The 48,136-nt window shown below is 39.1% G+C and carries 44 protein-coding genes; 31 read left to right on the plus strand and 13 right to left on the minus strand.

Translation table 11 applies throughout. The features are described 5' to 3' along the window. Window positions 1-78: 78 nt before the first annotated feature. The 3 genes from MTCD1_RS14020 to MTCD1_RS14030 form a co-directional block, all read right to left on the minus strand. Window positions 79-402, minus strand: coding sequence for a hypothetical protein (locus MTCD1_RS14020; RefSeq protein ID WP_157447783.1), 324 nt, complete (start codon window positions 400-402; stop codon window positions 79-81). Window positions 403-836: 434 nt separating this feature from the next. Then, window positions 837-1,100, minus strand: a complete 264-nt coding sequence (locus tag MTCD1_RS14025; RefSeq protein ID WP_057179466.1) for a SlyX family protein — start codon at window positions 1,098-1,100, stop codon at window positions 837-839. Further along, window positions 1,082-2,029, minus strand: a complete 948-nt coding sequence (locus MTCD1_RS14030) for a WD40 repeat domain-containing protein (protein WP_231732946.1) — start codon at window positions 2,027-2,029, stop codon at window positions 1,082-1,084. The genes MTCD1_RS14025 and MTCD1_RS14030 overlap by 19 nt, the downstream gene beginning before the upstream one ends. Before the next feature lie 204 nt (window positions 2,030-2,233). On the opposite strand from MTCD1_RS14030, the gene MTCD1_RS14035 reads away from it, so the two are divergent. Both MTCD1_RS14035 and MTCD1_RS14040 read left to right on the plus strand, forming a co-directional pair. Further along, a complete protein-coding gene (locus MTCD1_RS14035; protein ID WP_057179468.1) occupies window positions 2,234-3,007 on the plus strand; it encodes an FKBP-type peptidyl-prolyl cis-trans isomerase in 774 nt (257 codons plus the stop codon). A 162-nt stretch (window positions 3,008-3,169) separates the two neighbouring features. Beyond that, entirely contained in the window at window positions 3,170-4,423 is a 1,254-nt protein-coding gene (locus MTCD1_RS14040) for a glycosyltransferase (protein WP_057179469.1), read from the plus strand. Window positions 4,424-4,672: 249 nt separating this feature from the next. Here the strand turns inward: MTCD1_RS14040 and MTCD1_RS14045 are convergent, their stop codons facing one another. Together MTCD1_RS14045 and MTCD1_RS14050 are read right to left on the minus strand one after the other, a co-directional pair. Then, window positions 4,673-5,560, minus strand: a complete 888-nt coding sequence (locus MTCD1_RS14045; protein WP_057179470.1) for a S1/P1 nuclease — start codon at window positions 5,558-5,560, stop codon at window positions 4,673-4,675. 21 nt (window positions 5,561-5,581) lie between these two features. Continuing rightward, entirely contained in the window at window positions 5,582-6,058 is a 477-nt protein-coding gene (locus MTCD1_RS14050) for an acyl-CoA thioesterase (RefSeq protein WP_057179471.1), read from the minus strand. 300 nt (window positions 6,059-6,358) lie between these two features. Here MTCD1_RS14050 and MTCD1_RS14055 point away from each other — a divergent pair, with 300 nt between their 5' ends. The 8 genes from MTCD1_RS14055 to MTCD1_RS14100 all read left to right on the plus strand — a co-directional run bounded on the left by MTCD1_RS14055 (window position 6,359) and on the right by MTCD1_RS14100 (window position 12,739). Next, complete coding sequence (locus tag MTCD1_RS14055) at window positions 6,359-6,787, plus strand: DUF2753 family protein (RefSeq protein ID WP_057179472.1); 429 nt, start codon at window positions 6,359-6,361, stop codon at window positions 6,785-6,787. A 25-nt stretch (window positions 6,788-6,812) separates the two neighbouring features. Next, the gene (locus MTCD1_RS14060) at window positions 6,813-6,995 is read left to right on the plus strand and encodes a hypothetical protein (RefSeq protein WP_057179473.1); all 183 of its coding nucleotides are present in this window, start codon (window positions 6,813-6,815) and stop codon (window positions 6,993-6,995) included. A 26-nt stretch (window positions 6,996-7,021) separates the two neighbouring features. Then, window positions 7,022-7,525, plus strand: a complete 504-nt coding sequence (gene sodN, locus MTCD1_RS14065) for a superoxide dismutase, Ni (RefSeq protein ID WP_057179474.1) — start codon at window positions 7,022-7,024, stop codon at window positions 7,523-7,525. Between the two features lie 43 nt (window positions 7,526-7,568). Then, window positions 7,569-7,865, plus strand: a complete 297-nt coding sequence (gene sodX, locus MTCD1_RS14070; protein WP_057179475.1) for a nickel-type superoxide dismutase maturation protease — start codon at window positions 7,569-7,571, stop codon at window positions 7,863-7,865. A 1,192-nt stretch (window positions 7,866-9,057) separates the two neighbouring features. Next, window positions 9,058-10,125 (plus strand): uroporphyrinogen decarboxylase, encoded by a 1,068-nt coding sequence (hemE, locus tag MTCD1_RS14085; protein WP_057179478.1) that lies wholly within the window; start codon window positions 9,058-9,060, stop codon window positions 10,123-10,125. Between the two features lie 477 nt (window positions 10,126-10,602). Beyond that, on the plus strand, window positions 10,603-10,980 hold the full coding sequence (locus tag MTCD1_RS14090) for a GntR family transcriptional regulator (protein ID WP_057179479.1): 378 nt from the start codon (window positions 10,603-10,605) through the stop codon (window positions 10,978-10,980). Further along, the gene (locus tag MTCD1_RS14095; protein ID WP_057179480.1) at window positions 10,977-11,834 is read left to right on the plus strand and encodes an ABC transporter ATP-binding protein; all 858 of its coding nucleotides are present in this window, start codon (window positions 10,977-10,979) and stop codon (window positions 11,832-11,834) included. Before MTCD1_RS14090 ends, MTCD1_RS14095 begins: the two co-directional genes overlap by 4 nt. Continuing rightward, the gene (locus MTCD1_RS14100) at window positions 11,834-12,739 is read left to right on the plus strand and encodes a hypothetical protein (protein WP_057179481.1); all 906 of its coding nucleotides are present in this window, start codon (window positions 11,834-11,836) and stop codon (window positions 12,737-12,739) included. Before MTCD1_RS14095 ends, MTCD1_RS14100 begins: the two co-directional genes overlap by 1 nt. A gap of 221 nt (window positions 12,740-12,960) precedes the next feature. Here the strand turns inward: MTCD1_RS14100 and metJ are convergent, their stop codons facing one another. Then, window positions 12,961-13,290 carry a met regulon transcriptional regulator MetJ gene (metJ, locus tag MTCD1_RS14105; RefSeq protein WP_057179482.1) on the minus strand — a complete coding sequence of 110 codons (330 nt, stop codon included), beginning with the start codon at window positions 13,288-13,290 and terminating at the stop codon, window positions 12,961-12,963. 246 nt (window positions 13,291-13,536) lie between these two features. On the opposite strand from metJ, the gene metB reads away from it, so the two are divergent. The 3 genes from metB (at window position 13,537) to MTCD1_RS14120 (ending at window position 19,544) form a co-directional block, all read left to right on the plus strand. Continuing rightward, window positions 13,537-14,703, plus strand: a complete 1,167-nt coding sequence (metB, locus tag MTCD1_RS14110) for a cystathionine gamma-synthase (protein WP_057179483.1) — start codon at window positions 13,537-13,539, stop codon at window positions 14,701-14,703. A gap of 642 nt (window positions 14,704-15,345) precedes the next feature. Then, window positions 15,346-17,892, plus strand: coding sequence for a bifunctional aspartate kinase/homoserine dehydrogenase II (gene metL / locus MTCD1_RS14115; RefSeq protein WP_057179484.1), 2,547 nt, complete (start codon window positions 15,346-15,348; stop codon window positions 17,890-17,892). Window positions 17,893-18,164: 272 nt separating this feature from the next. Continuing rightward, window positions 18,165-19,544 carry a hypothetical protein gene (locus MTCD1_RS14120; protein ID WP_057179485.1) on the plus strand — a complete coding sequence of 460 codons (1,380 nt, stop codon included), beginning with the start codon at window positions 18,165-18,167 and terminating at the stop codon, window positions 19,542-19,544. Between the two features lie 243 nt (window positions 19,545-19,787). Here MTCD1_RS14120 and argE read toward each other — a convergent pair whose 3' ends face one another. Beyond that, entirely contained in the window at window positions 19,788-20,936 is a 1,149-nt protein-coding gene (gene argE / locus MTCD1_RS14125; RefSeq protein ID WP_057179486.1) for an acetylornithine deacetylase, read from the minus strand. Between the two features lie 122 nt (window positions 20,937-21,058). Here argE and argC point away from each other — a divergent pair, with 122 nt between their 5' ends. The 6 genes from argC to argA all read left to right on the plus strand — a co-directional run bounded on the left by argC (window position 21,059) and on the right by argA (window position 28,751). Next, window positions 21,059-22,111: an N-acetyl-gamma-glutamyl-phosphate reductase gene (argC, locus tag MTCD1_RS14130; RefSeq protein WP_438819289.1), complete on the plus strand. Its 1,053-nt coding sequence runs from the start codon at window positions 21,059-21,061 to the stop codon at window positions 22,109-22,111. A gap of 35 nt (window positions 22,112-22,146) precedes the next feature. Continuing rightward, entirely contained in the window at window positions 22,147-22,953 is an 807-nt protein-coding gene (gene argB / locus MTCD1_RS14135; protein WP_057179487.1) for an acetylglutamate kinase, read from the plus strand. Window positions 22,954-23,035: 82 nt separating this feature from the next. Next, on the plus strand, window positions 23,036-23,977 hold the full coding sequence (locus MTCD1_RS14140) for an ornithine carbamoyltransferase (RefSeq protein WP_057179488.1): 942 nt from the start codon (window positions 23,036-23,038) through the stop codon (window positions 23,975-23,977). A 166-nt stretch (window positions 23,978-24,143) separates the two neighbouring features. Then, window positions 24,144-25,421 carry an argininosuccinate synthase gene (locus MTCD1_RS14145; RefSeq protein WP_057179489.1) on the plus strand — a complete coding sequence of 426 codons (1,278 nt, stop codon included), beginning with the start codon at window positions 24,144-24,146 and terminating at the stop codon, window positions 25,419-25,421. Between the two features lie 2 nt (window positions 25,422-25,423). Continuing rightward, a complete protein-coding gene (argH, locus tag MTCD1_RS14150; RefSeq protein WP_057179490.1) occupies window positions 25,424-27,358 on the plus strand; it encodes an argininosuccinate lyase in 1,935 nt (644 codons plus the stop codon). Between the two features lie 82 nt (window positions 27,359-27,440). Then, window positions 27,441-28,751 carry an amino-acid N-acetyltransferase gene (gene argA, locus MTCD1_RS14155; protein ID WP_057179509.1) on the plus strand — a complete coding sequence of 437 codons (1,311 nt, stop codon included), beginning with the start codon at window positions 27,441-27,443 and terminating at the stop codon, window positions 28,749-28,751. Between the two features lie 140 nt (window positions 28,752-28,891). Here the strand turns inward: argA and MTCD1_RS14160 are convergent, their stop codons facing one another. Next, the gene (locus MTCD1_RS14160) at window positions 28,892-31,447 is read right to left on the minus strand and encodes a penicillin-binding protein 1A (protein ID WP_057179491.1); all 2,556 of its coding nucleotides are present in this window, start codon (window positions 31,445-31,447) and stop codon (window positions 28,892-28,894) included. Window positions 31,448-31,574: 127 nt separating this feature from the next. Here MTCD1_RS14160 and MTCD1_RS14165 point away from each other — a divergent pair, with 127 nt between their 5' ends. From MTCD1_RS14165 to MTCD1_RS14205, 9 genes are all read left to right on the plus strand, one after another. Then, window positions 31,575-32,654, plus strand: coding sequence for a pilus assembly protein PilM (locus tag MTCD1_RS14165; protein ID WP_057179492.1), 1,080 nt, complete (start codon window positions 31,575-31,577; stop codon window positions 32,652-32,654). Beyond that, on the plus strand, window positions 32,642-33,217 hold the full coding sequence (locus MTCD1_RS14170; RefSeq protein WP_057179493.1) for a PilN domain-containing protein: 576 nt from the start codon (window positions 32,642-32,644) through the stop codon (window positions 33,215-33,217). The genes MTCD1_RS14165 and MTCD1_RS14170 overlap by 13 nt, the downstream gene beginning before the upstream one ends. Then, window positions 33,217-33,813, plus strand: coding sequence for a type IV pilus inner membrane component PilO (locus MTCD1_RS14175; protein WP_057179494.1), 597 nt, complete (start codon window positions 33,217-33,219; stop codon window positions 33,811-33,813). The genes MTCD1_RS14170 and MTCD1_RS14175 overlap by 1 nt, the downstream gene beginning before the upstream one ends. Continuing rightward, complete coding sequence (locus MTCD1_RS14180) at window positions 33,810-34,367, plus strand: pilus assembly protein PilP (protein WP_057179495.1); 558 nt, start codon at window positions 33,810-33,812, stop codon at window positions 34,365-34,367. The genes MTCD1_RS14175 and MTCD1_RS14180 overlap by 4 nt, the downstream gene beginning before the upstream one ends. A gap of 11 nt (window positions 34,368-34,378) precedes the next feature. Next, complete coding sequence (locus tag MTCD1_RS14185) at window positions 34,379-36,457, plus strand: type IV pilus secretin PilQ (protein ID WP_057179496.1); 2,079 nt, start codon at window positions 34,379-34,381, stop codon at window positions 36,455-36,457. A gap of 242 nt (window positions 36,458-36,699) precedes the next feature. After that, entirely contained in the window at window positions 36,700-37,218 is a 519-nt protein-coding gene (gene aroK, locus MTCD1_RS14190) for a shikimate kinase AroK (RefSeq protein ID WP_057179497.1), read from the plus strand. Window positions 37,219-37,254: 36 nt separating this feature from the next. Then, entirely contained in the window at window positions 37,255-38,319 is a 1,065-nt protein-coding gene (gene aroB, locus MTCD1_RS14195) for a 3-dehydroquinate synthase (RefSeq protein ID WP_057179498.1), read from the plus strand. 63 nt (window positions 38,320-38,382) lie between these two features. Continuing rightward, the gene (locus MTCD1_RS14200) at window positions 38,383-39,831 is read left to right on the plus strand and encodes an SPOR domain-containing protein (protein WP_057179499.1); all 1,449 of its coding nucleotides are present in this window, start codon (window positions 38,383-38,385) and stop codon (window positions 39,829-39,831) included. Between the two features lie 58 nt (window positions 39,832-39,889). After that, window positions 39,890-40,708 (plus strand): Dam family site-specific DNA-(adenine-N6)-methyltransferase, encoded by an 819-nt coding sequence (locus MTCD1_RS14205; protein WP_057179500.1) that lies wholly within the window; start codon window positions 39,890-39,892, stop codon window positions 40,706-40,708. Between the two features lie 11 nt (window positions 40,709-40,719). Here MTCD1_RS14205 and MTCD1_RS14210 read toward each other — a convergent pair whose 3' ends face one another. From MTCD1_RS14210 to MTCD1_RS14220, 3 genes are all read right to left on the minus strand, one after another. After that, on the minus strand, window positions 40,720-40,908 hold the full coding sequence (locus tag MTCD1_RS14210; protein ID WP_057179501.1) for a DUF2970 domain-containing protein: 189 nt from the start codon (window positions 40,906-40,908) through the stop codon (window positions 40,720-40,722). Between the two features lie 13 nt (window positions 40,909-40,921). Then, window positions 40,922-41,227 carry a hypothetical protein gene (locus MTCD1_RS14215; protein ID WP_143760130.1) on the minus strand — a complete coding sequence of 102 codons (306 nt, stop codon included), beginning with the start codon at window positions 41,225-41,227 and terminating at the stop codon, window positions 40,922-40,924. 107 nt (window positions 41,228-41,334) lie between these two features. Next, the gene (locus tag MTCD1_RS14220) at window positions 41,335-42,015 is read right to left on the minus strand and encodes a TorF family putative porin (protein ID WP_057179510.1); all 681 of its coding nucleotides are present in this window, start codon (window positions 42,013-42,015) and stop codon (window positions 41,335-41,337) included. A gap of 316 nt (window positions 42,016-42,331) precedes the next feature. Here MTCD1_RS14220 and rpe point away from each other — a divergent pair, with 316 nt between their 5' ends. Together rpe and trpS are read left to right on the plus strand one after the other, a co-directional pair. After that, the gene (rpe, locus tag MTCD1_RS14225) at window positions 42,332-43,012 is read left to right on the plus strand and encodes a ribulose-phosphate 3-epimerase (RefSeq protein WP_057179503.1); all 681 of its coding nucleotides are present in this window, start codon (window positions 42,332-42,334) and stop codon (window positions 43,010-43,012) included. 41 nt (window positions 43,013-43,053) lie between these two features. After that, on the plus strand, window positions 43,054-44,061 hold the full coding sequence (trpS, locus tag MTCD1_RS14230; RefSeq protein ID WP_057179504.1) for a tryptophan--tRNA ligase: 1,008 nt from the start codon (window positions 43,054-43,056) through the stop codon (window positions 44,059-44,061). A gap of 95 nt (window positions 44,062-44,156) precedes the next feature. On the opposite strand, the gene MTCD1_RS14235 is transcribed toward trpS, so the two are convergent. Together MTCD1_RS14235 and MTCD1_RS14240 are read right to left on the minus strand one after the other, a co-directional pair. Next, window positions 44,157-45,203 carry an FHA domain-containing protein gene (locus MTCD1_RS14235; protein ID WP_057179505.1) on the minus strand — a complete coding sequence of 349 codons (1,047 nt, stop codon included), beginning with the start codon at window positions 45,201-45,203 and terminating at the stop codon, window positions 44,157-44,159. Beyond that, window positions 45,194-46,465, minus strand: a complete 1,272-nt coding sequence (locus tag MTCD1_RS14240; protein ID WP_057179506.1) for a S1 family peptidase — start codon at window positions 46,463-46,465, stop codon at window positions 45,194-45,196. The genes MTCD1_RS14235 and MTCD1_RS14240 overlap by 10 nt, the downstream gene beginning before the upstream one ends. Before the next feature lie 645 nt (window positions 46,466-47,110). Between MTCD1_RS14240 and MTCD1_RS22590 the strand changes: the two genes are divergently transcribed. Beyond that, window positions 47,111-47,404: a hypothetical protein gene (locus tag MTCD1_RS22590; RefSeq protein ID WP_057179507.1), complete on the plus strand. Its 294-nt coding sequence runs from the start codon at window positions 47,111-47,113 to the stop codon at window positions 47,402-47,404. The last annotated feature ends 732 nt before the right edge of the window (window positions 47,405-48,136 follow it).

The raw sequence follows: 48,136 nt of genomic DNA on the forward strand, positions 1-48,136 counted from the left end.
ACTTAAAATAGCTTCTTTTCTTTCTGTTGAATAACTAGACATTTATTGTTCGATTACCACTCCCCGATCTAAAAAAATTTAAATTTTAGGGGTGACAACTATTCTGACACGGGGGGGTGTGGTAAAGCTGGTATCGGGTAGTTTTTTATAACCACTGGCTAAATATTTTGAAGGCAGTGGTCGTGGTCGTGTTGGTGGTCTTGGGCAGCCATCAGTAACATATTGTCTTTCGCCATTAACCTTATCTGTCGTTGTTGAATCTTGGTTATAACTTGCTTGAATTGAATCACCGCGATAAGGCTGCGTTATTTCGCTATCAGTTAAATTAAGTTCGTGTTTTAAAGTCGCTTCAAACTGTATAAAGTCAGTATTTTTGGCCACGGCACTTACACTTGTTAACATGCTTGTTAAAAGTAATAACTGAAGATTAAGCTTGTTTGTCCATTTGTCCATTTGTCCATTTTATGATATTCCTTATCATTAATTAAATCATAGGATTACATTTTATTAACAATAAGAGAAGGGTTTATTTTTAGTCAGTGGGTTGCTTTAAAGGGAGTAACTAGAATTTATTAGGGATAATCAAATAAGAAATTAGTAAAGCTAATGATGAAACAAGATGGTACAAACTGAAGCACAAGTTGAGAAAGTTATTCGTGCAAATGAACAAGTGATTGGTGTGTTTAAGCCATAGGCTCTTTGATAAGATTAATGGCTAAAGTGACTGAAAGAATAATTTGCTGTCATCCTCGAAGTGTCTGGTCGAGGATCCATGGTGGTAGGCTTTATTTATGACTAGATTCCCGACAAGACGACTCGGGAATGACGGCTGAAGCTTAATAATGCGGTGGTGGTGGTTCAACATCGTCTGTATCACCCGATGAGCTACCGGCATCTTTAAGGCGATTAGCCACTAGTTGAATTTGCTGTTTAAGCTCTGCAATCTCATGCTGATGGGCAGCGAGTTCTTCACTTAACTGGTCAATAACATCATCTTGAAAAACATTGCGTGACTCTAGGGCGTCAACACGCTCTTCGAGTTGCTGGACATAGTTAGTGTTCGGGTTGTTAGCGCTTAGGGTTATTTCGGCATTGGCCATGATTCAACATATCCTGAGGAACTTATCGTTAATAGGTTGTTATTATCGCCAAATGCGACACTATACACAACCGCCCCGGTAGGTCTTTTTGCTTCTTTTGGTGTAACAAACCAATACGCAAGGCGTTTGCCGGTAGCAATATCCCAAACACTGACCTTCCTGCTGGCTGCACCTGTGATCATAGTTTTACCATCGGGTGAAAAACGCACGGTACTAAACACCTCATGGCGTTTTGTCCCTTGTAAGGTACTAATACGTTTACCTGTTTTTAAGTCCCATATATAAGCAGACTTCATACTGTCGGCGCTAAAGGCGTAACGTGCCTGTGCATCTAATGCTACTTTTGATACGCGAGAGCTGTGATTAAATTGATAAACCACTTGTCCCGATTGAGTATCCCATACATAGGCGATAAAATCGTTACCTCCAGACATAGCCACACGGCCGTTGGGCAGCATATCTACGGTATTAACTTTTTCTTTATGGCCAAGAAACTCTAAGCGCCTGCCGGTATCAACGGCGACATGCACGACAGTACCGTTGCTTTTACCAATCAGTAAGTAATCACCGCCATTACTGATGGCAATATCTCTAATGTTTGATTCACGTACTTGCCAGTACCCCTCTGACTTGCCATTTTTCAGGTTCCACAAGGCAAAGTTTTTTCTATTGGCGGTGAGAACATGACTTGAATTGTCACTGATATCGATGGTAAGTACTAAATTATCACTACTATTTTGCTCTTGTGCCCAGTTATAAATGCGCTCATTTTTGGTTAAATCCCAAACACTCAAGCCATGGTGAATGGAAGAAATAACCGAGAATTTGGCATCTTTAGAAATATTGCCAGCATAGGCGCCTTCAACAGACTGCTGCCAACGCTCTATTGGCGCTTGCGTTAATGGCTTACAAGCCATGAGTGTAGTCATTAAGATGACAGGAAAAATCCAATTACATTTTAACAATATATTAATACTTTTTTATTTGCGCATTTATCGTTAGTATAAGGTCTTTTTTATAATTGTTTAGTGTTATCTTATAAATTTTAAAAGTTAAATTTTAACGGTAACATCACAATTTTTAGTTTGTAAATTGGGGAATTCTCCAATTGTCTTGTATAAATGGAGATATAAATGAAATTATTTAAGCCTACCCTAGTAGCCTTAGCGTTAGTGGCCATTGTTGGTTGTAACGAAAAAGTGGTTGAAGTAGTAAAAGCACCAGTATTAGATACTGAAGTGCAAAAACAAGCTTACGGTTTGGGTGCTTCCATTGGTATGTACATGCAGCGTAACTTAGCAGAGCATGACAAATTAGGTTTAACTTTAGATAAAGAGCTTATTGTCCGTGGTTTTACTGACAGCATTGACGGTAAAGCTGTTATTGAAAAAGAAGAAATTCAAGCCTTACTGATGAACCTTGATGCTAGCATGAAAGAAAAGCAACAAGCGGCAAGTATTGCCGAGTCTGAAGCTAGTTTAGCGGCAGGTGCTAAGTTTCTTGCAGATAACGCTAAAAAAGAAGGCGTAATAGTAACTGAATCAGGTATTCAATACGTAGTATTAACCGCTGGCGAAGGTGAAAAACCTGCGGCAACAGATACGGTAAAAGTTCACTATAAAGGCACCTTCTTAAACGGTGAAACGTTTGATAGTTCATACGACCGTGGCCAACCCGCTGTATTCCCACTTAACCGTGTCATTAAAGGTTGGACTGAAGGTGTACAATTAATGACGGTTGGCGCTAAGTTTAAATTTACTATTCCATCAGATTTAGCATACGGCCCTAACGGTAATCCACCAAATATTCCGGGTAACTCAGTGTTAGAATTTGAAATCGAATTATTAGAAATTCAAAAAGATGAACCAACACCAAAAACAGATGGTCACGACCACGCTGCTCACTAGTTAAGGTTAGTGTGGGCTAAGCTTGCTTAGCTTTCACTGACTTACTAGTAAAAAAATATAAAACCATCAGTAATGCTTACTGGTGGTTTTTTTGTTTAGAGTTACATTATATTTTAGTTTTATCGCTTGGCTTTCCATAACAGCTCGCGATAAAATACTTACATGAAAAAACTCCTAATTATTGGCTATGTCTGGCCTGAGCCTAACTCTTCTGCGGCAGGTCGCCGTATGATGCAGTTAATCCACTTCTTCCATGGGCAAAGCTACCACATTACCTTTGCCAGCCCTGCGCAACAAACAGATCATATGGTTGATTTAAGTGCCTTAAATATTGCCATTGAAAACATCAGTCTTAATTGCACCAGCTTTGATGATTTCATTAAAAACCTACAGCCTGATACGGTAATGTTTGACCGGTTTATGATGGAAGAGCAATTTGGCTGGCGTGTTAGTGAATTTTGCCCACAAGCGCTACGAATCCTAGATACCGAAGATCTGTTTTGTTTACGGAATGGCCGCCATCAAGCTTATAAACAAAAACGTGACCTCAGCGATGAAGATTTACTGACTAGTGAGCTAGCTAAACGTGAAGTGGCATCGATATTTCGTTCTGATATCAGCTTAATGATCTCAAGTGTGGAAGTGGCGTTATTACAACGCTTATTTAAAGTCGATGCCAGCTTAATTCACTACTGTCCCTTTATGTTAAGTGAGGCGCAGTTAAGCCAAAAAAATCCAAGTTATGACCAGCGAAAAGATTTTATGGTGATAGGGAACTTTCGTCATGCGCCCAATTGGGATGCGGTATTATGGTTAAAACAGCAAATATGGCCGCTAATACGTAAACAGTTACCCAATGCCAAGTTAAATGTTTATGGCGCTTATCCACCGGCAAAAGCAACTGACTTGCATGATGAACAGTCAGGGTTTTTGGTTAAAGGCTGGGTAGATGATGCGGTGCTGGCCATGCAAAGCGCCAAAGTGTGTTTAGCACCGTTACGTTTTGGTGCCGGTATTAAAGGCAAACTTGCCGAAGCTATGTATTGTGCGACGCCTTCAGTGACCACAGATATTGGCGTCGAGAGCATGCAAACAGGTTTACCTTGGCCAGGGGCAATTGCCAATGAGCCACAAGCGATAGCTGATGCAGCGGTAAGACTTTATCAAAATGAGCTTACTTGGCAAAGTGCCAGTGACTTAGGGCAGAAAAATGCCCAGTTAATGTATCAACAAGAGACTATATTAGCCGAGCTAGCGGATCGTTTTACGCAACTAGAGGCTAATCTTAGTTCACATCGGCAAACGAACTTCATCGGTAGCATGCTTAACCATCATCACCATAAAAGTACGCAATATATGGCGCAGTGGATTGATGTAAAAACCCAGCTAAAGGTTTTTACGGAAAGCGATAGCTGAAGGGATAAAGGAGAAGGTTCAAGTGGGAGAGTGGCTAGCTTTTAGTTAAGCAACTAGCCGAACTTACGCCACTCTGCATGTTACTTAGGCCAGGTTTAGTTTTATCACGGATAAGAATGGAAAAAAAACAAGATAAGATAATAGATTCCCGACAAGTGAACTCGGCAATGACACCTAGTTAGGTTCCTGTTTACCGCCATTGTTGTCAGCTTCAGAATGATGTTGAATAGGGTAGTCACGGCAAAGAATTTATAAAGACAGCTCAAGTATGCGATTAAGGCGTTGCGCGGCCTTCAGTAGTTTCTGTTCCATTATCGGTAAATAATGCTGAGCATAATTGTCGTTTAGTTTTATTTTTCCTTTAGGGCGCAGACAAATATTTTGGCTATTGAGTTGGCAATATTGAAAACGTGGCGTGCGAATAAGTTGATAAGATTCATTTGCCCAATACCATACCTGCTTGGCTTGATACGCTGGCGTATCGTTTTTATGCCATTGAGCGTTTAAGTGAGCCAGCCACTGCTTTTTTGAGCGCTTAGCTTTTTTAATCAAACAAGCATCCCAATACCAATGCATATTCTTGCAATGACCTTGCTGCTTAGCAAAATTAAGCTTATTACCGCCTAAATCGCTGGCGTAACTGACATGTAAAGGTTGATGGATATCGCCGAGCCAATGCCCTAAAAATAATAAGGCTTGCGCTGACTGCCAGGATATTGGTGAAGATTTTAGCTGCTGTTGATGAGTGATTATGGCTTGCGGCAGGCAATTTTCCTTACAAACGGCCTTAGTAATCGCGGCTAAATCTCGTGTTACGTTTAGGTAATGCCAGCTGTTAAATTTTTTAAATAGTGGATATCTTTTGGGATGTTTCTTAATAGCGTCAGCCCAAGTACAGGCATTAGCAAAGGTGAGGGGGGTGTTTTTTTTCAGGCGATTATAGTGATTAATAATTGTTTGCTGCTCTTTTGGCACAAGATGCAGAAGCTGAGTAAGTTTTTGCTGTTTTGCCCACGGTAAATGCTCAAAGGCAAGCTGACAAACTATTTTATGACCGAACTTTGCTAGAGCAAAGCTCGGTTGACTGCACAGTAACATGCCGCTCAAGAAGAACGACCATAACAGTTGTTTTAACATGACGGCTTAAGGTACTAATTACTAATCGATAAAAATCTGCATTTCTTCACCAATCTGTTTACGCATCTCCATCAATTTTACCGCTGAACTATGCTGCTTTTTATCTGCTTCAGTTTCTGGTTGCCACTTCGGCACACTTTCAGATTGACCATTTTGATCAACCGCCACCATGATAACAATGCAGTGGGTAGTTAACCGTCTGTTTAATGATTTAGGATCACAAGCGTTAACTGCTAAGGCGATATGCATTGACGAGTTTCCGGTATAAATAACTTTCGCTTCTACTTCCACTAAACTACCAACATGAATAGGGGCAATAAAACGTATACCACCGGCGTAGGCGGTAACACAGTATCGACCACTCCAACCAGCAGCACATGCATACGCAGCTAAATCTATCCATTTCATCACCGCGCCACCATGCACCTTACCACCAAAATTGACATCTTGTGGCTCGGCTAAAAATCGTAAGGTAATGTCGCGTTGTGGTGTATTCATAAGTGAGCTCTTTATCGTTAATGAGTGGAATAGGTAAATCTAAAGGCGATAGCTCAAAAATATAGTGTTCACCGTTAATAAGCAAATATTATCTATTAGGCTTTTTACAGAAGTAATCTAACGTTATCTTTTATAACGTTTAGCTGCATATTTCTGCTATTTGCCCGCTTTATTCAAATAGTTTATACGGGCTAAATTAACTATGCCAATTGAAAGCATAACAAATATTGTCTTTACAGGTTCCAATAAAAGAAATAGAATGCGAACCATTATCATTTACATTAGTTATTTGGAAGGGTTATGGAAGTCTGGCAAATATTACTGTTAAAAGGTAACGATAGTTTTAATAAACAACAGTTACCACTAGCTGAAGAATATTATCACCAAGCCATAGAATGCTTAGAGCAACTGTGGCAAGAAAATATTGAAGATTGTGAGCTCTTAATGGCATGGATCAGTGCTTTTCATAACTTAGCTGTTTTGTATGAAGAACAGGACCAGCCTAAAATGGCCTTTCGTTATTTACAAATCCCCCATCAACGCATGGCTGAATTATCACAGCAGACACAAAATAGCGAAGATTTACAGTTTGTGGCGTTGCGTTCATTAAAAATAACGTTAATGCCACTGTTGGCTTTTAGTAAAAAACACCCCGCGTGTGATGGCTGTTTGTCATCGCTTAATAAAATGGCCATGGCCGTTAATGCTAGCCAACCGGTAATGCATTAGTTCACTTACCTTTAAGGATATGATGATGAAAAGAACAGTTATTATTTTTGCTTTGTTGGCATTACTACTAAGTAAGCCATTATTTGCCCACCCAGGACATGATCACAGCGCCCCTGGTGCAGGTTTAATACATTTACTTTGGTTAGTCCCCTTTATTATTGCCGCAGTGGTTGTGGTGTTTAAAGAAATTACCGCCCCTAAAAGCTAAGCCGAAAATACCAGCAGGAGATGATGATGCTATATAACCTTATTGCCAAGTTAGACAAAAAATTAAACTTTCCCGTGGTGAAGGCGCACTGCGATATACCTTGTAAAATTTATGATCCTATCAGTGCACAAATTGCCGCATTGACCATGATTCGATTGGTTGATTTACTCAATGAATTAAAAGCTAAGCCATCGCTAACTTTGGATGAACAGGCGCAGTTTTTACGATTGGTCAATCAAAAAGAACAGCATGGTTTAAAAGTTAAAGAAGAAATAACCATAATATGGGGTGATTACATTAAAACGCCACAATTAACGCAATACCCTGAGTTGCATGATTTAGTGCACGGCATCATGCTCGCCAGCTCACAAGTAAAACAGTATATTAGTAGAGAGGCTGCATTGACATTATTGCAGCAAGTAAATCGTTTTGCTGAAATATTCTGGGCAACTAAAAAAGTGACTACCTTTACTGCTGTTTGCCCTTATCCACCAGCCGAAACGCTGGTATATCCTAAGTTACAAGCTTAACGACTTTACCGTGCTGAAGCATCTTTATTACTAGGAATACATTATGTTTGGCTTTCATTTTTGCAAAGTTACCGGGGTGAGTATGTCACCGCGTATACCGGAAAATAGTTATGTTTTTGTCGTGCCCTGGTTGAGAATATTTAACTTAAAAGAAGGCTGTTTACTGAAGGTAATTCACCCCCGCTATGGCCATATAGTTAAGTCATTAGCGAAAGTGGATAGAAATGGTCTGTTTTGGCTTAAAGGCCATCATAAAAGTAGCCTGCCGATTGAGAAGCTTGGTCCCGTGGGTAAGTCGCAAATACAAGGCAAGATATTGTGGGTTTTTCCGCCTAAATAAGCCATATACTTTATTCGTTTATCTTGGAGAAAATAGCCACACTTTAAAGCTTTGCTGGCAAGATAGGCTAGGTCACCTACAGTCGGTTTAAACCCTGATTTAATGAAGCCCCAGCGTCTTTATAAGCACTCTTTTCTAAATGACTATTGCTACTTAATCTTGTGTATTTTGTTCTTAATAACCGTAAGTCGTTGTTTTTACTTAACCATCAAGCACTCATTATCCAGAGTTCAGGTTAAGTAATCTACACTTTCGGTTTTTATAGCCGCTGCACCCGCACTTGAAAATAATGAACTTAGGGATGATTTAGCCACTTTAGGGGCTTTGTTTAAATAGCGTTGTGCATCAGGCACGACTTTACCGATTCAGGAAAATCTTTGCTGAGTTAAATTATCTGGTGCAACCTTAAGTAGTGAGCAAAAACTTGCTGGGACAGTCTCTGTCGAGAGATTTAACTGTTTAGCTACATATTCGTTCATGGCATCAGTTGGTCATGGTATACCGACATCCTTAACTGCTGCTCAACTGAAGATTTACGGGCATTCTTTAAAGGAGTTATTTCGCGGGAGTTTTAATAAAGCAGCGAGAGGGTTTTGCGCCAATAAAAAAGCCTTTCTCAAAGAGAAAGGCTTGAAATGCTCGCATATTGGTCTTGTTTACCAAGCTTCTTATTATTAATTTCTAGCCAATATTTTTTTATTATTATTAATTTTTGGCTGAATTTATTTTATACTTATTGTTTTTGTTTTTGTTTTTATTATTGTTTTTCTGTAGCGCAGGCATTTTATAGCAAAGCATTTTTACTACCGCAACAACTTTAATAGAGTATAAGCTCGACGACTTTTTTCGTACTAAACTGGTCCAACAAGTCAGTGCTGCTAAGTTATTGATTCAAAGTTCATTGGTAAAAATCAAGCTGATATTAATACTTTTAAAAAAAGTTAAATAAATTGAACTTTTATCCGGATGAGGTCTTTTCTCTGCACTCCGCGGCGTTTTATTTTTTCGGCGTGTTGAGTTAGCGCATAGATCAAAAGCCAGGTCGGTGCTAAACTGGGCACCATAAAATTCATTCGCTAGGCTGCGTAAAATAAAGCGGCGTGGCAAAAAATTAAGCCAGTCATTGCAAGTACGTTATTGTTAAGTCATTAGCTAGCGCAAGGACAAAGCAAAAGAATAAGAGGAACTATTGGTGACAGAATTAAAAAATGATACCTATTTACGTGCGCTATTAAAGCAACCAGTAGATTACACGCCGGTATGGATGATGCGTCAAGCGGGTCGTTATTTACCTGAGTATCGTGAAATACGTAAAGGTGCCGGTGACTTTATGTCGGTATGTAAAAATGCTGAGCTAGCATGTGAAGTAACGTTGCAACCGTTACGTCGTTTTCCCTTAGATGCTGCTATTTTGTTTAGTGATATTTTAACTATCCCTGATGCCATGGGCTTAGGTTTGTACTTTGAAACAGGTGAAGGTCCTAAATTTGAGCGTCCAATTACCTGTAAAGCCGATATTGATAAAATTAGCATCCCTGATCCAGAAGATGAATTAGGTTATGTCATGAATGCCGTGCGTACAATTCGTAAAGAATTACAAGGTGAAGTACCGCTTATTGGTTTTTCAGGTAGTCCTTGGACATTAGCTACTTACATGATTGAAGGTGGCAGTTCGAAAGCTTTCACTAAAATCAAAAAAATGATGTTCTCTGAGCCTCAAGCTTTGCATTTGTTACTTGATAAACTAGCTGACTCAGTCATTAGTTACTTAAATGCACAAATTGCTGCTGGTGTGCAATCAGTGATGGTATTTGATACGTGGGGCGGCGTATTATCGCCACGTGATTATAAGGACTTTTCATTACAATACATGGCGAAAATCGTTGCTGGTTTAACTCGTCATAATGAAGGTCGTAAAGTACCAGTAACCTTATTTACTAAAAATGGCGGCATGTGGTTAGAATCTATCGCAGCGACAGGTTGTGATGCAGTTGGCTTAGATTGGACCATTGATATTGAAAACGCTAAGGCACGTGTTGGAGATAAAGTTGCTCTACAAGGCAATATGGACCCGTCAATGTTATACGCGCCATTGCCACGTATTGAACAAGAAGTATCAAAAATACTAGCAGGTTTTGGTGACGGCGGTACCGGTCATGTATTTAACCTAGGCCACGGCATTCATCCTGATGTGAAGCCAGAACATGCGGGTCACTTTATTGAGTCAGTGCATAGGTTAAGTAAGCCTTATCACAAGTAATCCTTATCATAAGTAAACCTTAGTATAAGCCCTTAGTAATAAGTAAATATATAAGCAGCTGTAGTTAGAGTAAACCTATAACTTACGCTTATATTAAAGACAATAAAGCCGTTGTTAACTTAACCTATCTTAAGCTAGGGTAAGTTAACAACGGCTTTTTTATTGGCAACGTTTAGCTAAGCTCGTTAGCTAGGCCTAAGTACCCTCATTAACTGTGTGTTGTTTTCAACCTAACCTGCTGCCAACTCAAGTGCTTTGCCATGTAAACTAATTTACATATGCTGTTACATTCTTTACAGAAAAAACAACATAGTCTGAATTTATTCTTAATAATCAATTGGTTAATTGCTATCTTTTAGCTATTAATACCATAAAATACCATCATTTGTATAAAATAACTGCAACCCGTTCTTGTGTTGTAGTGTGCTGGTGGTGTATAACACTACTATCTTTTAGGTATTATTCAAGGAAAAGGGCATGACACCTCAATGGGATCCAGATAAACCAATATACCTGCAACTGTATCAGCAAGTAATCACTCGTATTTTAGATGGTTATATCAAGGAAGGCGAAGCGTTACCTTCAGTAAGGAAAGTGGCGGCTGAATATCAGCTGAATCCAATTACTATTTCAAAGGCGTATCAAATGTTACAGGACGAAAAAATTGTCGAGAAACAACGCGGTAAAGGCTTGTTTGTTATTCCTGGAGCACAAGAATTGATGCTAAATAGAGAGCGTGATAGTTTTTTATCGCACCAATGGCCAGAAATACTAATGCAAATTTCACGACTTAAATTGTCAGCAGAGCAGTTACTGTCAGTTAATGTGAATAACCCAGTGGAGGGCAAGGTATGAGCCCACTCATTTCAATTTCAAATTTAAATAAATCATATGGTAATAAAAAAGTATTGTCAGGGATTAATTTATCACTTAATGCGGGACAAATTGTTGGTTTAGTTGGCCCAAATGGCGCAGGTAAAACTACTTGTTTACAAGCTATTTTAGGCTTGACAGATTTTGAAGGTGATATCAGTGTCTTAGGTTATCACCCGAGAAAAGACCGGGTAAAAATGCTTAAGGATGTCGCTTATATTGCTGATGTGGCTATTTTACCAAAATGGTTGAAAGTGTCACAAGCCTTAAGTTATATGCAAGATATTCACCCAAACTTTGCTATTGAAAAGGCGCAAGCGTTTTTGGCTAAAACCAATATTGAGTTAAAAGATAAGGTGAAAACCTTATCTAAAGGTATGGTAGCGCAATTGCACTTAGCACTTATTTTAGCAATTGATGCCAAGGTGCTTATTTTAGACGAGCCAACCTTAGGTTTAGATATTTTGACTCGCCGTCAGTTTTATAGCCACTTATTGGAAGATTTTTATAGCGAAGATAAGTGCATTGTTATCACTACCCATCAAATTGAAGAAATTGAACATATCTTAACGGACGTTGCTTTTATACAAAAAGGCAAGATTGTACTTGCCCAGAGCACCGATGAGATAAAACAGCGGTTTAATCTGGTATCGGTAAGCAACGAGCAAGTCCCACAAGCAGATAAGCTAAAACCGTTATTTAAAAATAGCATGATGGGGCTGACTACCATGTTATTTGATAATCAAGATAAAGCTACTTTACAGGGCTTAGGCAAGGTTAGTGTACCTAGTTTGGCTGATGTTTTTGTTGGTGTAATGAATAAGGAAACTTGCTAATGAATGTTGCAATAATGAAAGCCTCAATTAAAAAAGAGTTATGGGAATTTAATGGTATGTTGACTTGGGTGCCAGTCACCTTAGCCGGCGTCTTTATTTTTATTCCGTTACTTAGCTTGATTTTAAATGGCATTGATATGCAAGCGGTACTAGTAGAGCTTGAGCATATAACGCAATTTCAACAATCCGATCGTTTAGGTGAGTTCTTCTTTGTTTCGGCCATTGCCTTGTTTAGTCCTTTTATTGTCATTGGTTTTATTGTGCAAGTTTATTACTTTGTTACCTGCTTATTTGATGAACGGCGCGACCAATCGGTAATGTTTTGGCGTTCGTTACCCGTTTCTGATGAGATGACCATTGCCAGTAAACTGTTAACAGGTGCTATTGTTATTCCGGTGATCTTTTTCGCTGCGGCGACCTTACTCATGGTACTTATGCTAGTATTTGCCGTTGTGGCTTGTATCATCTTATCAATAGGTTTTGATATCTCTTTATGGGGCATGTTGGCTAGCGCTAATATATTGAGTAGTGTCGGCTATATTTGGTTAACACTTGTGCCTATGGCTATTTGGTTACTGCCGTTATATAGCTGGTTAATGCTGGCATCTATTTATGCTAATAAAGCACCATTTTTATGGGCAGTATTACCTATTGTTGCGCTAGTAGTGATTGAAGCCATTGTGGTGAATTATTTACATCTATCGCAACCCTTCTTTGGGCATTTCTTGATGGATTACTTCTCTATAACGCCAGACCACCATGTTGATATGTCGGTAGCGCAAGAGCAGTCTCGCTTGGTAGCACTAAAATTATTGATAGCACAAATTGATTACCGCACGGTATTGGTATCCGCAGGCTTATTATTTGCAACTTATTGGTTTAGAGTGAATAAGCAAGAAAGTTAAAGTAGCGGAATTATCCTAGCTTGGTTATTAATAAACAAATTATAAACGCTTAATAAGCGAATAATAAACAAATAAAAAAGCGATATTTACTCAGTAAATATCGCTTTTTTATCATTAGATTTTGCTAACAGCTTAGCTTATGCAGAATATGGCTAATAAAGCAGGCCATAAAAAGGCACGTAACCAGTAGCTTTTTTAGCCGCTATTTTGAAAAAAAATAGTTATTCCTCTTCGATTTTATATGCGCTAAAGTCAGTAATACCTTTTGCTTCGAGTAAACGCCTGACACTGGCAGGCAACATTTCATTATTATCCTTTGCTAAATCCTCATCGTCAGGTAAGGGCTGGCCAGTAAAAGCATGTAAAAACGCTTCACATAACAATTCACTATTAGTGGCATGGCGAAGGTTATTTACTTGACGCCTAGTGCGTTCATCCGTCAATACTTTAAGCACGCGCAAAGGAATCGAAACGGTAATTTTCTTTACTTGTTCGCTTTTTTTACCGTGTTCGGCATAGGGATTTATGTACTCTTCATTCCACTGAGCCATGGATATTCCTCTGTCTTGTTATAACTTATTCGAAATTCTATTTAGGGTAGATTTTACCTGCTGAAATAAACCAGTCAAGTAGAAGTTTAGATGTCCAAAATTACTTGACCCAATTAATTAAAATGTTTAGAGTTATAGACGTCCAAACATCTAAACGTAAATGTGCTATATATCGGCTAAATTATCGGTAAAGCCGGCGAGATAGAAACTGTGTTTGCATGCTTACTTAATTAATGGAGAAACATAATGTCGATGGCTAAAACAAGTAATATTACTACTTCGGCAGTAAGAGCCGGTATCAATACTGATCAGCACCATGGTGCTGTGGTCGCTCCTATCCATTTATCCAGTACGTATTCATTAAAAGGTTTTAATGATAAACGTCAATTTGATTATTCTCGCACTGGTAACCCAACCCGAGCTAATTTTGCTGAAACGATTGCAAAATTAGAGCAAGGCAGTGTTGGCATAGTTACCAGTACCGGCATGGCAGCAGTGCATTTGATTTGTCAGCTGTTATCAACGGGTGATACTGTCGTTATTCCACATGATTGTTATGGTGGTAGTTTTAGATTATTTACCCACTTAGCTAAACGTGGCTTATTCAAACTCATCGTTGTTGACCAAAATGATCAACAAGCACTGGCTAATGCCTTAGCCCAGAAACCTAAATTAGTATTACTTGAAAGCCCAAGTAATCCGCTATTACGCTTAGTGGATATTGCCGAAGTAACTAAAGCATGCCACGGGGTGGGTGCTTTAGTGGCAGTTGATAACACTTTCTTATCCCCCGCACTGCAACAGCCTTTAACCTTGGGCGCTGATATCGTTTTTCACTCAACCACTAAATACATAAATGGTCATAGTGATGTTGTTGGCGGTGTTTTAGTCACCAAAACGGCCGAGCTAGGTGAAAAGCTAGCGTGGTGGGCAAACTGTATTGGTATTACCGGCAGTGCCTTTGATAGCTTCTTAGCATTACGTGGCTTAAAAACTTTACCAGTAAGAATGAAGCAACATCAAGAAAATGCTTTACAGGTGGCTGACTTCCTAAAAAATCATGATGCCATTGATGCGGTATATTTCCCTGGTTTCCCTGACCACCCTGGTCATGATATCGCGAAAAAACAGCAATCTGGCTTTGGTGCTATGTTAAGTTTTGAAGTGAAAGGTGGCGTCGAAGCGGTGAAAAAGTTATTCGATAACCTAGAATTGTTCACTTTAGCGCAATCTTTAGGTGGTGTTGAGAGTTTAATAAGTCACCCATCAACCATGACCCATGCGGGTATGGCGATAGTTGATCAGTTAGCGGCGGGGATTACTCAATCTTTAGTGCGCATATCTGTTGGTATTGAAGATATTGATGATATAATAGCTGACTTAGCTCATGGTTTAGCGCAAAGCCAACAGTAACTACAACTTGTTGGGCACGAAAGTATTGATGATATTCTCGTTGAAATAACAACTAACCTAACCATGGTTTAGCATAAAGCCGACAGTAATTACAACTTGTTGGCTTCGAAAATGTAGATGATTTTTTCGTTGAAAAAACAACTGACCTAACTATGGTCTAGCATAAAGCCGACAGTAATTACAACTTGTTGGCTTCGAAAATGTAGATGATTTTTTCGTTGAAAAAACAACTGACCTAACTATGGTCTAGCATAAAGCCGACAGTAATTACAACTTGTTGGCTTCGAAAATGTAGATGATTTTTTCGTTGAAAAAACAACTGACCTAACCATTGTTTAGCATAAAGCCGACAATAATTGCAGTTTGTTGGCTGCGAAGATATTGAACTTTCGTTAAAAAAACTGATAGCCCATGGTTTAGCGCAAAAATGACAGTAATTGCAGCTTGTTGGGCATGAATCTATTGATAATACTTTCGTTGGAAAAACTAACTGATTTAGCACCAAGCCGACAGTAACTGACACTTGTTGGGCATAAAGATATTAATCTTTCGTTGGAAAAACTAACTGATTTAGTCCAAAGCCAACATTAATAAACAAATTAACAATTGCGAAAATAAATTCGCAGTTGAGCAGGTAGAGAGATGACACAAGAAAATATTACGCTCAATAAAATTAACGAACATAAATCAGTGCTAAGGCAAGAGGGTGCTGAGCATGAATTGGTCGCTGACTTTATCTCGGAAAATAAATTAGCTAAACATGCTATTCAAGTACACAAATTTGGTGGCAGCTCTTTAGCCACGGGAAAATGTATTAAACGTGTTGTTGAAATTATCCGTAAAAATTGTCAGTTGAACGATATTATCGTGGTATCAGCTAATGGTAAAAATACTGATAGTTTATTTGCAATTTATTCTCTGGTCGAACAATCAATCACTGCACAAGCTACGCAAACAAGTGATGAGTTAACGCAAGCCATCACTGATTTAGCGGAAAAACAAGCGCAATTAATTACTGAGGTATTAAATGCTAATAATACTAAACAATTATTACAGCTTTTAAGCAAAGATATAGCACAATTAACTAGCTGGCTAGCGGGCGATATTGTCCAGCATCACAATGATATTTTAGCCTTTGGTGAGGTGTGGTCAGCAAGATTACTGTCAGCGATACTGAATGAGCAAGTTTGTCCAAGTAATAACATCGATGCTCGTGATTTTCTCGTTATTGATAATGAGCAAAACTGTGCCGTTGATACCGCAATAAGCGCCGTGCAATTAAGACAAAGACGTCAGTTTGGTAAGTTAGCCGTCATTACGGGTTATATCAGTAAAGATGCGCGTGGCAATAGCTGCACCTTGGGCCGAAATGGCAGTGATTACTCTGCTACTATTATTGCTGCTTTAGTTGCTGCCGGTAATGTCACTTTATGGACCGATGTTGATGGTATTTATAGTGCCGATCCTCGTGTGGTGCCTAACGCGAGGAAACTACATCGTTTACCTAATGGTATTGCCAAGGAATTAGGTCGTTTAGGTAACCCTGTATTGCATGCCAAAACATTATTGCCTTTGATTAATCCACAGAGTGAACATCATACCCACTTACATGTGGCCAGTAGTTTTGACCCCGACGTTATCGGCACTGAAATTGGTAAATTTGGTCAAATAGCGAAACAAGAATTATCGGTAACTTATCTTAATGATCTATTGTTGGCGCAATCCGTGAGTTTTATTGGTGAGACTGGTGCCAAGGCGCATGCAGAATTTTCACCTATTTGTATGGATGATGAAAAAGGCTTTATGGTCATCACCCAAACACAACAAAAAGCATTAAGTCAGTGGTTGGCTAGCCATGATGTTGAGGTTAGCTTTAAGCCAGTTGCTATTATTGCCACCGTTGGTCATAGAGTAGCAGAGCGTGGCGATATTAAAGCTCGCTTTAAACGTTCATTAAAAACAGCCAAGCCATTAAATATAGTTGGCAGTGATAATCGCCATAGTGTTATTGCTATTCTGCCAGAGGCTTGTTCGATTGAATTGTTGAATACTGTCCACCATGAAATGACCAAAGATGCTCGCCATATAGGTTTAGTTGTTGTCGGAATGGGCAATATAGGTCAACGATTTTTAGAATTATTACCCGCGCAACTTAATAAAGTGTATGCCTTAGAAAACTTGCACCTAGTTGGCTTACTTTCCTCGAAAAAAGCGTTAATCAACAATGATGGTATTGATGTAAATCAAGCAACGTCATTATTTGTCCAAGATGCACAAACTTATGACACAGAACAGCTTATTTCTTGGTTGAGCCATCATCCATACGACGATTTAATTGTTGTTGATATCACCCCAAGTGAAGATTTTAGCTTATTGTATGAGCAAATTTTTGCCTTAGGTATTCATGTGATAGGTGCAAATAAATGGGCGGCGTCAAGCAGCACTGAACATTATAATAATTTAGTAAATACCGCGGATAGTCATAATAGCTTGTGGCTAGGCAATACCACAGTAGGTGCGGGTTTACCGATAAACTATGCCATTGATGATTTGCGCCAAAGTGGCGATAGTATTAGTGAATTATCAGGAATTTTTTCAGGGACCCTTTCTTGGTTATTTGAAACTTTTGATGGCAGTTCAAAATTCTCCGAGCTGTTATTAAATGCCTTAGCACAAGGTATTACCGAACCTGATCCTCGTGAAGATTTGTCAGGCAGAGACGTACAACGTAAATTGTTAATCTTAGCGCGTAAAGCGGGCTTTGAGTTGGCGTTAGAAGATATTGACTGTCAAAACTTAGTACCAGAAGCATTGCAATCATTATCAACCAGTGAGTTTTTAGCCAGAGTTGATGAATTAGATGACTACTTTGCTACAGCGTTAACAGAGGCAAATAGTAAAGGCGCTTGTATCCGGTATGTTGCCCGTTTTAAGTATAACGAAACCACAGGTATTAGCGCAAAAGTTAGTTTAGAGGTATTGCCACAAAGTGATGCTTTTGCCAACTTAACCCCGTGTGACAATATTTTTCAAATCAATAGCCTCTGGTATAAAGACAATCCATTAATCATACGTGGACCAGGAGCAGGACGAGATGTTACTGCCGGCGGTTTACATTCTGATCTCGTTAATATTTGTCAGCAACTTGCTCATAAGAAAAATCAAGTGAAAATAAAGGGCATGAATTAACCCGCTCTAGCCAGGCCAGTAGTTTCACTCAATGGTAGTTTGAGTGAAACTGGCTATGGACCCAGTATCATGGTGGTTTTCCCGCCTTATACCTTGGCAATGGCAGCGAGGGGATGAAATACCCTTAAGCGTTTAGCACCTTAAAGCCACAATAAATAAATCGAACTCAGCCAATATTTTCTTGTTGTTCAAGGTAACTGCTCTTGTGTAACTATTGCATTTGGCTATCATTACTAGCATGATAGCTATTATTTATTCCCTTCAACGATGCAATGGCTAAAGAATCCCCTCACCAAACACATTACACCCGACAAATTCATCATTTGTTAGCAAAAGTCTACGGGCGCAGTAGCGTTAAAGATTCTTTGTTAGATCGCGCTATCGACTACTTTAGCCACGAAGAATTTCGACCTTCCGATGAGAAAATATCACCGGAAGAATCACAACTAGCTCAAATGCAGCGTACAGAACGCCACTCTAGTTTACTGTCTCTTGCCCTCACTATTCTTGATTTAGCGGAAGGGGACAATTACGCTGAGAGTAACCGGAAATCAGCACAATTTCTTGGCACCATTCAATTAACTAGCCCTAGTGAAGGTAAACGTATTGCCATTCATCATGAACAGAGCAAGTCAATTTATAAAGCGGTATTATGTTTACGTTTACTCGACCATGTAATTCTTGATGGCAAGATGGTCGAACCTTATATTGCTAAATTTCTCAAGGATATCTGCCCTGAACAATATAGGGATTTTGCCTCTCACGACAATGCAGGTCACCAGCGCTTTGCCGAGCAGGTGAAAGTCCCACTTATTATGGCGGCACTATTGCAAGATGTGGGTAACTACCACCCTAAATCCCAAGCGATACTTCTGGGTAGTGATGGCAAACAAGACCCTTTTCGTACCCTTGAAATTGCAGAACGAAAAGAACTACTGCAAATTAATTATCGTGCAACAGTTAAATACCTGAGTGAAGGTATTGGCATGCCAACATTTGTCGGTAATACCAAGCCCGAGCGTGAGCAGTTTATTGCCGATGAGCAGGACAAACTGTCTTTTATCAAGTTGCTATTAAAAACCAGTGTTAATCCTAAAAACACTATTGGTAATATCTTAAAAGTACCACAAATTTATACTTCAATAATTTTATCGACTAAGGCCAGTTATAATTACAAGTTGTTGCCGAAAGTCTTTCAAGTACTCAATAAAAATGCTGAAATTGGTGCCTGTGCACAAAGTGTCGTTGATGCCTTATATAAAATTACCGGCATGTTCCCACAAGGGTTTGGTATTGTTTATATGCCCTTAGGGGAGTTTGGTGAAAAAAGCGACTGCTATGAATATGCTATTGTAAATAGCCTTTACCCTGAAAAGGCAGAGCAACCTATTTGTCGAATGGCAACACGTAAACTTACTTTTATCGGTTATGGCCAAAATACAATTATCAAAAATAACAGCAATCTTTATTTCACTGAAACGGCAAAGAAATTAGCAACCTTGAGTAAAGAAAGGTTGAATGAAATTCTGGAGTTATTAAGTTCAAATGCTCAGGAGCGTAAGCAGTTAGATCTATTACCTCGTTGTTGGCATGCTAAAGAATTTTTCTCACTGAAAAGCAATCAAAACCTGTGGAATAAAGTTGATTCATAGGATGCCTGAATAAGATGGTTACGGCATGTTTTTTCAAAAGGAAGTGAAGGCGTGATAAAACAAGTAAAAAGTAAAGGTATTGCCGCATCTTGAATGGCATCGAAGTTTCAAAGTGACACAGCTAGACTCTTTTGGTTGGAATAACTGTAGGGGAGAAACTGAAAAAAGGCAGTCATAGCAAAGCGATGACTGCCTTTTTCGTATTGATAAGTATCACTGCTGCGCTAATGTGATGGCGAAAGGCTATAAACAGTAATGCTGGATCATTCTGGTTAGTAATCTTTCAGTTTTTTCGACTTCACTATGAGCCAAAAATTCATTCGGCTGATGAGCTTGCTCAATAGAGCCAGGACCAAGCACTATAGTTTGACAGCCTAGTTGCTGAATATAGGGAGCTTCGGTGGCGTAATTCACCGCACAACAACTATGACCACTAATCTCTTCGGCAATATCAATCAGTGTACTGGGTTTTTCTTGCTTAAAACTGGGTGAACTCGGGTGCATTTCGGCAAAAGAGATACGACCTGGATAGAGTTCAGCCAAAGGTTTGAGCGCCTCGCTTAAGCAGTTAATCAATTCGTCATCACTCATGCCCGGCAAAGAGCGTAAATCAATATCTAAATGACAATGACCACAAATCCTATTGGCATTATCACCGCCAGCAATAGCGCCTAAGTTTAAGGTTGGTGCTGGTACATCAAAGGCCTTATTTTCGTAATTTTGTTGAAACTTTTCTTTTAATTCGATTAACTGACCAATGACTTTATACATAATTTCTATGGCATTAACACCCAAATTTGGCTGACTTGAATGACCAGACTTACCTTCAACACTAATCCGGTGCGACATGTGACCTTTATGCATAACCACGGGTACTAAATTGGTGGGCTCGCCAATAATGGCAACATCAGGTTTTATCGCTTGGCTCTTGGCAAAAAATCGGGCGCCAGCCATAGTGGTTTCTTCATCAGCAGTAGCCAGAATATACAAGGGCTTTTTCAGCTGAGCAGCGCTTAAGTTTTTACATACTTGTAAAATAAAGGCGAAGAAACCTTTCATATCACAAGTGCCTAAACCAAAAAACTTATCATCTTTAACAATTACCTTGTGTGGGTCTGATTGCCATTGGTTTTCATCAAAGGGTACAGTGTCACTATGGCCGGCTAATAATAGACCACCTTCGCCACTACCTAACTTAGCAAGTAAGTTGAATTTATTGCTGGTCTCAGGTACTGCTTGAATTTCAATAGTAAAACCAAGTTGCTCAAACCAGGTGGCTAAGAGTTGGATGACCTCTTGATTACCCTGATCCCAACTGGGTTGGGTGGAGCTGATAGAAGGACAAGCGATTAACTGGCTTAAGCTTTGGCTGAAATTAGGCAGCTTTGTCATAAATAACCTATAAATTGGAATAATTACTTAAATAGTTATGCTGTTTGATTGCATAACTACCCATGTGATGTTACTTTAGTAATACAGTGTAAATAACCTGCTTTGATAAGGCTACATCAAAAATGACAACGGCTATACCAGATTCGAATAACAGTATGCAAAAAGTGGCGATTATTGGCGCCAGTGGCTATGCAGGTGCTGAGCTTGTTGGTTTATTAGGCAAGCATAAGCGAGCACAAATTTGTCATCTAGTTGTTTCTGAAAATAGCAGTTCAGAAGGAAAGTTATTTAGTGAATTACATGGTCGTTTTAAAGGGGTATGTGATTTACCATTACAAGCATTCTCGCCAGCATGGTTTGATAACAATGCGGCTGATTTAGATGTAGTGTTTTTTGCCACTCCCCATGAATTCAGTGCGAAATGGGCGCAAGCCTTTATTGATGCCGGTGTTAAAATTATTGATCTTTCTGGCGGTTTTAGATTAAAAGACGCCAATGATTATCCCAAATACTATGGTTTTGAACATGCCAATATTGATGCTTTAGCTACGGCTAAATATGGTTTAGCTGAATGGCAGCAAGATGATATTGCTAAGACAAATTTAGTGGCTGTGCCTGGCTGTTACCCAACGGCAAGTTTGCTTTGTTTAAAACCTCTCACTGTAAACAATTTAGTGGTAGAAAATTCATTGGTGGTCGTTAATGGTATTAGTGGTGTTAGTGGTGCCGGACGAAGTGCCTCGCTAGCGACAAATTTTAACGAGGTAAGCCTAAAAGCTTATAACGTATTACAGCACAGGCATCAGCCTGAGATTTCACAAGAAGCCGCAATAGAAGTGGTGTTTATCCCTCACTTAGCGCCTTATAAAAGAGGGCTTTTAGCAACCGTAACCTTGCAAGTTAAGGATGGCGTTACCAATGCTCAAATAAAACAAGCTTTTGCACAGGCTTATAGTGATACACCTTTAGTCAGGTTAGTGGCAAGTTGGCCAGAAATTGGCAACGTCGCTTATACACCATTTGCTGATGTGCACTGGCAGTTTGATGAAGACAAGCAGGTTGTAGTGGTAAGTTGTGCCATTGATAACTTACTTAAAGGCGCAGCCTCACAAGCCGTACAATGTTTTAATATTTCACTGGGCTTGGCCAGTGAATATTCGTTAATCAATACTTAGAAAAAGAACGTATTAAGGTATAGCAAGGAATAAAAATGAACAACCCTGAACTAAAGCCAGTAGTTAAACCCGTGCTAAAACCATTAGTCATTAAAATTGGCGGTGCCATTCTTGAAAAAGAATCCGCACTCAGTGCTTTATTCAGTGTCATTGCGCAGTTGAAAAACAAACAAGTGGTTTTGGTTCATGGTGGTGGCTGTGTGGTTGATAAAATGTTAGCACAAGCGGGCTTTACTACCGAGAAAATACAGGGCTTGCGGGTTACGCCAAAAGAACAAATAGCCTTAATAAGTGGCGTCCTGGCCGGTACGGTTAATAAAGCTATTGTCGCTACCGCGAATAGTATGGGGTTAGCGGCGGTGGGTTTATCGTTAAATGATGGCGATATGATCTCTTGTACGTTATCCCAGCAAAATTTAGGTCAAGTGGGTGTGCCACAAAGTAATAACAGTAAGTTATTAGACACCTTATTAAAAACTAATTTCCTACCGGTAATTTCTTCCATTGGTGCGCTAGATAATGGTGACTTAGTGAATGTTAATGCCGATGATGCGGCGGTCGCTATTTGTCAGCTGCTTAATGCCGAACTTTTGTTATTAACCGATGTGAATGGTGTTAAAGGCGCAGATGGTCAGTATTTAGCGTCACTTAACGCGGAACAAGCTCAACAGCTAATTAAGCAAGGGGTTATTGCTGGTGGTATGACGGCAAAAGTAAATGCTGCCTTGTATGCCGCACAACAATTACGACGAAGTATCGCGGTTGCCAGCTGGCAATCGCCGGAGCAAATTAGCCAGTTACTTGATGGTGTTGGTGTTGGCACACAAATACAGCCAAATTAATCCTTAACAGGATCTCAGCCAAGAGCGCCATTAATGAGCCTACTATCAATTAGTCAAAATGGAATATTGAGAGAAAAATCTTATGTCGACCACTAACGTATTACCACCACTAAGAAGTTTTTTAGCGGATGATCAGTTCAGCAAAGCGCAATTATTAGCCTTAATCGACTTAGCGATTAATATTAAAAAACACCCGGCGGACTATAGCCAAGCGCTGGCGGGAAAATCAGTGGCGATGATTTTTGAAAAACCTTCTTTAAGAACACATGTTAGCTTTGACATGGGTATCAATAAATTAGGGGGTCATGCGTTGTATTTAGGTCAACAAAATGGCAAGTTGGGTGAACGTGAGCGGGTTAGTGATTACGCAAAAAATTTATCTTGCTTTGCTGATGTCATTGTTGCCCGTGTCTTTAGCCATAAGTCTATTCAAGTTTTAGCGGAGCACGCCAGTATTCCGGTGATTAACGCTTTGTGTGACGTTTATCACCCGTGCCAGGCATTGGCTGATTTTGTTACTTTATCAGAAAACTTCCCAGATTTAAGCCAGGTAAAATTAGCCTATGTTGGTGATGGTAATAATGTTTCTAATTCATTAATGCTTATGGCGGCTATTTTAGCGGTAGATTTTACCTTGGTCTGTCCTGAAGGTCATGAGCCACAAGCAGATATCATTGAAAAAACCAAGCAGCTTGCCCAAGAGTCAGGCAGTAAATTTATCCTTACCAATGATATTGACGCCATTGGTAAACAAGATGTCATTTATACCGATACTTGGATATCTATGGGTGATGAAGATGCCAATAAAAAAGCTGACATTCTCGCTAAATTTGCCCCGTATCAAGTTAATCACGCTTTGATGGCGAAAGCACAAGCTAATATGCTATTGCATTGTCAGCCAGCGCATTTGGAAGAAGAAATAACTACCGAGTTATTCGATAGTGAATTATCGAAAGTATTCCAGCAAGCGGAAAATAGAATGTGGGCACAGAATGCCGTGTTAGTAACATTGCTTGCTAATTAACCATTGTTGTAACTATTTATTACCATAGCTAGGGCAAAAAGTACTCACCTACAAGAGTATGAAGCGTGCTTTTTTCTTGCTCTAGCAGCAAATAGCATAACGAACATTGATTAATTTAAAAATTGATAAAAATTAGTCACATCTAAAAATTTAAGAGAGAATAAAAATGGCTTTAGCAAAGAAAAAAATTAAAAAAGTAGTATTAGCGTATTCTGGTGGCTTAGATACCTCGGCTATCATTCCGTGGTTAAAAGAGAACTATGAAGGTTGTGAAGTTATCGCTTTTTGTGCCGATGTTGGTCAAGGTGATGAAGAGCTTGAGGGCGTAAAAGAAAAAGCCCTAGCCTCAGGTGCATCAGCATGTTATATAGTTGATCTTAAAGAAGAATACGTAAAAGAATATATCTACCCAATTTTAAAAACTGGCTCAGTGTACGAAGGCCAATATTTATTAGGTACGTCAATGGCGCGTCCTATTATTGCTAAAGCACACGTAGAGATTGCGCTTAAAGTTGGTGCTGATGCCCTTTGTCATGGTTGTACTGGTAAAGGCAATGACCAAGTACGTTTTGAGTCTTGTTTTGCTGCCCTAGCACCAGAGTTGACGGTAATTGCGCCATGGCGTGAGTGGGATATGGTTTCTCGTGAAGACTTACTCGATTACCTAGCTGAGCGTGATATCCCTTGTTCAGCGTCATTAACTAAAATCTATAGTCGTGATGCTAACGCTTGGCATATCTCTCATGAAGGCGGTGAGTTAGAAGACCCATGGTGTGAGCCATCAAAAGAAGTATGGACCATGACGGTTGATCCAATGGATGCGCCCGATGTGCCAGAAAAAGTGCAATTAAGTTTTATTGCAGGTGAACTAGTTGCTATTGATGGTAAAGACTTTTCTGGAAATAGTGAGACTGGTAGTGAAAAGGGTGCCGGTGCTTATGATGCATTAATGTATCTAAATGATAAAGGTGCAGCACACGGTGTTGGTCGAATTGATATCGTTGAAAACCGTTTAGTGGGTATGAAGTCTCGTGGTTGTTATGAAACACCCGGTGGCACCATTTTAATGGCGGCATATAAAGGCTTAGAAACACTGATCCTCGATAAAGAATCACTTAAATATCGGGAATCAATTGGTCTTGAATTTTCACATGTTATTTATGATGGTCGTTGGTTTACGCCACTGGCTAAAGCGCAACTTGCTTCTGCGGCATCGTTTGCTGAAAAATTAACCGGTGATGTAGTAGTTAAGTTATATAAGGGCATGGCGCAAGTGATTCAACGTCGTTCACCAAATAGCTTGTACTCAGAAGCGTTTGCTACTTTTGGTGCTGATGATGTTTACGACCAAAAACATGCCGAAGGTTTTATCCGTTTGTTCAGTTTATCAAGCAGAATTACCGCGCTAAGCCAAAATGGCAGCTTAAAAAATCTGGAGAAGTAATTATGGCGTTATGGGGTGGAAGATTTAAAGGCAAGGCGAGTTTACAATTTAAGAAATTTAATGATTCACTGCCGATAGATTATCGTATGGCGGTACAAGATATTGTCGGCTCAATTGCCTGGGCACAAGCGATTCATGAAGTGGGTGTATTAAACGATGACGAATTAGTCCGTTTAACGGCAGCACTTGAAGAGTTAAAAGCCTCTGTTGAAGAAAATCCTCAGCAAATTTTATTATCTGATGCCGAAGATATTCATAGCTGGGTAGAAATTCAGTTAATTGAAAAAATCGGTGATTTAGGTAAGAAACTCCATACCGGCCGTAGTCGTAATGATCAAGTAGCAACCGATTTGAAACTTTGGTGTAAAGAAACTGGCGGTGATTTATTATTTGCCTTAGTGAACTTACAACAAGCGATGATGAATTTGGCTGAGCGTGAAAAAGATACCGTGCTACCGGGTTATACCCACTTACAAAGAGCACAGCCTATTACTTTCGGTCATTGGTGTTTAGCCTATGTAGAAATGTTTGATCGTGATATCGGTCGTTTAAAAGATGCCCTTTATCGGTTAGATGTTTCGCCGCTTGGCTCTGGCGCCTTAGCAGGTACCGCCTACCCAATTGACAGAAAGGCATTGGCGCATCGTTTAGGTTTTAGAACCGCAACCCTAAACAGCCTTGATGCTGTTTCTGATAGAGACCATGTTATTGAATTATTGGCCTCAGCCAGTATTTCTATGATGCATTTATCACGTTTTGCCGAAGATTTAATTTTCTACAATTCAGGTGAAGCGGGTTTTGTTGAAATGAGCGACTTAGTTAGCTCTGGCTCGTCGTTAATGCCGCAAAAGAAAAACCCTGATGCTTGTGAATTAATTCGTGGTAAAACCGGGCGTGTTTTTGGTGCTTTAACCGGCATGTTGACCACCATGAAAGCCTTAGCCCTTGCCTATAATAAAGACATGCAGGAAGATAAAGAAGGTTTGTTTGACGCCCTTGATACGTGGCAAGAATGTATGGAAATGGCGGTATTAGTGGCCGATGGCTTAAAGGTCAATCGTTCACGTACCCTTGCCGCGGCACAACAAGGTTACGCCAACGCCACTGAACTGGCTGATTATTTAGTGGGTAAAGATATACCGTTCCGCGAAGCGCACCATATTGTTGGTGAAGTTGTACTCGCCGCTATCGATAAAGCTGTGCCGTTAGAAGATTTAACCATCACGCAACTGCAAGCGTTCAGTGATAAAATTGAGCAAGATGTCTATCAACACCTTACCATTGAATCGACCCTTAATAAGCGTGAAGTGCTGGGTGGTACTTCCCGTGCACAGGTTGAAAAAGCGTTAGCCACAACACAGTCTGGTAATGAAGCTATTTTGAACGAGCAAGTCGTCGGTGCACCAGGTAAGCAGCAAATTCAAGTGGCGCTTAAGCAAGTGAAGCAACGTTTAAATGCCCAACGCGCTGCAGCTATGTCAGTTCGTCGTGCAAAAATGTCTGATGTTGATAGTATTCATCAACTGGTTAATTTTTGGGCCGATAAAGGGGAGATTCTGCCACGTAGTCGTGACAATATAATTCACGATATTCAGAATTTTGTTGTCACCGAACTTGAGGGTAAAGTTGTTGGTACCGCCTCTCTCTATATCTATCAAACCGGCCTAGCTGAGATTCGCTCAGTTGTGGTGGACGAAAGTGCTCAGCAGCAAGGGCAAGGTGAAGCGTTGGTTCAGTACTTGCTAGAGTTCGCCCATCAAATGGAATTAGCACAAATTATTGTGTTAACTTATATTCCGCAATATTTTGAGCAACTTGGTTTTAATTTAATTGATAAAAACTCCCTCGCAGAAAATATTATTGAAGACAGTGAACCTAGTCCACATAAAGATCCTGCGGATGAAGTGGCGATGGCATATATACTCAACCAGCCTTAGACGGCAAATTTCAATGAGTATAATATTGTTGAAAGTAACTTGGCTTTTAGTGATGAAACTAAGCAAATAAAGAATGGAAAACATGAATAATAGTGATCAGAATTACGTAAAATGGTTTAGAAACGCCGCGCCCTATATTAATGCCCATCGCGGAAAAACGGTGGTATTAATGTTTGGTGGTGAAGCCGTCACGCACGCTAATTTTTCTAATATTATTCATGATATTTCGTTATTACGTAGCTTAGGGGTGAAATTGGTGGTGGTGCATGGCGCGCGGCCACAAATTGAAGACCGTATGAAGCAACGGGGTCTTGCCGGCAAGGTGGTCAATAATATTAGGGTAACTGATGCGCAAACGTTAGTTGCCGTTAAAGACGCTATCGGTTCATTACGTCTGCACATTGAAGCCTTACTCTCCACTGGTATCGTTAATTCACCTATGCACGGCTCACAAATTAGAGTCAGTACGGGTAATTTTGTTATAGCGAAGCCTATGGGTGTTCGTCATGGTATAGATTATAAATTCACTGGTAGTGTCAGACGCATAGATTCTGACGGTATTAACATGCAATTGGATTATGGTTCCATAGTTTTGTTGTCACCGATTGGTTATTCACCGACAGGGGAAGTTTTTAATCTTGCGTTAGAAGATGTGGCCACGCAAACCGCTATTGCACTGCAAGCCGATAAGCTTATAGCCTTTACTGAAGATGAAGGGCTTATTGATAAATCAGGCCAGTTAATTCGCAGTTGCAGTGTCCGGACAGTGAAAACGCTGTTGGATGACAATGACTGCCATGTTCGTCAATTATTGCTGCGCTCCATTATTGAGAGTAGTGAAAATGGCGTTGAACGTTGTCATTGTGTCAGTTATCAAAGTGACAGTGCCTTGTTGCAGGAGCTATTTACCCGTGATGGTGCCGGTACTTTGATTGCCAAAGATCATAAAGAATTAATTTCTACCGCCACTATTGATGATGTCGCCGGAATTTTAGAATTGATACAACCGCTGGAGGAAGAGGGCGTGTTAGTTAAACGCTCTCGTGAACTGCTCGAGATGGAAATAGAGTGTTTCATGGTGCTTAAAAAAGAAGATGTCATTATCGCATGTGCTGCTTTATATCCTTATCCAGAAGCTGAAACAGGTGAAGTTGCTTGTGTTGTTATTGACCCGGATTATCGAAATGGTAACCGTGGCGAAAGAATTATTAATGCTGTAGAGCTGAGTGCTAAGAAGAAAGGTTTAACATCACTATTTTTATTAACCACTGTGAGTGGTCATTGGTTTAGAGAGCAAGGCTTTATCGAAACATCTCTTGAAAGGTTACCTGAAGGGAAAAAACAAATGTATAATTTTCAGCGTAATTCGCAAGTATTCATCAAAGAGATATAATTTACTAAGCTATTTAAGCCATTGCTGTAGAGCCTCATTAAAGCAAGCACTAAAGGCAAGGCAAAAAAATTAAAGCAGCTAACTTAAAATGTTAGCTGCTTTTTATTATTTTAACATGGGATACTGTTGTTCTTGGAGGATTAGAACAACTCTTCTTCCTCTTCTTTTTGCATACTGCCAGATAATATTGCGCTAGTATTATCTGCACTGACATAGTCAGTTGGTACATGTCCTAGGCGGAAATACTCAAATTGACTCGTTCTATCGGTTTTAGTGGTTAATTTTCCGGTTGCTTTATCAATACGTACTGAAACTATATCAACAGGTAGCTGAAAAGCTTCAACTTCAATATCCGCTAAGGCAACGCGCATAAATTCAATCCAAGCAGGTTGTGCTGATTTAGCACCGAACTCTTTACCCGTGGTTTGATTCTTGCCTAAATTATTATTATAAACTGTTTGGCCTAGGATATGACGGGGATCATCAAAGCCTATCCATGAGGTAGTTATTAAACGTCGACTAAAACCTGAAAACCAAGCATCTTTTGCTTCGTTAGTGGTACCCGTTTTACCGGCAATATCACGGCGTTTTAAGGTTCTAGCGCGCCAGCCAGTTCCTTGCCAACCAGGTTTTGCCGTCCAATCTGCATCCCAAATAGCACTATTAAGCGCTTGGGTAATTAAAAATGCATTCTGTGGGCTGATAATGCGAGTCGCTTGTTTAACTTTAGTAATTTGAGGGTTTTCGGCCAGCGTACTACTACTATCCTGAAAGTCTGTTTCTTGTGCTGGCATGCCTAAATTATTTGCTGGCAGGCAAGGGTCACAAGCTAAGGCTGGATTGGCCTGATAAATAACGTCTCCGTCACTGTTTTCAATACGTTCAATTAAATACGGTTCAATTAAAAAACCACCATTGGCAAAAGTGGCGAAGCCAGTAGCAACTTCTAATGGTGTTAAAGAGGCAGAGCCAAGTGCTAAGGTTTCATTGTGAGGTAAGTCGTTAGCATTAAAACCGAAAGCAGTTAAATGTTTGATGGTATTAGTAACGCCGATACTTTGTAATAATCGTACCGCGATAACATTTTTTGATTGCGCTAAAGCTAAACGAACTCTTAAAAGACCAGCATATGTTTCCGGGGAGTTTCTGGGTCGCCAAACCACACCTGAACTCCTGTCCCATTGATTTATTGGTGCGTCGTTGACCAATGATGCTAGGGTAAAGCCGTGTTCAAGGGCGGCAGAATAGATAAATGGCTTAATGTTTGAGCCTACTTGACGCTTTGCTTGGGTAACACGGTTAAACTGACTTTGTTTGAAACTAAAACCGCCTACCGCTGCTTTAATGGCGCCATCATCTGGAGATAATGACACTATGGCGGCACTTGCTGTTGGCAGTTGTCCTAAACGGTAGCTACTGTCCGCCATTTTACTGACTAGAATAATATCACCGTAGTGGAGAATATCGCTTGCTACTTTGGGTGGTCGGCCTTGTTTTTGATCATTAATATAAGGTCGTGCCCAGGCTAATCCAGGCCAGTCAATGGTAGCAAGTTCGTTATTACGTAATTGGATAGTAACAGACTTATTTTCAACAGCGGTAACCACCGCAGGAACAAGCATTTGATAAGAATTGTTTTGAGCAAGGACGTTGGTAATTTCGTCTTGTGTTAGCAATTGAGCTTGTTGTTCGGTAAGTTTATTGATTTTTGTTGCTTGCTTTGGTCTAAGGGAATTTAAAGGCCCGCGAAATCCGTGGCGCTGATCATAGTTCAATAAATTATTCACTAATGCTTGCTGGGCAGCCGTTTGAAGTTTTGCCGTAACCGTAGTGAAAACTTTATAACCTTCTGTATATGCTTTTTCTTTACCATAACGTTTAAGAATTTCTTGGTGAGCCATTTCAGCGATATAGGGGGCATTAAGCTCTATCTCAGCGCCATGTTTCTTAGCGCTAATGGGGGCAGCTTTTGCACTTTGGTATTCTTGCTCACTGATATAGCCGCTAACTAGCATACGCTGTAATACCACTGCGCGCCGGGCTTTAGCGCGTGATGGCGAACGGATAGGGTTTAATGTTGAGGGTGCTTTAGGCAAACCTGCTAGCACGGCAATTTGTGCTAGGTTGAGCTGCTTAATGTTTTTACCATAATAAACTTGCGCGGCAGCACCAAAACCAAAGGCTCTATGACCCAGCTCAATTTTATTAATGTATAGCATTAATATCTCATCTTTACTGAGCAATTTTTCAATGTGGAAGGATAAGAATATTTCTCGAATTTTTCGGGTATATGTTACTTCTCGAGTGAGGAAAAAATTACGTGCTACCTGCATGGTGATGGTACTTGCGCCGCCTTTGTCTTGTCCCATTAATTTACCAAGTATTGCGCGACCCATGCCTATGGGATCAACACCAAAGTGCAAATAAAAGCGGTCATCTTCTGTGGCCAATAAAGCGTCGATAAGTTGTTGTGGTACTTGCTCAAATGTTAAGGGTATGCGTTTCTTTTCACCAAACTGTGAGATTAACAAACCATCTCGACTATAAACTTGCATGGGTGTTTGCCAGTGCAAGTCTTTTAATGAGTCTACACTGGGTAAGTCTGAACGCATTGATAGATATAAAATATAGACGGAAATGAATGCTAAAATGAACACTATCAGACTGACTTTTAATAATTTTTTGATTAAAAACACAACAGAAGACCAAGTAAGTGGATTAAAATGTAAGATAATACTAGTATATCGTGTAAAAGCATGTAATAAATGTATTTATGCGTATTTTACGTCTAAAATAATTACAAAAATAGAATCGTAGGTTGTTATGCTAGACAAACTGTGGAAAAAGAAGAATACAATGATGGTGGGGATCGATATTGGTTCTCATTCTGCCAAAGCTGTATTGTTGAGTCAGGGAAGTGAAGGTTTTGTAATGGAGGACTTTGCCATAGAACCAATGCCACGAGGTTCGGTGGTGGACCGTGAAATTCAAGATATTGAATCGGTAGGCGCTGTTATTGCGAAACTTAGAAAGAAAATATCAGCTAAAGCTACCGACGCCGCTGCTGCGGTATCAGGACAAACGGTTATTACCAAAGTTATCTATATGGATGTCGCCTTAACTGAAGAGGAACTTGCTAGCCAAATTGAAATTGAAGCAGACAGTCTTATTCCATTCCCCTTAGATGAAGTCAGTTTAGACTTTGAAACCCTTGATGTTAACGAGTCCGATCCTAGTAAAGTTAATGTTTTACTCAGTGCAGCACGCACTGAGTCCATTGAAGCTCGTGTTGCTGCTCTCGAAGCAGGTGACTTTCAAGCCAAGGTAATTGATGTTGAATCATATGCCGTTGGTCGAGCTTATGATCTTTGTTTAACGCAATTGCCAGAGGATGCTAAAGATAAAGTTGTTGCGATAGTAGATATCGGTTCAACGGTAACACTTTTTTCTGCTACAGACGCGGGTAAACATATTTATAGCCGTGATCAAATGTTCGGTGGTGAGCAATATACTCGCTCAATTGTTTCATATTATAATAAATCTTTTGAACAAGCTGAAGAGGCTAAAACCACAAATGATTTACCGCCAAATTATACCTTTGAAGTCTTAGCTCCATTTCACACCGTATTAATGCAACAAATACGTCGAGCCATTCAAATGTTTCTGACTACTAGTGGCCAAGAAAAAGTTGATTATTTATTAATTTCTGGTGGCACAGCTGCATTAGAAGGACTTGAAAGTTTACTTACTGAAGAACTGGGTATTCATACCGTTATTGCTAATCCCTTTCATGATATGTCAATCAGTGACTCAGTCGATAAAGACGAACTTGCTAATGTCGCTGCTCAATTGATGGTAGCAACTGGCTTAGCTTTAAGGAGTTTTACGCCATGGCACATATAAATCTACTGCCTTGGCGTGAAGCAGCCCTCAAGGCACAACAAAAAGAATACTTCAGTATATTAGCCGCAGTTGGTCTAACCGTATTAGCACTAGTACTGATCATTAATTTTTATTTTCAAGCTCGTATTGATGGACAAAACAGTAAAAATCAATATCTTAAAAATGAGATTGTGCAACTGGATATTAAAATTGATGAAATAAAAACCCTCAATGATAAAAAAGCATCTTTACAGAAACGAATTGAAGTTGTTGAACAATTACAGCGTAGTCGAAATGTAGGTACGCAAGTACTTGATGAAATAGCAAAGATTATTCCCAATGGTATATATATTACGGAAATGGAAAAAAAGGGTAATACTTTACACCTGATTGGAAAAAGTGAATCGAATAACCATTTAGCTAATATGATTCGAGCGGTTGAATTATCTGACTTTTTTATTGATGCTACACCTGAGTCGATTACGGCTGACGATGGCTCACCTAAGTTACTTAGCAGCTTTATCATGAAAGTTAAAATAAAGGGGTTAATGGATGATGCTAAAACAAGCAAGGGAGGCAAATAATGAAGTTTGATGCATCCCAATTTGACAATCTCGAACTTGATAATATTGGCCAGTGGCCTGCTGCAGCCAAGTTGTTGCTAGCTATTTTTTTAGCGGTTACCGTGGCATTTTTGGGTTATATGGGCTTAATCAGTGATCAAATTAAGCAACTTGATCGTGCTTTTGCTGAAGAGATCACCTTAAAACAGTCATACCGGACAAAATATCATGTATCGGCAAATTTAGATTTGTTCAGAGCACAAATGACAGAAGCTGAAGATACTTTCGCCATTCAACTTAGAAGCTTACCAAATAGTCATGAAATTCCTGGCTTATTAGATGATATAACTTTTGTGGGTACCACCAGTGGTCTTGATTTTGTTAAATTAGAATGGCAACCAGAAATTAGTAAAGAAATATACATTGAATTACCCATCAATATCGAAGTAATAGGCTCGTACCATTCATTTGGTCAATTCGTCAGTAAAATTGCCGCTTTGCCAAGGATTGTAACAGTGCATGATTTTAAAATTAAGATTGAACGAGACGATAAAGGTACCCTAAATTTAAAGTTACAAGCTAAAACCTACCGTTATCAACAGGAGGTAGCCAAATGACCACTGATAGATTAACGGCTAAAACAATAAAGATACTTGGTGTCGTATCACTCGCTTTAGTTTCTGGCTGTTTTGATGATACCACGGCAATAAAAATCCATATGGCTCAAGTGAAAGCAACAACAACTAATTACATTGACCCTATGCCAGAGGTACATCCTTTTAATCATATTGCTTATTCAGCCGATGATTTGCGTAGCCCCTTTGTATTACCCAAGCCTGAAGCAATTCAGCAAAAAATGCAACAAATGGCGGGCTGTTTAAGTCCTGATACTAACCGCCGAAAACAACCGTTAGAAAAGTATGCTTTAAGTGACTTAACAATGCGTGGCACCTTAGGTGATGCAAGTAAACTCTGGGCTTTATTAGAAGCCTCAGATTTAAGTTTACATCGAGTGGCTGCTGGAAATTACCTAGGCTTATACAATGGTCGTATCACACAAGTGAGTGCAAAAACAGTGAAAATAATTGAATTAGCACCAGATGGTGCCGGATGTTGGGCAGAGCGTGAAACTAAATTGAGTATCGTACAATCTGAAGTGTCAAATAAGTAAAGGAATTAATAATGCTATTTAATCAAATGAAAAATTATAAAGGCTTTATTGCTATTAAAGAACTCTGGCTTACGGCACTATTACTGTTATCAACTACTTTACTGTCAATATCAGTCAGTGCTACTGAACATAACAATGAACTGCTCGGTATTTCTTATAACACCATACAAAGCGATCAGATTGTTTTAGTTTTTAGCTTTGCTGAAAATATTACTACTCTTCCAGAAATTCAAACATCAATGACACCCGCTTTTGTTGAAGTAACTTTTGATGCCAAAGCATATGGGCAAGAATTTAAAGAAACATTTGTTAATCATGCGGGTGTTAAACGTATTAATTTAGATGCGGGCACTGGTAAAGTAATCGCTTTAATTCACTTGGAAAAACTTGCTGTTTTTGATGTTGCTCTACTTAACGACAAAGAGTTTGCCATTACTTTTAACTATGGCGAATCAGCAGATGTGGTTGAAGCGTTAATGCCTGCGGGTGAAGCGTATATCAACCATATAGAGTCAATAGACTTTAGATTAAATAGCGAAAATGAAGGGCAAATATTAATTTACCTTAAAGATAGCATGTTAGCCGCAGATGTTAATGACAATTTAGGTAAATTAAATGTTGAATTCCATAATACTGAAATTATGGATGATTTACTTTATAAATTAGATGTAACTGACTTTGGTACGCTAGTTACTAGTATTGAAACGTTTAGGGAAGGCCGTAATGCGCGTTTAGTCATTGAAGTTGACAGTGGCTTTATCTTTAGCCAGAAACAGGAAGACAACCTGTTTATATTGACGGTCAAAGAGAAACCGGTAAAAGCACCTGCTTATTTAGGAGAAACTGAGGATTTTCAAGGTCGCAGTATTTCATTGAGTTTTCAAGATATCCCGGTACGGACAGTGCTACAGATTATTGCCGATTATAATGGCTTTAATTTAATTATCAGCGATACAGTCACAGGTAATATTACGCTACGTCTTGATGGTGTGCCATGGGATCAAGCATTAAGTATTATTTTAAAAGTTAAGGGTTTGGATAAGCGGATGCAGGGCAATATATTAATGGTTGCGCCCAGTGAAGAACTCGCTGACCGTGAAGCAAAAGCCTTGCAAGCAAAACAGCAAGTTGAGGAACTAGCGACTTTATATTCTGAGTTTGTACAAATAAACTATGCAAAAGCGGCTGATTTTGCAGAATTAATTAAAAATGATGATACCAGTATATTATCTGCACGCGGTAGCGTCTCAGTCGATGAACGTACTAATACCTTGCTGATTCGTGATACTGCTAAAAGCATTGAAGACATTAAACGCATGGTTACAATTCTTGATGTTCCTATTCGTCAAGTTGTTATCGAAGCTAGGATGGTTACGGTAAAAGACAGTGTTAACGAAGAGTTAGGTATTCGGTGGGGGGCAACAAATACCGATGGTGAAGGCACTACATCCGGAAGTTTAGAAGGTGTTGATATAGCTCGTGGTGGCTCTGTTCCTTCATTAGTCGATAGATTGAATGTTAATCTTCCTGTGGTAACGCCAGCTGGAACTATTGCCTTCCAGATTGCTAGATTAGCCAGTGGTACTATTTTAGATCTTGAACTTTCTGCGCTTGAAAAAGAGAATAAAGGTGAGGTTATTGCTAGTCCACGTATTACTACCGCAAATCAGAAAGAAGCTTATATTGAACAAGGTGTTGAAATTCCTTATCAAGAGGCATCATCAAGTGGTGCGACCTCAACACAATTCAAAAAAGCAGTATTAAGTTTAACGGTAACGCCACATATTACTCCGGATGATAAAATCATTTTAGATCTAGTCATTACTCAAGATACTGTTTCAGACGTTAGAAGTGGCTTTGCTCCTGCGATTGATACCCAGCGTATAGGAACACAGGTATTGGTTAATAATGGTGAAACCATTGTACTAGGTGGTATTTATCAACAAGCAATTATAAGTACAGTTACTAAAATTCCGATTTTAGGTGATATACCCTATTTAGGTTGGTTATTTAGAAGCACAAGTCAGGTAAATGAGAAAAAAGAGCTATTGATCTTCGTTACGCCTAGAATTGTTACTGAAGAATATTAGCGTCTTGGATTAGATAAACGCCATCAAATACCGCCATATTCGGTGGTTTGATGGGTTTATTATTTAAAAATCGAATTTTTAACTAAGATATTACTATTGTTACTTGCATTTGATAGCCAACACTTGCGATAATTACGCCCTTGTAATTTCTGAGGGAGACCTCTTTTTTGCCAAAAGCACTTTTTCATTGAAATATAGGCTTCTGGCTGTTCTGTTAACACAACGAGTATTAAGTAAATCTAATGGCAGAAAAACGTAACATATTCCTTATAGGTCCTATGGGTGCAGGTAAAAGTACTATCGGTAGAGAGATAGCCGAACGATTGCACCTTGAATTTTTTGACTCTGATCAGGAGATAGAGCGCCGTACAGGAGCAGACATTGCTTGGGTTTTTGATCTTGAAGGTGAAGAAGGCTTCCGCAAAAGAGAAGAATCTGTAATTGAAGATTTGAGTGAGAAACAAGGTATTGTTTTAGCAACAGGTGGTGGTTCAGTAATAAGCGCTAGTGTTCGTAATCGCTTATCTGCTCGCGGTATCGTTGTTTACCTTGAAACAACAATCGACAAACAAGTTGCACGTACACAAAGAGATCGTCGTCGTCCACTATTACAAACATCTGAAGAGCCTCGTACAGTTTTGGAAAATCTGGCTGTAGAGCGTAACCCACTATACGAAGAAATTGCTGATATCATAGTACAAACTGATGAGCAAAGTGCCAAAGTTGTTGCGCACAAAATCATAGAGCGACTTGATTTTTAAATTTCTCCACGGTGGAACTCGGGGTAGTATTCTAATATGGCAATTCTTAATCTTGATTTAGGTACACGTAGTTATCCTATATATATTGATTCAGGTCTGTTAAGTAAAACAGATCTGCTCTCTTCGCATATTCGGGCCAAGCGTGTTTGTATTGTATCAAACGATATTGTTGCTCCTTTATATATCGATGCACTTAAAGCAAAGTTAACCGATTTTACCGTAGATGAAGTAATTCTTCCTGATGGTGAAGCTGAAAAAAGCTTAGCAAATTTTGAAGTTATCATGTCGCACTTGTTAACGAATGAGCATGGTCGAGATACTACTTTAATAGCCCTAGGTGGCGGTGTTATTGGTGATATAACGGGCTTTGCCGCAGCATGTTACCAGCGCGGTATTGATTTCATTCAAATACCAACAACGTTACTGTCACAGGTTGACTCTTCGGTTGGAGGGAAAACGGCGGTTAATCATCCTCTTGGTAAAAATATGATTGGCGCTTTTTACCAGCCTAAAGCTGTTTTCATTGATATTGATAGTCTGGCAACTCTGCCTGTCCGTGAGTTTAATGCAGGAATGGCTGAAGTAATTAAGTATGGTATCTTAGGTGATAAAGTATTTTTTGAGTGGCTTGAAGACAATATTTCTGGGATAAAGTCGGCCGACAAGCAGATTTTAGCGCAGATGATTGAAAAGTGCTGTCAATGTAAAGCTGATATTGTGGCAAGTGATGAAACCGAAACGGGCATCAGAGCTTTACTCAACTTAGGGCATACCTTTGGTCATGCCATCGAAGCTGAGCAGGGTTATGGCAAGTGGTTGCACGGTGAAGCAGTAGCAACTGGCATGGTCCTTGCTGCTAAATTAGCAGTAGCAATGAATTTGCTTGAAGTGTCAGAATTACGACGAATGGAAAAATTAATTTTAGCGTTTGACCTACCGGTAATTGCTCCACAGGATATGGGTTTTACTGAATTTATCCGTCATATGCGCCGAGATAAAAAGAATATTGCCGGTAAACTCAGGTTTATTATACCAACTGCGATAGGCCAGTCAGAAATTCGTGATGATGTCAGCCAGGATACACTTCAAGAAATTCTATAATTATTTTCTTCTGATGGGCTTAGCTAGCATGAAGAAGAATTTACAGTATAGAAAGGATTAAGTATGTCCGCACTAGAGAATACTTCCACCACAGAGCTAACCCGAGCAGAAAATACATCCTTATCTGAAAATGTGCCCTCAGCTATTAGTGTTCCCACACGGATAGATCATAACTTACGCTATGCAAAACAAGCAGTGTTAGTTATAGGCAGAAATACCGAGCAATACTCTCAATTAGCTAGCCAGTATCTGGTCAGTCTTTCTAATGACCCTTCTACAGGGGCAGAGAGTCATATTAATGTTGCCTTTGTCTCAGCCTCAACAAAATTAAACGATATTCAAATTCGCTGTCGCTTGATTGAACAGTTGTTTATAAATACCCTATTTGATCCTGAGCAGTCATTAGCAGTAAGTGTTTTACGATTTGCCAAACAGCAGGGTGAAGCTATTTCTATAGTCATAGACCATGCACACGCCCTGTCTTTGCAGCTTAAGTATGAATTGTCACAATTAGTCAGCTTAGCAAAAAAAGACCAACTAATAATTAATGTCGTACTTTTTGGTTTAACCGAGGCCGCTAAGCAGTTATCGCTAAATAAAAGTTTATTTAAAGATAAAATGGTAGTTATTGAAGCTACATCTGGGCAAGTACTTAGCTTAGATGACAAAAAAATACACCATGAAAAAGCTACTAGTTCATTAACGTTTGGGCAGAAAGTAAGTTTGTTTTTCGTGATGTTAATGCTGTTAGCTATACTTATTTGGGGCTATCAAGTAATTGCCGATGCCTTAAATAAGCAAAGTAACCCGTTAGATAAACAGCTTAATAAATTTGATGTTAGTGATACCGTTTTACCCGCGAGGGACTCAATAGCGAGTGCAGATGAGCGAGTAGTTAGAAAAATGGCAAAGAAACAAAAACGAGTCACGGCTGATGAGTCAATTAAAGTCGGTAGCGGGGGAGCAGCGTCGAGTGAAGAGATTAATAGAGCCATATTGGCTTTACCTGTTTTAAGTCATGCTAAGCAGCTGCCTGCGAATGCCAGTGATGTCATCAACGCTTTAGCAAACTCATTTAATAATATAACAACAGGAGCAAGTCCTTCTATTGACGTGACTAACAAAAAGACAGAGTCAACGGCCGAAAATAAAATTATTATAGAGCAAGCCGAGGACAAACAAATTCAACCGATTAGGCTGGCAAAAATTGCTAGTCATTACTATCAAAACCAAGCGGTAGTCTATGAGTATGGTTATGTTATTCAGTTAGCTGGTTTTTCCGATAGTAAGTTGTGGCATGAATTTATCGAAAATCATCGGTCAGAGAACTTGTTCAGCTATCAAAGGCTATTAACAGAGCAGCGTTTTATTGTGGTCACTTCAAGGGTTTATCCAAATAAAACCATGGCAAAATCAGCGATAAAGTTGTTGCCAGCAAGTCTGCTAATACGTGAACCATGGCTTAAGGATATTTCATTGGTAATCAGTGAAATAAATACCTTTAAGGGCTAATACAAGCTACAATCCGCCTTTAAATTTATCAAGTGAAGTCGCGGGTTTAATCGGTAGCATGAATAATAAACATCGAGCGTTTTTGAAGTGGGCTGGCGGTAAATATAGCCTGTGTGATGTTATTTCAAAAATGCTACCTAATGAACGTCGTCTTATTGAGCCTTTTGTTGGTGCCGGTTCGGTATTTCTAAATACTGACTTTGATGAATATATTCTTAATGATATTAACCAAGATTTAATAAACCTTTATAAAATTGTCCAAGAAAAACCTGATAGTTTCATTGAGGATGCGCGTAAATTTTTTAATCCTGAGCATAATCAAGCCGAGATCTATTACCAATTACGTATTGATTTCAATGCCAGTAAAGACAGTTACTTTCGCTCCCTAGTTTTTTTATACATGAATCGTCACGGTTATAACGGCTTATGTCGTTATAACAAGAAAGGTGGCTATAATGTTCCTTTCGGTAAATATAAACGTCCTTATTTCCCCGAGGCTGAATTAAACTATTTTGCTGAAAAATCGCAAAAAGCAACCTTTGTCTGTGAAGGCTATCGTCAAACCTTTGCGCGAGCAGAACAGGGTGATGTGATTTATTGTGATCCACCGTACGTACCACTGAGTAAAACGGCAAGTTTTACCAGTTACGCCGGCAATGGCTTTGGCTTAGATGAGCAAGCTGATCTTGCCACTGCCGCGGAAGAAGTTAGCGAAAAAGGCACTATTTCTGTGGTGATTTCTAATCATGATACCATTTGGACCCGAAAAATTTATGAGCATGCGGTAAAGATAAAATCAGTCAAGGTAGCTCGCACCATTAGTCAAAATGCGACTAAGCGTAAAAAGGTCGCAGAGTTACTGGCATTATATAAATAAGCTGGTCCGAATTAATTTGGTATAACTAAGCTAACAATGGCGATTAAGCAAGCGATAAAAATCAGTACAGATATAAGGCCAACAATAATAAAGTGACTAAGTTTACCCTGGGAAAAATCACGTTTGCGAGCACTTTCACTTTGCACGCCAAAAAATGCCGCGGCAACACTCTTAAAAGTATCTTTTAAGCTGCTCTGCATAACAAAGAACGTCTTAATGGAAGCTATAATGAATAAGCTCAACTAAATCTAAAAAGTGTAAATGTGTGGATTTACTGTCACCAGATAACCAAGATAACCAGCTTTTATTTGACATATTACTCGCTTGGCAGGGGTGGTTTACATGGTTCATTGGCAGATTTGATGCAACCGTCATACACAAGCTAGGTTGTTGTATTTGAGCGGTTTGTTTGTCGCTATATTGACTGAAGCTAACTAAAGTAGCTAGGGTCAAAGTACATGCAAAGGTTAGTTGCATAAATTTTGATAAGTGTGGGTTTGTCATCATCCGTTTTGACATTTTGAGGTACTATCCATTATAACAGGCGAACCAGTATAACCTAGGTTCACCTTAATGTCTTTGACTGTTTCTTAGGTGCATTACTCATCAAAATGAGTAATCAATGCCTATAGGTCAATATCAATACTATAAGCAAGGTAGAATTTCATATCATCACTGTCTATACCGTCATCGTAATCTGTTTTTGAAACGCCAAAGGTGAAACCGTCTTTGCTTATTGAAACTCCAATGTCAGTTGAGTCAGTAGAGAAATCGCCACTGTAATTACCAATGTGGAAAGCAACTTCTGCATCGTTAGCTAAAGTAAAAGCGTAGTCAATGTTTGCATATAGTGAATCACCAAATTCTGCACCGTCGCCACCACCTTCTGAATCGGCTAATACAGCTAGCCCAAAAGTGAAACCACCCGTTGAAATGCTTGCATAGATTTCAGAGAAGGCATTTTTATCAGCAATTGAATCAGGGTATGCGAAGTAAATATAGCCGACATCATAAGAAAAACTTGCATTGATGTCGCCACTAAAACCCAAGTATAAGTCTAGTTCAGTTTTCATGTCGCCCCAAGAAGCGTTTGATACCCAAGTACCGGCATAAAAGCCAGAATTTGTTGCGTAATCAATACCACCTGAAAGAGCCACATCACCACCTGTTTGTTCTAAGCCACGCCATAAGTAGTTGTTAGTAGCAGCAAAGTTGGCTGACAAACCTTCAGTAGCTGATGCTTGGAATGAAATAGCAGAAGCTGCTAATAGTGATGTGATAACCATGGTAGTTATTGTTTTTTTCATAATTAGCTCTTGTTGTTGTTGTTTGTTATAAAAAGTGTCTGCTAGATGCTTTGCAAGCATAATGCCCAAATCAAAAAAGATAATGTTTATTATCTACCGACTTTTTTATTACTAAAAATCATGTGGTTAGTATCAATTTATTTTACATGAATTTTAATTAGTTGCTTACTTAACATCTGAGCTGAGCAATATTGGTGCGATTTTTTAGTAAATGTGCAAAAAAAGTGCAGTGGTATATGAAGTAACAATGGCGGGTAACTCGCATTTTCAATTAGCATGGGTATAATAGCGGCATATTTTTTTAGGATATACACTAATGTCACCATTTTTAATTGCTCCCTCTATTTTATCCGCCGATTTTGCTCGTTTAGGGGATGATGTTGCTAAGGTTTTAGCCGCCGGTGCCGACGTTGTTCACTTTGATGTCATGGATAATCACTTTGTACCAAATTTAACCTTCGGACCCATGATCTGTCAATCGTTACGTGATTACGGTATTAAAGCGCCCATTGATGTGCATTTAATGGTTAGGCAAGTTGATACGCTCATCCCTGCATTTGCTAAGGCCGGGGCTGATATAATCACCTTTCACCCGGAAGCAAGTGATCATATTGATAGAAACTTACAGCTAATTAAAGACCATGGCTGTAAAGCCGGCCTAGTCCTTAATCCTGCTACCCCTTTGCATTGTTTAGACTTTGTTATGGACAAACTTGACGTTATTTTATTAATGTCGGTCAATCCAGGCTTTGGTGGCCAATCTTTTATTCCGGCAACATTAGATAAATTACGTTTGGTAAAAGAAAAGATTAAACAAAGTGGCTATGATATACGTTTGCAAGTTGATGGTGGTGTTAAAGTGAACAATATTGCAGAAATTGCTGAGGCGGGTGCCGATATGTTTGTTGCGGGCTCGGCAATATTTTCTCAAGCTGATTATAAAGTGGCAATTGATGAAATGCGCGCAGAGTTAGCCACAGTATCGCAGTCAGTATAAGTAAACATAAGTTGAAATTTAGTATTTTAAGGGTATAAGAAATGACTAGTAAACCTATTGTATTAAGTGGCTGTCAGCCATCAGGCGAGTTAACTATCGGTAATTATTTAGGCGCATTAAAGCAATGGGTTAATATGCAATCGACCCATGAATGTTATTACATGCTTGTTGATCAACATGCCATTACCGTTCGCCCTAAAGCTGAGGATTTACGTAAAGCAACCTTAGATGGTTTAGCCTTATATCTTGCCTGTGGTGTTGACCCTGAGCAAAGTACTATTTTTATTCAGTCCCATGTACCTGAGCATGCGCAATTGAGCTGGGTACTTAATTGCTATACGCAAATGGGTGAATTAAATCGCATGACACAATATAAAGATAAGTCACAAAAGTCTGAAGTAAATATGAACTCAGGCTTATTTACTTATCCGGTATTGATGGCTGCTGATATATTACTTTACGGTGCTAACAAAGTGCCAGTAGGGGATGATCAAAAACAACACTTAGAATTAGCAAGAGTGATAGCTACGCGCTTTAATAATATTTATGGCGATATTTTTACTGTGCCAGAGCCTTTTATTCCAGAGCATGGCGCACGGGTAATGAGCTTGCTTGAACCGACTAAAAAAATGTCTAAGTCGGATACTAATCCGGGTAACTTCATTGGTTTGTTAGAAGATCCTAAAAAGATTGCCAAGAAAATAAAACGCGCAGTTACCGATTCTGATGAGCAAGCGCGTATATATTTTGATAGCGAAGAAAAACCAGGCGTGTCGAATTTATTGTCGTTATTATCTTGTGCTACCGGACAAAGCATTGCTGACCTAGTACCAGCCTATGAAGATAAAATGTATGGTCATTTAAAAGGTGATGTCGCCAATGCGGTAGTAGCTTTATTAGAGCCAATTCAAACCAAATACCATGAATATAGACAAGACCAAGCTTTCTTAGAGCAAGTCATGCGTAATGGAGCTGAAAAAGCTTCTGCTCGTGCGAGTAAAGTACTTCGCTCTGTATATGATGCGGTTGGTTTTATTCCTCGTCCATAGCTAGCCGTTTAACATAATTAACATAATAAATATAAAGGCTTATTTTCTCCTGAAAATAAGCCTTTTATCTAGTTAAGTTTTCAACCTTCAACCTTTTAATCTTGTTGTGCTGCTTTATTTGCCTGTTCAAATAAAATATCACTTTGCTTTAAAAAAGTTTCAACATTATTGCTTGGCGCCATTAAATATCTGGGTGCCATTATCGTGGCATTATATTGTGGATGTGGATTAAACTCAGGCTTCTTACTGTATTGTAATAAGTAAGTACCGCCAAAGAGTAGTGCCGTAATACTTAACGCTACAACAATTCTACGTTTTGCACTAACATGAAAGCCAATATAGCTATTTAACCAAAACAGGCTAAAAGCTAGTCCAATGGGTACTAGCGTACTAATCAAACCGAGTAATGAATTACTCGAGGCGTTAAAAGCAATAATTTCTTCCAATAGATCACTAAGCCACAGCAGAATAAAAAAGCTAAAGCTAATACCAAGTTGAGCGAGTATCCGTGGATCATGCTTAGTGAGGTGAGACACTAAAGCCACACCTGCAGGCCATAAAGCAAATAATAAGCTCATACTAAAAGCGCTAACAAACAACTGGCTTATATTGGTTTCAGTTGGCTGGTTTAAATAGGAAATGTTTCCCGCTATCAGTATAAACAAAGCAATACTGATAAATACTGCAATAGGGTGGCGGATGAAGTCTATTAGCGACTCAAAGGGGCTAAAGGCAATGGTATCTGCTACTTGATGATCACTAAATAGTATTCTTAATTGGCTTTTACCCAAAACAATAACATCACCATCATTAATTACTTGTTGATGGTCATCTTTATTACTTGATTTGCTACCTTCTAATATTGTGCCATTTACTGAGTTATTATCATTAAGGCGCCAAGCACCTTGAGAAAAACTTAACGATAAGTGCTGCGGACAAATATGAGGGTCAGTTAAAATAATATCATTGTGATAACCCCGGCCAATGGAAATTTCGCTTTGCTTGAGTCGGTGACGATGCAGCAATTTATGATTACGGGTAATTTCTTCAATAATGATCTCACCTTGTTCACAGGGTAAGTCATTACTTGTCATTGGCTCTGTTGCTGTGCAGCCATGCTCAGTATCTTTAATTATTTCCATGATACCGCCTCCATAAATTTACCAGTAAAAGCCAGGGCATTTTTTTTGCTGACACCGGCTAGAGTAAAGTGGCTGACTAAAGCTTGTTGATTTTTATCGATACTAGCGCCTAGATATAAGACATCAAATAATCCTGGGAATTCTTTGTAAGCACGAGTACAGAAAATACTTTTATTTTTAATTTCTTGGCTTGAGCCAGCGGTACTTGCCGGTGTAATTATGTCATGGTGACATTGATACTCAGTGACATCATCTTTACCTGCTCTATTGCCCGCACCAGCTCGTGATATTTGCCGTTGATATAAATGATAAAATTTATTATCACTTAAATTCTTTGCTTGCATATAACGAAATTCAATTTCAACACTGCCAGTAAAAAAGTGTGACGAAAGATAAGTGTTTTCATCTAAAGAGCAATTAGCAATGGCCGCTAAAATAAGGGCATCTTTTTTATCCGCATTAGAGTCACCCCAGCAGCGAATGAAAGGTACGTCAATAATCGGGATCATAGCCTTACCGGCAAGCTCTTTACTTTGCCAAGTATTATTAAGTAGTGCTGACATTAGTTTATTTTGGTTGGCCATTAATTGAGCTGACATTTGTTGCTTAATATCTGTCGGTGCATTTTTTTTATAGTCACTGAAAAGTGTCACCAATTTTTCATGTGGAACCAAAAAACCAATTTGGTTACCCGATGTGGCTACATTAATGCCAACTACCTTTTCATCTTTGTTAACCACAGGACCACCACTCATGCCTGAATTAATAGAACCAGTGAAATGGATACGCTCATTGAACGATTCTTTTTTTAAACCGTTATAAGTACCAGGTACCACAATCATGCCTAAGTCATGAGGGTTGCCCAGAGCAAATAACTGCTCACCTTTAATCGGCTTTTTATCCGAAAGTATGAAGTAGGGCATATCAAGGTCAACATGACGTTTTACTAAGGCTAGATCATTAATAACATCGACACTCACCAAGTCGACTTGCCCCGATTTTCCTTGGTAGTCTAAATATTCAATGCGATATTTTTCTGGGTGACGGGCATAGCTAGATATTACATGGTAGTTAGTGGCAATAATGCCATCTGCACTGATCTGAAAACCAGAGCCAATCGACGATTTCTCGCCACTGGCTTTATCAATCAATTTTATTTGATAAAGGGAAGGTGTTAGCTGGGCGAAAATTTCTTCAGCTTGCTCGGCGGCAAAAATAGTATGACTTAATAGTATAAAAACTAAGGTAAAAAGAGTTTTCATTCATCTTCCTGTTGATAAGCAATTCATCCATTGTGACACTAAATTAGCATTTGTCACTCTCTCAATAACATTAATCATCTTGCTTGATTGATGTCATTGTTTACCATGTTGAAGCCAAGTATGTTTTTCCCTAAATACCAATGAATAAACTTGCCATGACCAGCCTTAATAATCAATAAGCTGAGCAGTACTTACTTAACAAACCTGAGGCTAGCTTAGATTATCCTTTTGGCTATGATGTTAAAATTTTCAACGTTAAAAATTAAATTTTTGCTACTTTAGTGCTTGGAAACGTGGCTAAAGGAGATGCTAAAGACGTTATGCTGCGTGATATATTTCCGTCAGTTATTTCTGGTTATCATATCTGAATAAAATTCATTAATCATTAACGCTACTATTGTTGATTTACGCATGAGTTAATAACAAAGATATTAATTACTTTTTTACCATCACCGGGTTTACTTTTTAATATTTCGCTTCTTTTTATCCTTACCCTATGTCAAATTGAAAGTAGTCTAGAATCGAAAGCTCTTTTTGAGTTAATTTACTTTTTGTTTATAATGAAAAATCAACATCAGTGGTTAATAACAAAGGCTATCTAATGCAACGAAGACGATTTATTCAGAGAGAGGTATAGCACTCTATATGAGTTCATTACTGGCTTGTTCTAGTGTTATAAAAAAGGTATCAGTATCGAAAGAGAAAAGATTATATATCGATGGCTTATCTTTTATTCCGTCTGATCTGAATGATGTTAAAGCGGCGAAAATAGATGCTTTTATTGCTGACATCTCAGCTATTGAGGAAGTAAAACGTCCAGATGGTAGCTTGAATTATAAACGTACGAATCTACGTGGTAAAACCCTGAAATTTTTGAAAGTGCGCAGGTGTTTTATCAGGGATGATGAAAAAGCGGCGTGGTACATGGACGTACATTAACGCAGCACCTCGAAGTTCTTGATTGAATGAAAGATAGGTTTTATTCGCAGCGCCGAGAGAGTCCAGAGAGGCTCGGCGATAGCCCTCTTTGGGTGTAGTCGCCACCGCGACGCGAAAGCAGTTAAGAATACAGACAACTTTAAATACTAGATTATATCAAGTCATACATAGTAAGGGCTTAAAATGCGCTAGCCGTGGTCCGGCTAGCGTTAAAACCAAATTAACCCTTGCCTTAATTGACAAATATTGACTCATAATCAGTAAAGCCCACCATTATCATAAGTACCATTTGGCATGACAAATGATGTATTAGGGCTAGCCAATGAACAAAGTGGTCCGTAAGGAGAGCCGTAATAGTCAGTGCGGCTTAGCTCTTGTCTGATATTTTGTAAATAGTTTCTATTCTGATCGTAACGATAATTACGCCACTGCTAATTGTATAAAAATAAATTTAGCAGTGAAAATAGCGAGTAAAAGTGTCATGTTTTTTTACACTTGTACAATTAGTTTGGTTGTGGTTTATTTTATCTTATTGTCTTTACTATGGTATTTGTATGTGGTATGCCCTATGCATTTCTTTGTACAAGGGAAGGGAAACCCACAAGTTAATTTTAAATTATAGAGATTATATTTTTAATATATTACTGAGGGCAAACTAATACCAATTGCATTAATTAAGTTCCCACTTTTATCCAGTCTCGATCACACAATTCCATTACTCTCGACACATCA

The organism is Colwellia marinimaniae (assembly GCF_002207865.1).
GTDB lineage: Bacteria > Pseudomonadota > Gammaproteobacteria > Enterobacterales > Alteromonadaceae > Colwellia > Colwellia marinimaniae.

What these genes read in the sequence shown, in the direction of transcription:
- MTCD1_RS14020 (WP_157447783.1), bottom strand. Translation starts at nt 402, where the DNA reads ATGTTAACAAGTGTAAGTGCCGTGGCCAAAAATACTGACTTTATACAG.
- MTCD1_RS14025 (WP_057179466.1), bottom strand. Translation starts at nt 1,100, where the DNA reads ATGGCCAATGCCGAAATAACCCTAAGCGCTAACAACCCGAACACTAAC.
- MTCD1_RS14030 (WP_231732946.1), bottom strand. Translation starts at nt 2,029, where the DNA reads ATGACTACACTCATGGCTTGTAAGCCATTAACGCAAGCGCCAATAGAG.
- MTCD1_RS14035 (WP_057179468.1), top strand. Translation starts at nt 2,234, where the DNA reads ATGAAATTATTTAAGCCTACCCTAGTAGCCTTAGCGTTAGTGGCCATT.
- MTCD1_RS14040 (WP_057179469.1), top strand. Translation starts at nt 3,170, where the DNA reads ATGAAAAAACTCCTAATTATTGGCTATGTCTGGCCTGAGCCTAACTCT.
- MTCD1_RS14045 (WP_057179470.1), bottom strand. Translation starts at nt 5,560, where the DNA reads ATGTTAAAACAACTGTTATGGTCGTTCTTCTTGAGCGGCATGTTACTG.
- MTCD1_RS14050 (WP_057179471.1), bottom strand. Translation starts at nt 6,058, where the DNA reads ATGAATACACCACAACGCGACATTACCTTACGATTTTTAGCCGAGCCA.
- MTCD1_RS14055 (WP_057179472.1), top strand. Translation starts at nt 6,359, where the DNA reads ATGGAAGTCTGGCAAATATTACTGTTAAAAGGTAACGATAGTTTTAAT.
- MTCD1_RS14060 (WP_057179473.1), top strand. Translation starts at nt 6,813, where the DNA reads ATGAAAAGAACAGTTATTATTTTTGCTTTGTTGGCATTACTACTAAGT.
- sodN (WP_057179474.1), top strand. Translation starts at nt 7,022, where the DNA reads ATGCTATATAACCTTATTGCCAAGTTAGACAAAAAATTAAACTTTCCC.
- sodX (WP_057179475.1), top strand. Translation starts at nt 7,569, where the DNA reads ATGTTTGGCTTTCATTTTTGCAAAGTTACCGGGGTGAGTATGTCACCG.
- MTCD1_RS14090 (WP_057179479.1), top strand. Translation starts at nt 10,603, where the DNA reads ATGACACCTCAATGGGATCCAGATAAACCAATATACCTGCAACTGTAT.
- MTCD1_RS14095 (WP_057179480.1), top strand. Translation starts at nt 10,977, where the DNA reads ATGAGCCCACTCATTTCAATTTCAAATTTAAATAAATCATATGGTAAT.
- MTCD1_RS14100 (WP_057179481.1), top strand. Translation starts at nt 11,834, where the DNA reads ATGAATGTTGCAATAATGAAAGCCTCAATTAAAAAAGAGTTATGGGAA.
- metJ (WP_057179482.1), bottom strand. Translation starts at nt 13,290, where the DNA reads ATGGCTCAGTGGAATGAAGAGTACATAAATCCCTATGCCGAACACGGT.
- metB (WP_057179483.1), top strand. Translation starts at nt 13,537, where the DNA reads ATGTCGATGGCTAAAACAAGTAATATTACTACTTCGGCAGTAAGAGCC.
- metL (WP_057179484.1), top strand. Translation starts at nt 15,346, where the DNA reads ATGACACAAGAAAATATTACGCTCAATAAAATTAACGAACATAAATCA.
- MTCD1_RS14120 (WP_057179485.1), top strand. Translation starts at nt 18,165, where the DNA reads ATGGCTAAAGAATCCCCTCACCAAACACATTACACCCGACAAATTCAT.
- argE (WP_057179486.1), bottom strand. Translation starts at nt 20,936, where the DNA reads ATGACAAAGCTGCCTAATTTCAGCCAAAGCTTAAGCCAGTTAATCGCT.
- argC (WP_438819289.1), top strand. Translation starts at nt 21,059, where the DNA reads ATGACAACGGCTATACCAGATTCGAATAACAGTATGCAAAAAGTGGCG.
- argB (WP_057179487.1), top strand. Translation starts at nt 22,147, where the DNA reads ATGAACAACCCTGAACTAAAGCCAGTAGTTAAACCCGTGCTAAAACCA.
- MTCD1_RS14140 (WP_057179488.1), top strand. Translation starts at nt 23,036, where the DNA reads ATGTCGACCACTAACGTATTACCACCACTAAGAAGTTTTTTAGCGGAT.
- MTCD1_RS14145 (WP_057179489.1), top strand. Translation starts at nt 24,144, where the DNA reads ATGGCTTTAGCAAAGAAAAAAATTAAAAAAGTAGTATTAGCGTATTCT.
- argH (WP_057179490.1), top strand. Translation starts at nt 25,424, where the DNA reads ATGGCGTTATGGGGTGGAAGATTTAAAGGCAAGGCGAGTTTACAATTT.
- argA (WP_057179509.1), top strand. Translation starts at nt 27,441, where the DNA reads ATGAATAATAGTGATCAGAATTACGTAAAATGGTTTAGAAACGCCGCG.
- MTCD1_RS14165 (WP_057179492.1), top strand. Translation starts at nt 31,575, where the DNA reads ATGCTAGACAAACTGTGGAAAAAGAAGAATACAATGATGGTGGGGATC.
- MTCD1_RS14170 (WP_057179493.1), top strand. Translation starts at nt 32,642, where the DNA reads ATGGCACATATAAATCTACTGCCTTGGCGTGAAGCAGCCCTCAAGGCA.
- MTCD1_RS14175 (WP_057179494.1), top strand. Translation starts at nt 33,217, where the DNA reads ATGAAGTTTGATGCATCCCAATTTGACAATCTCGAACTTGATAATATT.
- MTCD1_RS14180 (WP_057179495.1), top strand. Translation starts at nt 33,810, where the DNA reads ATGACCACTGATAGATTAACGGCTAAAACAATAAAGATACTTGGTGTC.
- MTCD1_RS14185 (WP_057179496.1), top strand. Translation starts at nt 34,379, where the DNA reads ATGCTATTTAATCAAATGAAAAATTATAAAGGCTTTATTGCTATTAAA.
- aroK (WP_057179497.1), top strand. Translation starts at nt 36,700, where the DNA reads ATGGCAGAAAAACGTAACATATTCCTTATAGGTCCTATGGGTGCAGGT.
- aroB (WP_057179498.1), top strand. Translation starts at nt 37,255, where the DNA reads ATGGCAATTCTTAATCTTGATTTAGGTACACGTAGTTATCCTATATAT.
- MTCD1_RS14200 (WP_057179499.1), top strand. Translation starts at nt 38,383, where the DNA reads ATGTCCGCACTAGAGAATACTTCCACCACAGAGCTAACCCGAGCAGAA.
- MTCD1_RS14205 (WP_057179500.1), top strand. Translation starts at nt 39,890, where the DNA reads ATGAATAATAAACATCGAGCGTTTTTGAAGTGGGCTGGCGGTAAATAT.
- MTCD1_RS14210 (WP_057179501.1), bottom strand. Translation starts at nt 40,908, where the DNA reads ATGCAGAGCAGCTTAAAAGATACTTTTAAGAGTGTTGCCGCGGCATTT.
- MTCD1_RS14215 (WP_143760130.1), bottom strand. Translation starts at nt 41,227, where the DNA reads ATGTCAAAACGGATGATGACAAACCCACACTTATCAAAATTTATGCAA.
- MTCD1_RS14220 (WP_057179510.1), bottom strand. Translation starts at nt 42,015, where the DNA reads ATGAAAAAAACAATAACTACCATGGTTATCACATCACTATTAGCAGCT.
- rpe (WP_057179503.1), top strand. Translation starts at nt 42,332, where the DNA reads ATGTCACCATTTTTAATTGCTCCCTCTATTTTATCCGCCGATTTTGCT.
- trpS (WP_057179504.1), top strand. Translation starts at nt 43,054, where the DNA reads ATGACTAGTAAACCTATTGTATTAAGTGGCTGTCAGCCATCAGGCGAG.
- MTCD1_RS14235 (WP_057179505.1), bottom strand. Translation starts at nt 45,203, where the DNA reads ATGGAAATAATTAAAGATACTGAGCATGGCTGCACAGCAACAGAGCCA.
- MTCD1_RS14240 (WP_057179506.1), bottom strand. Translation starts at nt 46,465, where the DNA reads ATGAAAACTCTTTTTACCTTAGTTTTTATACTATTAAGTCATACTATT.
- MTCD1_RS22590 (WP_057179507.1), top strand. Translation starts at nt 47,111, where the DNA reads ATGAGTTCATTACTGGCTTGTTCTAGTGTTATAAAAAAGGTATCAGTA.